The sequence below is a fragment of the Zarconia sp. genome (assembly GCF_057467645.1).
Map to the genome: position 1 here is coordinate 1 of NZ_JBRJXU010000181.1, position 47448 is coordinate 47448.

27 protein-coding genes and 1 pseudogene are annotated in these 47448 nt (G+C 50.2%); 10 read left to right on the forward strand and 18 right to left on the reverse strand.

All coding sequences use genetic code 11. The features are described 5' to 3' along the window. The first annotated feature begins 61 nt into the window (after positions 1–61). Positions 62–880, forward strand: coding sequence for an RNA-guided endonuclease InsQ/TnpB family protein (locus tag AC2215_RS27165; RefSeq protein WP_486813168.1), 819 nt, complete (start codon positions 62–64; stop codon positions 878–880). 18 nt (positions 881–898) lie between these two features. On the opposite strand, the gene AC2215_RS27170 is transcribed toward AC2215_RS27165, so the two are convergent. The 7 genes from AC2215_RS27170 to hmpF form a co-directional block, all read right to left on the reverse strand. After that, positions 899–1876: an alpha/beta hydrolase gene (locus AC2215_RS27170; RefSeq protein ID WP_486813169.1), complete on the reverse strand. Its 978-nt coding sequence runs from the start codon at positions 1874–1876 to the stop codon at positions 899–901. Between the two features lie 93 nt (positions 1877–1969). Continuing rightward, complete coding sequence (locus tag AC2215_RS27175; protein ID WP_486813170.1) at positions 1970–2422, reverse strand: peptidoglycan-binding domain-containing protein; 453 nt, start codon at positions 2420–2422, stop codon at positions 1970–1972. 234 nt (positions 2423–2656) lie between these two features. Continuing rightward, positions 2657–3247, reverse strand: a complete 591-nt coding sequence (locus AC2215_RS27180) for a hypothetical protein (protein WP_486813171.1) — start codon at positions 3245–3247, stop codon at positions 2657–2659. Positions 3248–3595: 348 nt separating this feature from the next. Continuing rightward, positions 3596–4150 (reverse strand): cytochrome b, encoded by a 555-nt coding sequence (locus AC2215_RS27185; RefSeq protein ID WP_486813172.1) that lies wholly within the window; start codon positions 4148–4150, stop codon positions 3596–3598. A gap of 1014 nt (positions 4151–5164) precedes the next feature. Beyond that, the gene (locus tag AC2215_RS27190) at positions 5165–5770 is read right to left on the reverse strand and encodes a DUF192 domain-containing protein (protein WP_486813173.1); all 606 of its coding nucleotides are present in this window, start codon (positions 5768–5770) and stop codon (positions 5165–5167) included. A 224-nt stretch (positions 5771–5994) separates the two neighbouring features. Then, positions 5995–6480 carry a flavin reductase family protein gene (locus tag AC2215_RS27195; RefSeq protein WP_486813174.1) on the reverse strand — a complete coding sequence of 162 codons (486 nt, stop codon included), beginning with the start codon at positions 6478–6480 and terminating at the stop codon, positions 5995–5997. An 83-nt stretch (positions 6481–6563) separates the two neighbouring features. Further along, a complete protein-coding gene (gene hmpF / locus AC2215_RS27200; protein WP_486813175.1) occupies positions 6564–8258 on the reverse strand; it encodes a pilus motility taxis protein HmpF in 1695 nt (564 codons plus the stop codon). Between the two features lie 602 nt (positions 8259–8860). Between hmpF and AC2215_RS27205 the strand changes: the two genes are divergently transcribed. Then, a complete protein-coding gene (locus AC2215_RS27205; protein WP_486813176.1) occupies positions 8861–10132 on the forward strand; it encodes a response regulator in 1272 nt (423 codons plus the stop codon). An 84-nt stretch (positions 10133–10216) separates the two neighbouring features. Here the strand turns inward: AC2215_RS27205 and AC2215_RS27210 are convergent, their stop codons facing one another. Then, entirely contained in the window at positions 10217–10543 is a 327-nt protein-coding gene (locus tag AC2215_RS27210; RefSeq protein ID WP_486813177.1) for a hypothetical protein, read from the reverse strand. Between the two features lie 184 nt (positions 10544–10727). Here AC2215_RS27210 and AC2215_RS27215 point away from each other — a divergent pair, with 184 nt between their 5' ends. The 7 genes from AC2215_RS27215 (at position 10728) to AC2215_RS27245 (ending at position 25783) form a co-directional block, all read left to right on the forward strand. Further along, a complete protein-coding gene (locus AC2215_RS27215; RefSeq protein ID WP_486813178.1) occupies positions 10728–11093 on the forward strand; it encodes a response regulator transcription factor in 366 nt (121 codons plus the stop codon). 13 nt (positions 11094–11106) lie between these two features. Continuing rightward, complete coding sequence (locus AC2215_RS27220; RefSeq protein ID WP_486813179.1) at positions 11107–11646, forward strand: chemotaxis protein CheW; 540 nt, start codon at positions 11107–11109, stop codon at positions 11644–11646. Positions 11647–11885: 239 nt separating this feature from the next. Further along, positions 11886–15014 carry a methyl-accepting chemotaxis protein gene (locus tag AC2215_RS27225; protein ID WP_486813180.1) on the forward strand — a complete coding sequence of 1043 codons (3129 nt, stop codon included), beginning with the start codon at positions 11886–11888 and terminating at the stop codon, positions 15012–15014. Between the two features lie 228 nt (positions 15015–15242). Then, positions 15243–19820, forward strand: a complete 4578-nt coding sequence (locus tag AC2215_RS27230; protein WP_486813181.1) for a hybrid sensor histidine kinase/response regulator — start codon at positions 15243–15245, stop codon at positions 19818–19820. Positions 19821–21030: 1210 nt separating this feature from the next. Continuing rightward, entirely contained in the window at positions 21031–22377 is a 1347-nt protein-coding gene (locus tag AC2215_RS27235) for a flippase (RefSeq protein WP_486813182.1), read from the forward strand. A gap of 69 nt (positions 22378–22446) precedes the next feature. After that, positions 22447–24774: an arylsulfatase gene (locus AC2215_RS27240; RefSeq protein WP_486813183.1), complete on the forward strand. Its 2328-nt coding sequence runs from the start codon at positions 22447–22449 to the stop codon at positions 24772–24774. 25 nt (positions 24775–24799) lie between these two features. Then, positions 24800–25783 carry a sulfotransferase gene (locus tag AC2215_RS27245; protein WP_486813184.1) on the forward strand — a complete coding sequence of 328 codons (984 nt, stop codon included), beginning with the start codon at positions 24800–24802 and terminating at the stop codon, positions 25781–25783. 10 nt (positions 25784–25793) lie between these two features. On the opposite strand, the gene AC2215_RS27250 is transcribed toward AC2215_RS27245, so the two are convergent. The 10 genes from AC2215_RS27250 to AC2215_RS27295 form a co-directional block, all read right to left on the reverse strand. After that, positions 25794–26609 carry a DUF6625 family protein gene (locus AC2215_RS27250; protein ID WP_486813185.1) on the reverse strand — a complete coding sequence of 272 codons (816 nt, stop codon included), beginning with the start codon at positions 26607–26609 and terminating at the stop codon, positions 25794–25796. Between the two features lie 187 nt (positions 26610–26796). After that, positions 26797–28314 (reverse strand): glycosyltransferase, encoded by a 1518-nt coding sequence (locus AC2215_RS27255; protein WP_486813186.1) that lies wholly within the window; start codon positions 28312–28314, stop codon positions 26797–26799. Positions 28315–28637: 323 nt separating this feature from the next. Beyond that, complete coding sequence (locus AC2215_RS27260) at positions 28638–29030, reverse strand: ectoine synthase (RefSeq protein WP_486813187.1); 393 nt, start codon at positions 29028–29030, stop codon at positions 28638–28640. An 81-nt stretch (positions 29031–29111) separates the two neighbouring features. Continuing rightward, positions 29112–30215, reverse strand: coding sequence for an aromatic ring-hydroxylating oxygenase subunit alpha (locus tag AC2215_RS27265; RefSeq protein WP_486813188.1), 1104 nt, complete (start codon positions 30213–30215; stop codon positions 29112–29114). A 48-nt stretch (positions 30216–30263) separates the two neighbouring features. Continuing rightward, positions 30264–31283: a DMT family transporter gene (locus AC2215_RS27270; RefSeq protein WP_486813189.1), complete on the reverse strand. Its 1020-nt coding sequence runs from the start codon at positions 31281–31283 to the stop codon at positions 30264–30266. Between the two features lie 5 nt (positions 31284–31288). Then, positions 31289–32377, reverse strand: a complete 1089-nt coding sequence (locus AC2215_RS27275) for a radical SAM protein (RefSeq protein ID WP_486813190.1) — start codon at positions 32375–32377, stop codon at positions 31289–31291. A gap of 52 nt (positions 32378–32429) precedes the next feature. Then, positions 32430–33377: a phytanoyl-CoA dioxygenase family protein gene (locus tag AC2215_RS27280; RefSeq protein ID WP_486813191.1), complete on the reverse strand. Its 948-nt coding sequence runs from the start codon at positions 33375–33377 to the stop codon at positions 32430–32432. A gap of 278 nt (positions 33378–33655) precedes the next feature. After that, positions 33656–41005 (reverse strand): SDR family NAD(P)-dependent oxidoreductase, encoded by a 7350-nt coding sequence (locus tag AC2215_RS27285; RefSeq protein WP_486813192.1) that lies wholly within the window; start codon positions 41003–41005, stop codon positions 33656–33658. A 73-nt stretch (positions 41006–41078) separates the two neighbouring features. Further along, positions 41079–41864 (reverse strand): sterol desaturase family protein, encoded by a 786-nt coding sequence (locus AC2215_RS27290; RefSeq protein WP_486813193.1) that lies wholly within the window; start codon positions 41862–41864, stop codon positions 41079–41081. A 192-nt stretch (positions 41865–42056) separates the two neighbouring features. Next, a complete protein-coding gene (locus AC2215_RS27295) occupies positions 42057–44039 on the reverse strand; it encodes a non-ribosomal peptide synthetase (RefSeq protein WP_486813194.1) in 1983 nt (660 codons plus the stop codon). Between the two features lie 589 nt (positions 44040–44628). On the opposite strand from AC2215_RS27295, the pseudogene AC2215_RS27300 reads away from it, so the two are divergent. After that, positions 44629–47271 (forward strand): annotated as a pseudogene (locus AC2215_RS27300) (hydantoinase/oxoprolinase family protein); the annotation flags it as partial. Positions 47272–47448 lie beyond the last annotated feature (177 nt).

Below are 47448 nucleotides of genomic sequence, written 5' to 3' on the forward strand. Positions count from 1 at the left end.
TATCTCTCATACATCGAAGCTGCCACGCAGACATTCACTCTGGAAAAGGAGTCTGAGCCGGATGATGGGAAACTGTCAAGTCCGGTTCTATGGGGGGAAGGATACGGCGACGTATGCCTTCCTACCCGACAACTACCTGTTGGCGGATCGGTTCAACTGGTACGAGCAAAACCGCAGCTCGATTAACTCTTGCCCGCTGGTCTGTCATCTACCGGAACTGCGGGAACGACCGGACTACTACTCTCAAAAACGGTCGTTGGTACAACTCAAGAAAGACCGTCCCTGGTACGGGGACATTCAATCGCAAGTCTTGCAAGACTGCGTTAAGCGAGTAGACCTTGCCTTCAAGCGCTATCTGAAAGGTGACTGTAATGGTAAACGGAGCGGCAAGCCTCGATTTAAGGGGCGGGGACGCTATCGGTCTTTTACCTTTCCCTCATTGGGTAAGTCCCCCCTGAAGGGTAATCGCCTGACACTGCCTAAGTTTGGTGATGTCAAGCTGGTAATGCACCGTCCTATCCCTGATGGTTTCAAGATCAAAACAGCCATCGTCTCTCGTAAAGCCGATGGCTGGTACGTCACTCTTGCGATCGCCGATGATACCGTCCCCAACGTCATCCCCAAAGATGATGCGGTCAACGCTGTGGGAATCGACATGGGACTTCAATCGTTCCTGGTAAAGTCTGATGGTTCCGAGGTGGCAATCCCCCAATACTACCGAAAAGCCCAAAAGCACCTAAAAAAAGCTCAGAAGGCTGTCAGTCGCAAGAAGAAGGAGAGTTTGTGGGATTTACGTATTACACTCGACGATTCAGCTCGGAGATCGCAGAAAATTTCCAGGGATTCCCCCTCCTGCTCCACACCCCACCTGAAACCGTAACGTTGACTTACCGAGACCTTACTGTTGCCAAAATCGGTCAGTCAGTGGGGTCGTGCCATCAGGTGATGGGTTCGTTGGCACGCTTCCAGAGCGAAGGCATTCCCAGAGATGCTCGAACAGCAAGCCGGGATTTCCTTCGGCATCGCGGGTAAAATACCCATGTCCGGTGGGGCGATCGTAGTCTGTATTGAAGCTGCCGCAGTCAAAAGCGTGGATATTTTCAGAGATGTTTTGCAGATTTTTAGGTCCCGTGCGACCGAGGCGGTGAAAGTGGATGGGTGGTTGGAGATTCACGACTTTGCTCGCGTTTAACGCCAAGTCATCATTGGCAAAATATACGCTAATGCGCTCTGCTGCAGTGGCGATCGCGCTGCCTTCTCGATCCGGTTCTAAGGTATCGTGCTCGATATCCGGCGCCACCAGATAAATATGACGGAAAATTTGCGGCAAACCTTGGGGATGGGAACGTTCGACCGAGCGTTGCAACCCTCCTCGCAAGACCCGGTTGCCCATCGAATGTGCTAAAACGTTCATCTGTTTCGGGTGAGGACTATCGGTTTGCCATTGCAGCAACATTTCAAACAAGCGCATAAACGCGATCCGACTCCCATCGGCTGCATCGCGATCGTCAAAGTAATCCTTGAGAATGCCCCGATCGTCGTCGCAAGGCCATAGGATTGGAACGACAAAGACATCATCGCGGGCTTTTTCGTCGAACAAGGTTTGCAGTTCTGCAGCTGTAGGAAAAATGTTCGGTTCTGGCTGATTGTTAAAACCGTGGATGTAGAACAAAATGCGATCGGCTTTGACCGCTTGCAATCGCTCGAAGAAAGCTTGACGACCGATTTCCGTATAGTTATTTTGGGTATCGCGCCGACAGAAATAAACCGACTGGTCAACTCGGTTATCCCGCGCAAAGCTCACGGAACGAGGTAAACTCTGGGGGTTTTGTGGGGTCAGTCCTTCATTCAAAAAACGATTGGTAATAAATAGCATCGTGAATCTCTCATAAATTAATGATGGGGAGAGGAAGTCCGCAACCCCGACTCCCCATTTCACCGTCCGCGGAAGAACGTGCGTGACGGTTGCTTACTCACCAACGATCGCCGGAGCGCTCAACAGTGCTTTCCAAGTCAGGGGACCGACGATACCATCGACTTTCAAGCCATGCTCTTTTTGAAACTTCTCAACGCCCCACTGGGTGCGCGCGCCGAAGATACTATCGGTCGACAGAGCATACCCGATCGTCCGCAGAATCGTTTGCAGGTATTCCACATCCGGACCGGCACTGTCCCGTTGTAGAGTCGGGGGAATCAGCGCTTTCCAGGTCATCGAACCGACCGTACCATCGATCTTCAATCCGCGCCGTTGTTGAAATTTCTTCACCGCACCTTCCGTGTAGACCCCGAAAACACCATCGAGCGTCAGGGCAAATCCGAGTTGATTCAAGCGTTGTTGCACGGCTTTGACATCCCGTCCGGCATCGCCTCGGCCGAGGGTGGGAAAATAGGTTTCGATCTCGGTTGAAGTCGTAGCAGTCATGGCGGTAACTCCTCGATGTGGTTTGATGTTTCTAACCTACAAACCTCAACGAAGGCACAGTACTGCGAAGATGCCACTTCCTCAAATTTGACACGATTTGGTGGAGTGGAGCGATGGACGCGATCCCCCAGAGTCACCCATAGCGGGGTTGGTACCGATGGCGGGTACGGTGACGCTTGGGAAATCGGTCAATTGCTCCGAGAAGGTGAGTGCATCTCTCAAAGACTGGGTTCCTCAAAAACTGGGAACGGGAGACGGCTGTTGGCTTTGGGGAGTGGGAACTGTTTCTGATGGGGAATCGGAATTGAGCGCGAGATAGGCCAGTGCGATCGCCACCAGCAATGCCGAGACGATCGCCGCAAGTGCCATCGGACCGCATTTTCGATCGGGTGTAGATTTCTGTGCGCTTGGGGGTGAATCCGGTTCAGGGGAATTCGTCGAGCCGAAATCGCTCGTTTGAGTCTCGTCTTGAGCGAGAGTGGGGGGAATCGAGTAGCTTTGGGAGGAGACTAGATGAGAATATCCACCCACGGCCAGGGCAAATTCTTGATTCCAAGCCGGTTTTTCCTGACCCTGCTGGCGACCGTAGACAATAGCGCGGGCAATGGTTTCCGATTCTAGGTTGACGAGCTTGACTCGAACAAAATCCACCATCTGATAGCGATCGGGCACTTGTTCTTCCGATTCGAGCAAAACGTGCAGGCAGCTATCTTTGAGGGCCACTTTCGATCGAATGCCCTGATATTTAAGATGTTGGTTTAGCAGAGCCGAAATCGCTCTCGGCTCTCCTTGTTTTGCAAGTTCTAAGAGATGAGGCTGAGTCATGACGTTTTCGGTCAGCCTAGAGAATATCTCTTCGAGGATAACCGATTTGGGCAATATATTAAATCGGAGAAGGTAGGGGGAGCAGGGGAGGCTGGGGGAGAGCGATCTCAAGTTCGGAGAATTCGTGACCATTAAGCGCAACCCGGTCGATCTCTTCTCCAATTTTCTCCCGATGCTCACCTCGATCCCGATGCCCCCAATGCTCACCTCGATCGCAATTGTCAGCATTTAACCGAACTCGATCTGAAGCATTAAAGTCTCGTTCAACCAACCATAGGGGTTTGAGGGAGTGTTTCTGACTTGGGAGTCTTCCTAAAACCTAAAACCTGACGGCTGATGGCTGAATGCTTATCGGCTCAATTGAGTTTTTTGTTTGAAAGTTCGCCGCCAGAACGATCGCACGACTTTACGCTGGTCGATGGTATGCAAGAGAATAAACGCTAAGAACGTATACGCCAACCAGAAATGAATATTTCGACCCAGGTCCACGAGATCGCGATTTTGCGGAAATAAATCTGGCATGGTTATCCATAAAAAGTGGACGTTTTCGCTTTTAAAGGAGTTAGAAAAGAAGAAGCCGCTAATGGGAACAGCCCACATAAATAGATACAGCATCGTGTGGAGGGCAAACTTTTTCATCCACTCCGGACTGTACTTGGGCGATCGCTTAGTATACTTTTTCCACCAAACCCGTAACAAAGTTAAAATGCGCCAGGTTAATAAAGCCATGGTGAGAACGCCCACTGTTTTGTGGAAGTCGTAAAGAGAGCCGCGCCCGAAAGAGCCTCGGGGTAAGCGTGCCATAAAAGACCCGCCGAGAAACAGGATGATATAGCAGTAAAACATCCACCAGTGTACGGACATCAGATGTTTGAAAGCCGAATTTAATCTAGGTTTAGTCATGCTTGGCGTTGTCAAGGTTTAGTTTTAGTATAAGTTTAAGATTTTATAAAAGTTGTCACCCGAGGTGCGGACACCGCCGAATAATTGTGTAATAGACCTCCTGCATGAATCGTCAAACTGTGCGCCGGGTCGCCACGATCGGTGACTTCATTCGGTCAAAATATATTAGATGGCTCAGTTGTTGAACCCTAAACGGGCACCAATAAAATGATTCGCGCAGGAGCTCTAATTAACCTCACCCCTTTCCCCCCACAACAGTTTACAAGCGGTACACAAGCCAAAACAGTCACCAATGGGGATAGGATGTTCGCTGAAGTAGAATATCGCGATATTCAGAGTTATTAGGCTATATATGTCGATCGGCTCCCGGAAGCAACGCTAGCTCTAGGGGGGCAATGGGCGGAATATTCTGGTGATGCTTAGACTGTCCGCGCCCTAATGGAATGTAGAGATCGCGGCTGTAATATCAAGTTCGGTTGAATACTTATAATTCACCGTGAAGCGAGCAGGCAATCGCGCTGGAAGCAGGCAATCGCTGGGGGAGAGAATTTGAGAAGAGATTAAGCATTTGCGCCCAATTCTAACGAATTATCCGAACTTGATATAATTCTCTCCAAACGGAATCGCACTCACTAGGGTGAGTGCGACAAAGACCTCTACAAGGCGCGGCACCCGATCGAAAACTTTTTTGTCAAACTAAAGCCGTTTCGGGCATTCCCGTAGCAGCTCCAAAGGGGTATCGCAACACGATAGGATAAGCGAAGATAGGATAAGCGAACCAAGAACTTTAACTTTCTCGGTGCCATTTATCTGGCTGCTGGTGCGATCTGGCTTCATTGATGACACGCCCTAGTGCTGCTACGCAGAATTAAAAATGCGTCTTGAAAAGTTGAACGGGACAGAAACTGACACCGCTCGCGGTTTCGCAAAATGAAAAATGTTTACTGTGTATAGCTTTCAACGGTTGAGAGCTGGGTCGTTATTTCTGCCGCATTGCACTAGAGCCATAGCACTTCATGGCAACGCATTATCCGAATTCGATCGAACCCCTTGCTTTGGGGCGAATGATTGAGGCGATTCTTCGAGATCGAGAAATTCAATGTCAATGCGATCGCCCACTGCCACCTCTAACTCAGCCGCGCGTCCTCCCCGCAACTCGATCGCTCGATCGATTTTCACCATCGCACCGGGACTGTAGGTGGGACAGGGATCGCTGGTGCAAGGAGGTACGTTCTGGGCGATCGCCATCACCACACCTTCTCGCAAGAAAATCATATCCAAATCTACCGGCACGTTCTTCATCCAGAAGCTGACGGGACGGGGCGGATCGAAGGAGAATAACATTCCTCGATCGTCGGGTAAAGCCGGTCTGAACATCAATCCCATCGCCTGCTGAGCGGGGGTGCGCGTCACTTCTAACTGAATCGCCTCTCCCGAAATCGTTGCAATCGCACCCACTGGTAACATTTGTCCCCTGGCTCCTTCCTCCGTTCCCGGTTCTTTTTGAGCAATCACTGGGCGATCGGTGTCAACGACCAGTTGCCTGGCTACGGTCGCTCCAGAGCAACCCATCAACCCGCAACTCAGACACAGCACCCCCAGACTTAATCCAACAGTCATCGGGGAGCAAGATGCGATCGTGTCGAGCCCACGAGGACGAGCGAACATAGAGCGAGCAAACATAGAGCAATTAGACCTTTGGAGGAAATGGGTTAAGGGGGAAAGGGAGAATAAATTCATGACTTTGGCATAGAAATTGTCTGAATTTTTGATTTCTAGCAGATGTCTATTGGCACAACGCAACACAATATCGACATCGAAGCGACCCCAACTGTCAACACCCTTCAGCCTCCGTAATTCCAACCCGTACTCGCCAAATCGAGAATCTCGCCGTCGCGGTGAACTCCGGCAGCAATTACCTCGCCGACAAACACCGTATGGTCGCCCCGTTCTACCGTTGCCACCACCTGACACTCCACGTAACCGAGGGCATCTTGAATAATCGGACAGCCGGTTTCTCCCAGGTAAAACTCGACATCTTCAAACTTATTCCCCACTCGACGTTGGGGTTTGAAAAATTGTTGCGCGAGTTCTTTTTGTCCGGCGGCCAGAAAGCTGAGGGCAAACACCCCACTTTCTTGAATCATGGCGTGGGAACCGCTATCGGACTTCACGCAATTGGTCACCAGTGGCGGCTCGAAGGATGCCTGCATCACCCAACTAGCCGTAAAGCCATTCACGGCATCACCCTCTTTCGCTTTCACGCCGCAGATATAAAGTGCGTGCGGGATTTTGCGCAGAATTGTCTTTTTCGCGTCTTTATCTAGCAAGATCAAACATCCCCAATCTACGGTACATAGTTTACCAAGCAATGGAGTTTACCCAGCAATCGACCCAAGAGCGATCGAGGGCACTAAGCCACAGCCGTACTGTCAACCAATCCCGCAACCGATTCTTGGAGTTGAGCGATCGCCTGTTGTTGGGAAGCCCCCATTTCTTGAATTTGAGCCACCCCACCCGACATCGCTTCAATACTCTGGCGCAGCTCGTCAATTTGGTCTTGAATCGGCTGTAACAGTTCCTCGTAGAGCGCTACTTTACCCTGTACTCGGGCTAAGTTCGAGCGTGCCTCGACGAGTTCGTTTTCTTGGGCTTTGAGTTCGTTCCGTCGATTTTCCAGTTCGCTCGCCCGCTGCTCCAGGGACGCTCTCGCCTCATCGAGACCCTGGCGCAGTCCTTCCATCTCCGCTTCAAGTTGCTGGCGCTTTTGAGTGAGTTCCCCCATCAACGGACCGACATCCACCGATGAAGACGAAGAGCTATCGCTGTTGGTTTCGGTCTGACCCAACTTCTGCCAAAGCAACGTCTGGCTTTGGTTCATGCTGCGCTGGCGCTCTAAGATATTTTGCAGTTGACCCGATACCGTACCGAAGAGAAACTTGTAGCTTTCTTCGAGATCTTTAATTTCGTTTTCGAGCTGCTCGCGTTCTGCCCCAAAGGCATCTTTCATTTTCCCTTGAGCTTCTGCGATTTCCTGACGGCTCAAAGCCAGCTCTTCTTCCTGATCGCTGAAAAAAGAAAAGGGTTCGGCGAAGTCCGCTCGTAACTTGCGTACCTGGCGCTGCAACTCGTGAGCGGATAAATTCTCGAGGTTCCCCAAGTCCGAACTCGGGGCATTCCCACCGCCCTCAGCAGCACCCGAGAGGGTTCCGAGTTGCTGCATTTGGGTATCGAGCAACTGAGCCATCGTCTGTTTGAGTTCGAGGGTATTTTCTCGCACCTTCAAATCGATGCGTTCGAGTTCCAGAGTGCCTTGAGAGTCATGAAACTGCTGCCACTGACCGGCGATTTCCCCCGCTTGGGCATCCAGTTGCGTCTGTTGTTCGTCTGTCGCCCCTCGGTGCTGTTCGAGTTGCTGCCAATGTTCTTCTAGGAGTGACTGAGCGCTCGTCACTCGTTCCGTTGCCCCATTGAGAGGATCTTGAACCGAATTGGGATCGATCGCCACCTGAGCCAGGTAATTCAACCATTCCTGTAAGCTGTTGGCTTGTTCGGCATCAATCGTTCCGCCGGCGGGCTGTTCGGCTTGTTGGCTGTTGAGTTGCGCCCACGCCGCATCGAGTTCTTGCTGTTTGCGCTCCATTTCCTCCCGCAGCCCGGCCACTTCTCGATCGCTCGCTTCAATTTGACTGCGTTTGGCTTCGAGATCCTCAGCTTCTTGATTAATTTGTTCGAGCTGCTCGATTTGTGCCTCCATCTCCATCTGACGGCGGTTCAACTCTTGGCTTTGATAGGTCAGGGATTCTTGCCACTGCTTGATTTCTTCTTCTTGAGTCTTCGTCTTCTCTTGCAGCCGAGAGTAACTTTGGAGAATACTGACGATTTGCCGACTGGCATCTTTGAGATTTCCTTGAACTTGCTTGTTCGAACCGACCTCGGCAAAGACCAGCGCGCCCCCATTGAAGTTTCCTCCATCATCGACGGGAACGACCTCGTCTCCGGCGACAGCGGTCCAACTATCACCCCGCTGGCAAGCCAAGAGTTTGAGTTCGGCTTTGCCGCCACCGAACACTCCGCTTTTTTTTTGGACTTCCGCTAGATACTGCACGCTTATCTTCCTTTTGAGAATGTCTATGCCCGAGCCTCGAACTCGGTCGCTCCATAATCAGTCAGTCCACCGCTGGCTCTGGTGAGTTGAGCGTCGGCATTTTCGACGCGGTCTCCTTCTTCGAGTCGGTGCCATCGAGAGCGCGACACTGGCTCCCACTCGAAACCTAGAGCGTTTAAAGTCAAAAACCGAGAAGTCAAATCGCGCGATGGTGCCTGCCGAAAACCATTCGCTCGACGATCGCGCGCCATGAGAGTCGAGCGTCGAGAGCTGAGAAGTTCGCGCCATCGGCGAGGCAATCGCCAGTTTGAATCCCGGATGATGAGTTGCTTGAGGTGCCCATTGACGCAACTTTCCCATCGTCTGGTGCAGCAAGTTGAAACTCGGCAAAATGGAAACCTTCTGGTGGAAGACTCTTTCGATCTTTACCATAATAGCCTCTGTTTGGATTAGTCTGGGACAATGAGAAAGAGTTGAGAAATACGGCCAGAGAAAGGTGGCGAAATCTTGACATTCCGTTTTGGGAAGCTTAAGTATGAGTCGAGGAAACCTTCCTCTTTTTAAGTAGGGACGACATTAGACAGGGAGAGCGTTTGAGCTGTATGCAGGGAAATTTAAGCGAAATTGATATCCGGAGCATCCTGCAACTGGTCGAACTCGGTCAGCGCACTGGCGAGCTGTTTGTCGAGGCCTACCACGAGGCCGCATCGAACTCTTCAGGTCTTTACGGAGTCCCCTACCGCCACCGCCATCTCGACTTATCTGAGGACTCGTGGTTTGTCTTTTTTGCCAACGGTCGAATCGTCTATGCCGCTCGCAGCCGCGACAGTAACTTATCCCGACTGCGCGACTACCTCCATCGCTACGGAGTCGATACCGTTCTCAATCAATTGGATATTTCCGCTTTGGGGGCAACCAACGCTCCAGAGTACGGTTATCTATGGCGATTATTGGAGAATCACGAGCTGACCCCCGACCAAGGACGGAGTATCATCCGCAGCATGGTACGCGAAACTCTCTTCGATCTACTGAGCTTGAATCGAGGAGCTTTTGCCTTCGATATGGGACCCGCGCTCGCCCCCCAACTGATGACTTTGAGTATCGGTTCTCTGCTGCGAGAAATCATCGAGCAAGTTCGGGATTGGAAACAACTTCATCCTCTAATTCTTTCACCGAGTCAATGCCCGATCGTCTCCGAACCGGAGTCGTTGCGATCGACGCTCCCGCCAAAGACTTTCCAAACCTTGATTCGCTGGGCCGATGGCAAAACTTCCATCCGTCAGCTTTCTCGGTATCTCAATCGCGACATCATTCAAGTGGCCAAAGCCATTTATCCCTACATCCAAGAGGGTCTGGTGCAACTGTCTTCTCCCGCGATCCAGATTTCGTCAGAGTCTTTGGTCAGTGCGGGTCTGCGTCCTGCAACCGCTCAAACCCCCAGAGTGGTTTGTATCGACGACGATCGCGTCGTTCGCAAAACCGTCGAGCAGATTCTCAAACCCGCAGGGTACGAAATTACAACCATCGGCAGTCCCCTCAAAGCACTCTCTCTAGTCTTCGGACTCAAGCCCGATTTAATTTTGTGCGATATTGCCATGCCCGAACCCGATGGCTACGAAATTTGCGCCATGCTGCGCAAATCCACCGCCTTCCGGCAAAAACCGATCGTCATGTTAACGGGCAAAGATGGCTTTATCGATCGGGTCAAAGCCCGAATGGTCGGGGCAACGGATTATCTGACCAAACCCTTCGGAGATCGAGAATTGGTGACGATCGTCGAACAATACGTTGGCTCGGTGTCTCCAGAACAAGCCTCTCAAGATAATGGATTTGCCGATGCCCTGCGAGAGGCTTTGGGAGAGGATGGCTTCTAGACCGACAAGGGAAAGAATGCATCGGCGAACCCCTCAAAATTTTCCGTTCCCCATTCCCGACACCCCATTCTCCCGAAGCCTTCCTCACGGTCGATCTTCCCCAGCTCCCGAAGGGGATTTCCTGGTACAATCGAGGAATAAGTTAATATTCATCTGTTTTTTGGCACCTTGAAAACAAAAGGAAAAGGATTTTGCACCCAAATCGCGGGTCGAGTCCAACCCTTGCACCTGCAAGTCGATCGAAGCAAAGCGTTCGGCATTCCCGACCCTCGACCGGTCGGTCTGTTCTAATTTGACTCGAGCCGATGTTTTCCTAGAAGTTAAAATTGGCGCGGGAAAAACAAGCGTCGCAGCGTAGAGTTGGTTCCCAACTTGCCCGAGGCTCACCCAAAGGTCGAGGTTAAAATTCATTCAATAGTCCCAACACCGGCAATGGCCAATTGTTCGCTCGGCATTGTGGAACTTAAAGTCAAACTTGCCGGTTTGTTCTGTAAGTTGTACGAGATCGGGGTCCAATCCATCAGCCGCTATTGTCCCTGGCAGTACGAGATTGCTTGCGAGTTTGAGTCGCCGCCCGCTCTTTAGGTAAAAAGTTATGAGTAAAGTCTTGGTCATCGAAGACAGCGTCACCCAACGAGAAATGATTGCCAACCTCCTGCGCGGAAGTGGATTAACCGTCATTGAAGCCAGCGATGGCGTCGAAGCTCTAGAACAAATCCAGAAAGGTCTGCCAGATTTAGTCGTCCTCGATATCGTCATGCCTCGGATGAACGGCTACGAAGTTTGCCGTCGCATTAAAGCCGACCCCAAAACCCAAAACGTTCCGGTGGTGATGTGTTCTTCCAAAGGCGAAGAGTTCGATCGCTATTGGGGAATGAAACAAGGGGCCGATGCCTACGTGGCTAAACCCTTTCAACCCACAGAGTTGGTGGGGACCGTCAAGCAGATGCTGCGAGGGTAGGAGTTAGGTTTCGATGGTTGGCAGTCCAGACTTTTTGACCGGAACGGAATCCGAACGCACCCCGGAGTTTCAAGAACTCGAAACCCCCGAAGGCGAGTTACACTTGCGATTTCACATCCCCTCGGGTAGCGAGTTTGCCCTGCTCGCGACGGGCATCAAAGAAGTGATCGCCCCAACCCCCGATCGGATTACCCCCCTCCCGAACGTTTCGCCGCTACTCTTGGGAACGATCAACTTGCGAGGACGGGTTGTGTGGGTGGGAGATTTAGGGCAGTTTTTAGGAGACAGTACCCCTCTCAATACCGACCGAGCAGAAATTCACGTGATTGCAGTCGAAGACCAAGACATTATACTAGGGTTAGCCGTAGACCGACTCAACGAAGCAAAAGGAATGGACTGGCTAGATGTAGAGCAAGCTCGGATGCCGGCCAACGTCCCCGATGCCATGGCCCCTTTTCTCCAAGGAGAATGGCCTCTGGACGAAGAAGGGGAGCGCGTTCTCCGGCTACTCGATCATGTCTCGATTATTCGTTCGGCTCGTTGGGCGGCATGAGCGAGGAGAACGATCTCTCGACGAAGAAGGGGAGCGCGTTGTCGAGAGCTCGTTCGCGTCTCGATGATTCCTTCGGCTCGTCGGGCGGCACGAGCTTAGCAACCTCGAGTATTTTAGCTCTCCAAGGCGCGGCGTTCGATTGGGTATTAGTATGAGAAAGTCACGATGCGGATTCTAAAAAATGACTCGCTCGTCTCAAATCCATGCTCTAAAATCGACAATTGAATTGGGGGAGGCAAATGGCATCCGGTATAGACTTCGCACAAGAATATCAGCAGGCTGAAACAGCCTACATGCAGGGAAATTACCAAGACGCAGCGACTATTGTCGATCGATTGGTCGAGGCGTTTCCCGACGATCCGAGCGCCCGCCTGCTTCGAGGTCATATCTACTGCTATGGGTTGCAAGAGTACCAAGTGGCCAAAGAGCAGTACGAAGTCGTTCTGCAATTGACCGCCGATCCCGATTTTATCGAGTATGCCAGTAAGGGCGTCGTCGATGCCGATCGCTCCATGAGCGGGACGGAGGGAACCACTCTCGATGAGGCGACGGATCTGGCAACGGAAGAAATCGACTTTATGGAAGGGGACGACTTCTCGAGTCAAAGTTGGGAATCTTCTGACAACGGAGCCTCTGGAGAATTCGATCCCGATGGCGACGTCTTCGGGATTGACAGTTCCTTCGATTTTCCCGAAGTCGCTGAGGATGCTCCCTCGGAACTAGATAGTCCCTTTGAGACCCCCGTCCAAGTTCCCCTCGACGACAATTTCGACGAAGCCCCTCCATCGGATCCCTTTAGCGCTAACCCCGCCAAGGAATTGGAGGAACCCGCTTCGGAGTGGGACGACTTACCGAGTTTTTTACCCGCCGATGAAATGCCCGATCTCATCGGCGAAGACGCAAGCGGCTTCGAGAGCCACTCCACCTTCGATAGCAGCGACGACGAACTCGATAGTATCGAACTGCCACCGCCCTTTGAAGAGTTAGAGGATAAAAACCTCGGTTCGACGGGATTCGATCGAGACTCAACCTCCCAGATTCCCTTCGACGAGACCGTCGACACGAGCGATCCCTCCGGAGAAAACTGGAACGAGAACTGGGCCGATGCCGCTGCCCGCTCTGATTTTGGCGACTTCGATGGGGGGGATGGGAGCGATGGCACTCAAAGCTGGGCAGATACACCAGAAGAATCCGGGTTCGGCGACGAAGAATCCGGGTTCGGCGACTTCGATCCCGCAGCCCAAGACTGGGAAGATACGCCAGAAGAATCTGGCTTCGGCGATTTCGATCCCTCCGACGCAGACTCAGAAACCTTTTTGATGGAGAATCCCCCCGCCAATTTCGCCGAGTTCGATGGGGGCGACTTTTCACCCCCCACCTCTCGCCCCCCCAGAATTCCCACATCCAGCGCTCCGATGTTGGATGATGAAGAGCAGACTCTGATTGCTCCCGATCGCAATGGACTCGGAGAATCCGATAGCTTCGATCTCGACGCCTTCGACGATTCCTTCGGTTTGGGAGACTCCTTCAACGATGATGAGGGTGGCATCGGAGGCGATGACGGGACTCCATCCTTCGAAACGGCGAATGGGGAAGTCAGCCATCCGAGCAGCGCGGGATTTTTAGACGAGTTCGATGACTTTGACGATCTCGGTAGCATCCCCAACTTCGACATGGCCGATTCCGATAGCGACTCCTCAGGACTCTCGGACGATTCGAGTTTCTTCGATCCGTCGGCCGACAGCAGTTTGGGCACCGATGAAGTCAGCTTGGAATTTACCGAAGCCAGCGACGGCTCGGTGATTCGAGATGAAGAACTCTTCAGCATTGCCGGTTCCTCCGAGCAAGTGCCCACGTTTACCCAAGTCGATAGCAGCACGGAAGCCGCGTCCCCAACTGTCGAGCAGGGAATGCTGGCCTTTTATGAAAACTCTTCCCTCAACGCCAAGCAATGGATTATGGCGTTAGTGACCGGAGTGGTCTCGGCTTCTGCCGTGGCGGGTATCAGCCACATCGGCGTCCGCCAGCTCGCGGGGGAAACTCGTCTGGGAGCTGAAGTTCGGCGGGGTTTAGTGCCCCAAGTTCAGTTAGCCGGTTTGGCCATGTCCCTGACGGCGGGAATCGCTGGAGGAGCGTCCACCTGGCTGTTAGGTCGCATCGGCGCCCGACAAATTCGGCGGTCGACCCTCGATTTGCAAAGTTCCTTCGAGGCGGTCACCCAAGGAGATTTAGGGGCGCGGGCGACGGTGTTTGCCGAAGATGAATTTGGCAACCTCTCCTCGAAATTCAACCAGATGGCGCGAGCGATTTTCACCACCACCAACGAAGCCCAGCGCCGCGCGGAGGAAATGGAGCAAGCCAAAGAAGACTTGCAGCGCCAGGTGATTCGACTGCTCGATGACGTGGAAGGGGCTGCACGGGGGGACTTAACGGTGACCGCCGAGGTGACCGCCGACGTGTTGGGTGCGGTGGCCGACTCCTTTAACCTCACCATTCAGAACCTGCGGGAAATCGTGCAGCAGGTGAAACAAGCGGCCCGTCAGGTGAGCAAGGGGGCGACCGATAGCGAATCGTTTGCCCGATCTCTGGCATCGGATGCCCTGCGGCAAGCGGAGGAGCTGGCTGCCACCCTCAATTCGGTGCAGGTGATGACCACTTCGATTTTACAGGTGGCTAAAAGCGCTCGGGAAGCGGAGGAAGTGGCGCGATCGGCTTCGGCAACGGCCCTCAAAGGGGGTGAGGCGGTGGAACGCACCGTGGCCAGTATTCTAGAAATTCGAGAGACTGTTGCAGAAACAACGCGAAAAGTCAAGCGTCTAGCCGAATCCTCCCAAGAAATTTCCAAGATCGTGGTGGCGATTAGCGCGATCGCCTCGCGAACCAACCTACTGGCCCTCAATGCCAGTATCGAAGCCGCCCGAGCTGGGGAAGCCGGACGCGGTTTTGCCATCGTCGCCGACGAAGTCCGCCAGCTGGCCGATCGCTCCGCCAAAGCCCTCAAAGAAATCGAGCAAATCGTGATGCAAATTCAGAGCGAAACCGGCGGGGTGATGATGGCCATGGAAGAAGGAACCCAGCAGGTGATCGAAGGCACGCGCCTGGCCGAACAAGCCAAGCGATCGCTCGAAGATATCATTCAAGTGTCCAACCGCATCGACGTCCTGGTGCGATCGATTACCGCCGATACCGTCGAGCAAACCGAAACCTCTCGCGCTGTGGCTCAGGTGATGCAGGCGGTGGAACTGACCGCCCAAGAAACCTCCCAGGAAGCGCACCGGGTGTCGGGGGCGCTGCAAAACCTCGTCGGCGTTGCCCGCGACCTGCTCACCTCCGTGGAACGATTCCGCGTCGAGGCTGCAGAACGTTAAGAGATTTCAGGGTTGGCGAAGGGCAAATTTTGAAGGTCTCGACGATCTCAGGCGGTTTTGACCCAGTCTTCGATCGCCCGATCTCGATTCTCGCTTCTCCAAAACCGATCGCAAATCCAGATCGATCTGCCCACAACTGGGATCTATACTTGAAGCCATAAGACACCGATCGACCCGATCGAGCCAGCGTCACCGAGCGCCTTTTCCCATCTATCAAGCGGAACTCCTATGCTGCCAGAACAACAACGAATCCTGGGTTATTTCATCGAAGAAGCGGGAGATCATCTCAATACTATCGAGCAGGGGCTGCTGAACCTACAAGCCACCATTGAAGATTCCGAAATGCTCAACGAAGTGTTTCGCGCCGCCCATTCCGTCAAGGGGGGAGCCGCCATGCTCGGTCTCGGCAGCATCCAACAAATCGCTCATCGCCTCGAAGATGGGTTCAAACTCCTCAAAGAAAACCCAGTACGGGTCGATCGGGAACTCGAATCTCTATTTCTACGCATCTTCGATGCTCTGCAAGAACTCCTCGACCAATTGCAAAGCCCCACCGGCTTAACCGATGCAGCCGCCCAACAAACCATGTCTGGCGTGGAACCGGTGTTCGGGCAGCTGAGCCATCATTTAGAAATGCTCCTCGACGGACAGGTGGACGAAACTACAGACCAGTCCGGATTTGAAGGCATGACGGCAATGCCCATCACCACGACCCCCACCTTTGCCACCCAGGATGAAGACGACGAAGAAAGTGCGGCGATGCAGCTCATCTTTCAAAGTGACGTCCTCGCCCGACTGCGAGAAATGCTGCAACTGTTCAAGCAGCCCGACAGTCCCCAAACCCGAGACCAACTGGTTCAAATTTGTCGCTTACTCGCCCGAGCGGGAGAACAGTTCGATCTCGCTTGCTGGGTTCAACTGTTACAGGCCGTCGAGCAGGCGATTGCCAATCCGAACAATACCTTCTCCACCCTCGCCTCCATTTCGATTAAAGAAATCAAACAGGCCCAAGAACTGGTACTGGCGAACCGCGGTGCGGAAATTGTCGTTGGCCCAACCCTCGAAGAACTCTTACCCACTCCAAGCGAACCCGATCTCGAACCGGATTTCGATCTAGAGGACCTGCTGGAAATGCCTTCAGAAAATGCCGATAACTTCGCCGAACCACTCGATTTAGATATCGAACCCGCTCTCGATTTTGACGATTTGCTCGATATTCCCCCCAACCCCGTCGAACCCCCTCAAGAATCGGAACTGTGGGAAGAACTCGACAACTCGACCCCAGACCTAGATCGCGAGATCGACATCGAGCCATCCATCTCCACAACGAATTCGAGATCTCCCCACCCTAGAGGACCGGCTGTGGGTCAGGAGGAACTCAATACTTTAGCCGATCTCTTTGAAGATGAGGCCCCAGAACTCGAAGTGTGGGAAGAAATCCCCGATGGACTCGGCGGATTCGATGCGAGTCCGATCTCCGGTGCTCTCGATGGAGATATGTCAGAAAGTGACTTGGCTGAATTTCTCGACGACTTACCCCAACACTCCTCACCCCCACAACCTTCTAGCGAAGATGACTTCGATCTGTTCGGTTTCGATTTCGATGGGGAAGATGCGGGTAGTGCCCTCGAAGAATTAGATTTATCCGAGACCTCGCCCGAGAGATCGTCGACCCCGACAGAATCAGAACCGCTCATGGATTTCTTAGAAGGGTTGGACGATGGGGAGGACGGAGATTTATTGCCCGATCCCCTGCCATCGCTCAACCTGGAAAGTATCGAAGAAGAAGAAGCCCCCCCCGAGGGGGAACAGGAATGGAACGGACTGTGGGATGAGAACGAAATTGCCGCCACCGCCCTAGAAATTGAGGACACGGGGGAATCCGATAGTGAGATCGATTTCGATGAGTTTTTCGAGCTCGATGCCTCAGACCCCACAGAAAGCGTTACCCATACCGATGAGGATTTATCCTTTGACGATCTATTTTCGAGTGATGCACCTCCAGAAGCATCCCAGACCCCAACCCACGAGTTAGAAGACTTCCCCACAGATTTGTTCGATCGCAGCTCGCAGCTCGAGTCGCCAAGTGCCGAAACCGAAGAAGCGGACGATTCTTTAGACTTTTTCGAGGGCTTCGATTTGGATGTATCCGAAGCCGATGCGGTGCAAGATCTCTCCGCCGAAGGTCAAGCCTTAGAAGAGTTATTTAGCGATACCGAATCTGAGATGGTACCGGAATCCTTCGCCATGTCAGCCGAAGAGCAATCGGATACTGCTCTCTCAGAACTCTTCGGACTGGAACGCTCCGCTCCAGCGCAGCCGGAGAACACTGACGAAATCTTGGATTTTGATTGGGAGCCGGAACCCGAGTCCGATGGGAGTGACATTTCCATCGACAACCTCCTAGGAGAAGTCTCAGAAGATCTCGATGTCTCCGAACTCTTTGACTCAGATTTATCGGGGGAGCTCGCCCAAGAAGAATCCTTAGATTTCGATGGGTTACTCGAAGATGACCAGAGCGATGCGTCTGTGTTGAGCGAGCCAGAGGAAGTGGAAACGCCAGCGGAGTTCGTGCCGCTCGAATTACTCCTATCTTTAGGACCCGAACTCTCGGGAGCTGCCGTTTTTTCGGAGCTAGAAGTCTATCTCGATCGACCCTCCGTTTCGGAAGCCGCACCGAGCCAACCTTCGTCCTCCACCCCCCCCAAACCCGAGAGTAACAGCGATTTCGACGACCTGGAAAAATTACTCGAGGAAACGGAGAAAACCGCTGGCGGTATGACCCCTCCCGCCAAAAGCCGAGGGGGAGGTGAAGCTCGCGGTCGCAACCGCCGTCGGGGGGGCACTTTCGAGCAAACCATGCGGGTTCCCATCAAGCAGCTCGATAATCTCAGTAACCTGGTCGGGGAACTCGTCGTCAGCCGGAACAGCTTGGAACAGGACCAAGAACGGCTGCGGCAATTTCTCGATAACTTGCTCCATCAAGTGCAGCAGCTTAGCGACGTGGGTCAGCGGATGCAGGATCTCTACGAGCGCACCCTGCTGGAAATGGCATTGCTCGCCAGTCGGCAAAGTCGGGTCAAAGCCGCCCAAAACGTTCCCCAAACGAACAACTCCCACGGCGATATGGGAGAATTCGAGGCCTTGGAGATGGATCGATTTACCGATTTCCACACCCAGGCCCAAGAAATTATCGAGCTGATCGTCCGCGTGCGGGAATCGGCTTCCGACATTGAATTTTTGGTGGCGGAGAACGACCAAATCACCCGTCAGTTGCGCCAAACCACCACCCAGTTGCAAGAAGGACTGACCCGATCGCGCATGGTTCCCTTCTCTCAAACGGCCGATCGCTTGCCACGGGGGGTTCGAGACAACGCGATTAAATTCGGCAAACAGGTGGAACTGCAAATCGAAGGTCGCGATACCCTCATCGATAAGATGATTTTAGAGCACCTTCACGATCCCCTCACCCACTTGGTCAACAACGCCATCGCCCACGGCATCGAGTCTCCCGACGCTCGGACCACCCACAGCAAAGCAGCCACCGGTCGGATTACCGTCAGCGCCTTTCACCAAGGGAACCAAACCATCATTTCCGTGGCTGACGATGGGGCGGGCATCGATGCGGGTAAGGTCAAACAAAAGGCGTTGCAAAAGGGACTGATTACCCCGGAACAAGCGGAAAAAATGACCGACCTCGACGTTTACGACCTGCTGTTTTTACCGGGATTCAGTACCCGCGACAAAGCCGACGACCTCGCCGGTCGGGGGGTGGGGATGGATGTCGTGAATACCAAACTCACGGAAATTCGCGGGACGGTGAATACCGATTCGACCCTGGGTCGGGGGACGACGTTTACCATTCGCCTACCCTTAACCCTGAGTATTTCCAAGGCCCTGTGCTGCATCAGCGAGCGGGCGAGTATTGCTTTCCCGATGGATGGGGTGGCCGAGGTGCTCGATACCTTTCCTCAAAGCCGTCTGGTTCAAGACGAAAAAGGTCAGCGATGCGTGCCCTGGCGCGATCAAATGGTTCCCTTCCAGCCCTTGCAGGAGCTGTTTAACTACAATCGTCACCTGGGTCGATCGCGCTATAGCGGGACGACATCCACGGATGACGATACTATCGCCGTGGTGATCGTACGATCGGGAACCACCTATCTGGCGGTACAAGTCGATCAGGTGATGGGCGAACAAGAAATCGTGATCAAGCAGCTCGAAGGACCGGTGCCCAAACCCATGGGAATTGCTGGGGCCACGGTGATGGGGGACGGTCGGATCGTGCCGATTGCCGACGTTCTCGAACTCATCGACCTGTCTATGGGTCGCGTCCGCCGGGAAGCCAACGTGTCTCTGTGGGACGATGGGAATGCCCCGGCAAAACCGGTACGCGAGAAGACGGAACCGACAGTCCTGATTATCGACGATTCGATTACCGTGCGCGAACTGCTCTCGATGACCTTCAAGAAGGCAGGATATCGGGTGGAACAAGCGCGGGACGGCCAGGAAGCTTGGGACAAACTGCGATCGGGCATTCCCTGCGAATTGGTGTTCTGCGATATGGAAATGCCTCGCATGAACGGCATGGAACTGCTCTCGCGCATGCATAAAGATAGTCACTTGAGCCAGTTACCGATCGCGATGCTCACCTCTCGTACCGCAGAGAAACACAAGCAAATGGCGATCGAGTTGGGGGCGCGGGGCTACTTTACCAAACCTTATTTGGAAGAAGTGCTGCTCGATGCGGCTCAACGGATGCTCAAAGGTGAAATCTTGGTGAGTGCGAAACCTCAAACAGCAGGTTGATAGCGGAAATCGGGGCAGGAAAAGCTCCGATCGGGGTCTGTTTTTTGGATTCCGATGGATGTTAGGTAAGGCAGTTGGGGGAGTACCAGGGAGAGAAAACCCATGAAATCTCGTTCCATTCCAATGCTCGATTCTCCTGCATGAGACGCGCGCGCGAACGCATCGATAATAAAAAGCATTCCCTTGAAAGCAGGAGAAGCCCAGGGAGAAACAAACAGACCCTTATCTTTTTGGAGAATTGATATTCTCTAGGAGTGACACTTCAAAGTGCAGAATGTGGGTCGTAACAAGAGAACACATATTTTTCGATCGGTAAGCCTCAAATTTAGTACTGACTTACGTTAAAATTGGGAAAAAGAAAAAAACTAGGATTTTACTCCAGTTTTTAACCACGTGCAAATAACCTTCATCACTTTCCGGTTCTCAACAGTTCCCTCTGACGGCAAAATGCTGTAAATAGTTACAAGACACATTTACTTCATTTTAAGCGTACTAAAACCGGTTTAATCGACTAGTATACGAAGGTGTAACTTTCCAAACCAGATAAGATTGGGTGCGAGCGATCTCAGGGTAAGGCATTGAAGTAATCATCAATAGTGTCGCAGTTCTCAAGTCAGTGAGGTCCGATCGTCAATATTAAGTTCCTCTCGAACGGGGGAATGTGTAGAAAAGCGTCCATACCTCATTCAACAACGCTATCGTTGTCTTCCCACCCTCTTGTACTAGTCTCTCCGAGCTCCCTATTGCATAGACAAAAACCGGGGAACCTCGAAAAATTCAAAGTTTGAACCCAATCAGAACGACTCTTCAAAATTTCAGTCGTCCAGAATGGCTAAGAGTTCAATGAATTGAGATGACCATCGGTTAGCGATCGATGTCAAAAAAATGGGATTGATTACATCTAAGTAGTCATCCATAAAAACTTCACCTGCACGGCAATTAAATTATTTCTTTGAAAAGCAATAGTAGGTCAACAAAAAAAGGGACCCGATCGCTTAATAAAATACGCTAATTTTTATGAGATTTCATTTTGATTGGCTAATTTAGTAATTTTTTTTCTTTTTGTTATTTTGTATTTTACCGGTTAGTCGCGACTCGATTGATGTTCTCATTCAATCAAAAAAATTTAATTTTTTACCACGATTAGCCCTAGGAATTAGAGTGTGAACGGTTACCAGTTGTCAAATAAATTTAGTTCTCATTATCCTTCATGACTCCAACCTCAATATCTCCCACTGAAAGCAGTCCTAACTTGGCTGCTCTCACCAGAGATGCGGGCATTGCCTTAGTTTTACAAATCGCTGGTTTGGCTCTGACCTACTTGCTGCAAATATCCCTAGCCCGCTGGATGGGTTCAACCGAGTATGGCATCTATAAATATGTCATCTCTTGGTCGTGGTTGCTAGCGATTCCTGCTGGACTTGGTTTCCCTCACACTGTTCTACGTCTGGTTTCGGAATACCGAGTTCAACAAAATTGGGGTCTTTTGCGGGGTTTAGTTCGAGGGAGTTGGCTCCTCACGGTCCTAGCTGGTTCCTTATTGTGCTTAGGCGGTACGATAGTAATTCTCGCGATCGATCGATACTATCAGTTTGCCTATGTCACTCCACTACTCATCGGCATCTGGATGGTTTTGCTACGAGCTTTAGTAGAATTGCAGTTAGAAACTTCTAGAGCATTAGAAGACATTACCTTAGCCTATGCTCCCTATCAAGTTATTTGGCCTGTTTTGGTACTGTGTGGCGGATTTGTCCTCTTTGAGTACAACCATTCCCTAACCAGCGAACCAGCGATCGCGATGGCTATCCTGATGTTGTTGGGAGTGGTCATGTTTCAGTTGTGGCTACTCTGGGAAAGGCTAAACCAACAGGTGGAAAAGGTTACTCCAGTCTATGCCTACCGTGAATGGTTCAGTATTTCCCTACCTTTATTACTCCAAGGAGCATTCGCAGTTCTCCTGTTTCAAACTGATGTCGTCATAATTGGTTTGTTACTAGGACCTGAAGAAGCAGGGATTTATACCGCAGCCACGAGTACAGCGATTTGGGTGACTTTCTTTTTACAGGTTATCAATACTGTGGCAGCTCCTGCCTTCGCTTCCCTCAACGTTCAAAACGATCGAAAGGGCTTGCAAACAGTGATATCGACTACAGCCACATGGATTTTCTGGCCCTCTGTAGCGATTGCTCTCATTTTAATTATCTTCTCCCAGCCGATTTTAGGAGTATTTGGCTCCGAGTTTATTGCGGCGAATTTGGAGCTAAAAGTGATTGTAATCGGAGAGATCGTGAGTGCCTTGTGTGGTTCTGTTGGTTATATCTTGGTTATGACCGGTCATCAAAATAAGTCAGCCAAGGTTTTTGCTTACACGGCCTTAATCAATTTAGTTTTGAACCCGATTGCCATCATAAAATTCGGGATTTTAGGAGCGGCTATCACCACAGCTCTAACCACGATCTTGTGGAATATTTGGCTCAGTATTTTGGTCTTCAAATACGTGGAGGTTAATCCATTCGTTTTTCATCGTCTTGTTAGCTCCAAAGAAAATAGTGTGTAAAGATTAAATTAAACGATGGGAAAAAGATTAAGCGACTTCAGGCATTTTTTTACGGGACTGCTGATAATAATGCTGATAGTAAGCTTTGTCCAGCCTGGCTTCGCACTGGATGGCAGTCGTTTACCGTTTCCGCCAACATCCTCTGGTAGTGTTGCCAAACGTACTATTGGAGCCTCCGTCCACAAACCAACCCAGCCAGAATCTCATTTACCTGTAGATCCTCCCAACATCCTGATGGTCATGTTGGACGATCCGGGTCCATCATTATCCGAGACCTTTGGCGGTGACATCCATACCCCAACGGTTTCCCAACTTGCCAAAACTGGGATTGTCTACAATCGATTTCACAACACGGCCATGTGTTCTCCCACCAGAGCCGCATTGCTCACAGGACGCAATCACCATCGCGTTGGGTTCGGACAAATTGCTGAGCTGGCAAACAACTGGGACGGCTACTCTGGTTCTTGGCCTGCAACTGCGGCCTCAGTGGCAAAAGTTTTACAATACTATGGTTACAATACTTCTGCTTTTGGTAAGTGGCATAACACCCCTGCAATTGAAACCACAACCATGGGACCATTCGATCGCTGGCCGACGAATCTGGGTTTTGAGTATTTCTATGGGTTTTTGGCTGCAGAATCTTCTCAATACGAACCAGCTATTGTCGAAAATACCAGTCGCATCCCAACGCCCAAGCGACAAGGATACCATTTCACAGAAGATATGACCGATCGAGCTGTGAACTGGATGCGTCAGCACCAGGCACTCGCTCCTGAAAAACCCTTCCTGATGTACTGGGCACCCGGTGCAGTCCATGGTCCACATCATATTTTTAAAGAATGGGCCGATCGGTATCAGGGCAAGTTCGATGAAGGGTGGGATGTCATGCGAGAGCGCATCTTTGCCCATCAAAAGGAGCTGGGTTGGATTCCTGCCAACACCGAACTAACCCCTCGAGCTGAGACATTGGCTGCCTGGGATGATATTCCTGAAGATGAAAAGGCATTCCAACTGCGCCTGATGGAAGTTTATGCAGGTTACCTGGAACACGCGGACACTCAGGCTGGACGCCTGGTGGATGAGTTGGAAAATCTGGGCATTCGCGACAATACCCTCATCTTCTACATTTGGGGTGACAACGGAGCGAGTGCGGAAGGGGTGGGAGGCACGATTAGCGAACTGTTGACTCAAAATGGCATTGCCACCGAGATTAAAGATCATATCCGTGCTCTGGATATCATTGGTGGATTGGATGCTTTGGGAAGCTCAAAGACGGCCAACATGTATCACGCCGGTTGGGCTTGGGCAGGGGGATCTCCTTTCCAGGCAACTAAACTGGTTGCCTCCCATTTGGGTGGTACCCGTACACCGCTAATTGTGTCCTGGCCAAAGCAAATTAAGCCTGACTCGAAGGTGCGATCGCAATTCCACCACGTCATCGATATTGTTCCCACCATCTACGATCTCCTTGGCATTACACCGCCGGAAATGGTAGACGGCGTTACCCAAGATCCGATTGATGGGGTGAGCATGGCCTACACCTTCAATAACGCCACCGCACCAGAGCAAAAACCAGGTCAGTACTTTGAAATTATGGGTAGCCGAGGCTACTACGAAGATGGTTGGATGGCATCAGCCTCTGGCCCTTTTACTCCTTGGCTAGCAAGCATCGACCCCAGTATTGCCACCTGGACGCCAGATAAAGATACCTGGGAACTGTACGATCTCAATAATGATTTCTCCCAAGCCCATAACTTGGCTCAGATTTACCCGGAAAAACTACAAAGGATGAAGGCTAAGTTCGATCTAGCGGCACAAGAAAATAAAGTCTATCCCATTGGCGGTGGTTTGTGGTCGGTCGTATTTCATCCAGAGGATGCCCCTTCTAACCGAGCAACAGAATTTCACTACACTCAGAATGTGACCGGAGTGCCAGAATTTACCGCCCCAAAACTTGGCTCCCGCAGCAGCCGAGTGACAATTGAAACAGAGCTGAATGACAATGCCCAGGGCGTACTCTATGCCCTTGGGGGTTATTCAGGAGGTCTCGCTCTTTGGTTGGATAGCGGTCAACTCAACTACGAGTACAACCTGTTCGAGGTAGAACGCACCCATATGACCTCGAATCGTCCCCTGCCCACAGGCAAAGTAAAGTTCGTTATCGATTCGGAAACGACTGGTCGGGGGTCAAACTCCATGACGATTACCGTTCGTGCCAACGGTTGTAAGATTATCTCAGGTACAGTTCCTCGTATTGCACCCCTTGGCTTTACAGCTAATGATGCGTTTGACGTAGGCATGGATAACTACTCACCCGTATCAGAAGCCTATTTTGAACGGGGACCTTTCAAGTACAACGGTGTCATTAGCAAATTCGATGTTAAGTATACAGGCTAGCACGACTGGCTATTTAATTGATTGAATGATGAATAGACCCGCGAATTTTCCCGAACTCTCAGCTTATTTAGTAGAAAATATCCCTCTCAAGGATTTATCTCCTCAAGAAACCCTTAAAAGTAGCATCTTTATCACCGCTAGATACCGAACGGGTTCTACTTATTTATACTCATTGTTTTCTAGCTTAGCAAATACTGCAACTTTTTATGAGCCTTTAAATTATCACTTAATTGATAATTTAGATAAAGATGACCGGCAAACTCAACAAGACAAATTACAATTTGCTCATACCCTGAAGGGGGGTTACCTTGCTGATTATCAATTCCTGGATAGAAAAAAATTAATCAAATATTTTCGTCGAGAGTTTAATCTTACCCATATTGTCATGTCGGCAACAGAGCAAAGTGATGAATTAAAAGACTACATCCACTTTCTCCTTTCTACTTATCCTCCAAAATTAAAAGTTTTACAATTCAATCGCATTGATTTTCGCTTACCTTGGTTGAAATTCAATTTTCCCCAAGCTTTGATTGTTAATCTCAGACGAAATCCTCGTGATATCTATGCTTCTTTTGTCGGAATGTTTTTGAGAAAAAATCCTGGCAAACCTCAAGTTAATCTAGAAAATGGTGTAGAAACAACGATCGACGATGTGGGGTTAAATGAAGAATTAGATGCCCTGAGTCGAGTTTTTGCTCTTCAGTCTCTCACTGAGAACCTCAATAGTTATCAAAAAATTTATCTACTTAACCAGTTAAGTAATCGATGGGCAGATTTGTTTGCCGACTTAGTCGTTGAGTATGAGTCGTTAATTAAAGCTCCGATTGCAGTCATAACGGAAATTATTTCTTATCTACCGACTTGGGAACCTAACTTCGATCGTGAATTTATAGAAGCCAAGAAAAATCGAATTAACGTTTGGCAAGAGTACCATCCTAATTCTTGGTTTAAAAATAACGAGATTGTGTGTGATGAATTAATCGAGCAACTCTTTTCAAAGCTTGCTTAACGTTTGTCATCTAAGAACCGCTTATCTGGGAATAGGAAATATAAAAATATTCAGGATTGGCAGAGTAATCAAAAGAGCATTCTTTTAGTGTTTTTTTCCAAGTCATAAAATGGAGATACATAATCTCATCTTGACGATTATTTTGCTCGCCTCGATCGTACAATTTGCCTTGCTCCCAGTACCATCTATTTGTGAATTCGCCTAGAATGGATGGAGTATCGTTGACTGGACGATCGAAATTGAGGAGAAATTTTGGCCAATACACTCTTAATGAGTTCTGATTCGCCAAAGCTCTAACAAGATCGGTCATTTCGTGTTCGTCAGAGATAAATACTTTCTCGGATTGCAATATCGTTTGATAATTGGGATGTTGAGTAAAAAGAGTTTCGATCGAGGGATTATTTCTATACAGTGTAAAATGACCGCATAAATTCTGTTTCCTGGCTGAAATGATATCGTGATTTAAGAGGATATCATCAGTGATAAATTCTCGGATTTGCCCCCAAATAATATCAACATCGCAGTGACCCCAAAAATCATATTTTTTAATGTATTCTGAAAAAATAAGACCGTAGCAAGGTTTAAAATCACAGAGTTTATAAGGTTGAATTAGTTTTATCTGATAGCCTATTTTTTTCGTTGCTAATAAATTAAATTTTTCAGCTGTAAAAGAAATAAAATTAACATTATCGATCGTTATTTCTGGCACTGGACAATCAGTAAAAAACAACCAATCTATCTTGTGATTATACTTGCACGATTGTAAGAAAGCCGGAAACCAGACAGGCCACTGTCCAAAGTAGACTACTATGAGTACAATTTTCATTTTTTTTCAACCAGCAACGACAGGTAAAATGAGTACTTCATTTCATGAAGTTTGTGAGGTTGGATAAATCTTTGAAAGCTTGACTCTAGTATCGTCTATACGAAATCGCCAATCCACACTCACGCTTGTTTCCATTACGATCGCTTTCCCAAACCGAAACCTCCGGTTTGAGAGTGTTCATATCGTTTCAAGTGCTTTGAAGGTCGCGGGGTTGATACAATCCTAAACGGAGGACATCGAGGATTCTGATCGACCAGTAAATTGCACCGAAAAATAAGAGGCTATGTTCTGGAACTGTACCAGCGATCGAAACTCGAAGAATGCCGATGACTAATAGAATTAATAGGAAAATATGCGATCGACAATAGCGAAGATACGATTGATATTGAGCGGTTTTTCGGGTGACAACATATTGAGGCTTTTTATCTTTCCCATTCACAATCGCGACCCAAATCATTTTTAGATTAGCAAATAGCAAGGCAAATTCAAGAGTTTTGTGTTTCCATCCAAAAACTATGTTTCCTTTAAGATTCAATAACTCAAAAGCAGCAATAGCGGCGATGGCGATAAAGGTAATGGGTGGCACCGTGAGAAACATCGGTTGACCGACAATTAAAGAAATCGCGATCGCGATATTTAATAGAAAAATAGAGGTTGGGTATAGTAGTTCTTTAAGACCTTTAGTACAGAAAGCTAACCGTTGTTGGAAATTGAGTCCTGACAAATCCCCAAAAAACACTAATCGCAAGGCATCTAAAGACCAAACCGAACGTTGTTTCAAAAAATTTTCTAAATCGGTGACGGGTGCTTGAGTCGCAACCCCAATAACATCTAGTGCTTGGGAAGTCCAACCTTTTTGAAGAATACGAACGGTTGTTGTGACATCTTCAACCATATTCCAAGCATCAAATCCACCTGCCTCTACCAGTGCTTTCTGACGATAAATAGCACCCGAACCTAACGAAAAGACACCACCTAGAGTAATTTTTCCCGGTAAAACATAAGATTGTAAAAAAACTTCTCGAGTATCAAATGGATCGGATTCATCTATGAGTTCTGTTTCTTTATAAGTTTGCACTAAACCGACAGTAGGACGATCCATTAAATAGGTCGTACACTTTCTCAAAAACTGAGGATCGCCGACACAATCGTCACAATCTCGCGTTTCTATATATTCTATATGGGGAAAACGATGGCAGATTTCCATCCAAGCTGCATTGAGAGCTCCTGCTTTCGCTTCACCTTGACGATCGGGAGAACTTTTAGAGGGTGGTAAAATGTGATAACAGGAAAGTTGGGGATAAGCAGACTGGATGACAGTTGTTAATGTGGCGATATCTTCTCGGTGAGCATCATTGGCCACGAACAGCTTAATTTTATCAATAGGATAATCCTGCTGAATGATGCTATCTAGAGTCTCTTTCAAAAAATGAATATCTTCATTATAAATCGGAATAATGACGGCAACTTCTGGCGTTTCAGAACTTAAGCGATCGACTCCGATGGGATTGGTGGTATGGAGATTGACAATGATAAAATAAGTAAAAAATATAGCTCCAACGATTATACCAAATCCGCAGAAATAGGCGAATAGGGAATAGTAAATGTTAAGATAATGCAAACTTTTAAAAGTTGCTAAGACTAGAAATGCGATCGCCGCTATACCTACAATTTTGAGCAGCGAATTATAAACTAGTTGCTTCATTTTATCGTTATTATTTTTATATAATTAACAGACTTATCGTTCAAATATTATTAGTTGTAATATCCATAAAAATCTGAAAGACTTTCAAAGAGTGTTATGGATTTGACGATCGATATCGATCCTGAAGTCACTAGATTTCGGGTTCACGTTCTATTCGTTCGTGGGTTCAAATAGAATTCGATCGAGTGTAACAAAGACGATCGATATCGAAAACTTGGATGAAATCGGGTCTCTGTGAAGGGAGTCTCAAAAACGATCGTCCTGATTCAAGCAGAAACCCGTTTCTTGATGTTGTCAGATTGACGAGATCGATCGCCTATCGTTTAGTAAATTGACATGGCATAACTGGAACTGTTTCCAGTTGACAACTTGTGAGATTCATAACCTTGAAGGGGCGGATTAAAGACACAAATCAAACGCATCTGAGTTTTTGCCCGCAAATAATGGGCTTCCCGTCGATTCAAAGCATACATCGTACCCGGTTGAATCGCATAGATCGTGCCATCGACTTCGACTTCCCCTTCGCCTTCAATGCAATAGCAAGCTTCTAGATGATTGGTGTATTGTAAAAACGATTCCGTTCCCGCCTCAATGATGGTATCGGTTAGGGAATAGCCCATGCCATCTTTGGCGATGAGAAATCTGCGACTTTGCCCGTTGCCCCAGGCGACATCGCGTTCTGAGTCGATCAGTTGGCTGAGTTTTCGGATAATCACGATCGTTTACTCCTAAAAGATATTAGAAAAATTGAATGAGTCTTGACGATTTACAGGACTCTTTAAACTTCATGAAAAAGTTTAATTGCAGGCAATCGTTGCTAATTTTCCCGAAACATAGAGATACTCTGAAAGAACATTATGAAAGTGAGAAATTCCCAATTCATGTTCTTCTGCAAGTTGGGAAACTTGATATGCCCGGGAATGAATTCCGGTTTGAATTTTCCGGCAAATTGAAAAATCTTCTTCCATTAAAGTATCAAATCCCTGACGAAACTGTGGCGATTGACACGGAACACCAGAAAATTGCTCCGGAGATTGATAAATAATAATCTCCACTCTTGTATGTCCTGCATCTAAGGGAATTAGATGAAAGACAGAGAGGAAGTTTTTGTGCGGGTTGAGCATCATATTGGGAAAGATATATCCCTGATAAGATACTTTTCCAGCTTCTGAAAAACTGGTGAAAAATTCTCCTCCCCGATCGGTAGTATAAGGAACTTCAATTCGGAGATGACGACCTGTGGGAATACTGCGGATATTGTCACCGTCATAAACCGTACCAAATCCTTGACTGTGGACGGTTTCAAAATGATAATCTTCGACGTAATTTTCCACAATCAACTTCCAGTTAATGGGTTGGTCGTAGAACCATCGATCGACTTCTCGTAAAGACATCCAATCTCGATCGTACTGTTCCAAGAAAGCCGGCATCCCTGCTAAATAATCTTTTAGGGACTCTCCTTGGGCATCGGAATTGACAAAAATAAATCCACCCCAGGTTTCAACTCTAGCTGGAAGTAGCTGAATTTGAGATTTATCGAGGTTGGGAAACAGCTTCGGTTTGCTGATTCCTAGAAGCTTTCCATCTAAACCATAGGTCCAGGCATGATACGGACAAGTGATTTTGTGACGATCGCAATGACCTTGCCCTTCTAATAACTGAGCACCTCGATGCGGACAAATATTGTGCATTGCTTTGAGAGAGCCATCAACATCTCGCACGACGAAAATCGGCTCTTCTCCGAGGGTATATGTGAGGTAATCACCGGGTTCGGCAAGAGTTTCCTGCCGACCCACCAATTGCCAGGTTCGATGCCAAATCGTTTTGAGTTCTCGGGCAAAGATTTGAGGATCTGTATAATAGTTTCCCGGAAGTCCCAAGTTCTGGGTTTGTAGGATCATATTGGCTCTCCTTTGAACTCTATTGTTTAACAATCAAGTCAACGGAACTTAAAGAGGGTTGTCTATTGATTGGGTCGTCGACGAGCTGGAAATACTCACAGACAATCCTAAAATTACGATACAAAATGCCAGTAAATTCGAAAGACTTAACGCTTCCGAAAACATTATCCAGGCGATGAAAGCCGTCGTAAACGGTGTTACCAAAAAAACCAGAGAAACTAATCCCGAAGAAAACCGCTTGAGGCTGTACAACAGAAGTCCTTGAGCCAGCAAACCGGAAACGGACATACTCACAATGGCAATCCAACTTTGCCAGGAATTTGGAAACAGGCTTTGTCGATCGAACGCCACAACAATCAACGTTAAGGGCGTTCCGCAAGCAAAACATCCCAAGAGTACTGTTTGGGCCTTCAAGTGAGTGCGAAGTTGTTCGACACCCAGGAGATAGGATGCGAGTAGAAGTGCTGAGAGTAGGGCGAGACCATCGCCTTGTAAGGTCTCCATTCCGATGTGAAAGTCATTGAAGCCAAGGACGAACAATCCCGAAATCGCGATCGCGCATCCGAGCAGAAAACGCCGATTAAAGTCTTGTTTAAACAAAAGCCAGCCCCCGAAGACCGCGAAAAGCGGGGTGAGATTATTAATGAGTTCGCAATTGGCAACCGTTGTTCTCATTAAAGACCCGGCTAAAGTGAGCAGCATACCGGCCAAAAAAGTGCCTGAGATCGCCAAGAGCATCCAGATGGATCGGGAGCCAGTGGGTGGCCCGGATAAGGGTTGAGAGGACGTTGGTTTCTGCGTCAGTTGACGATAAACACGCATCCCCCCAATTCCCAACCCGAGTATCAGGGTGCTGAGAAAAAAGCGATCGAAAATCGTCGTTTCCGGGCTAATTTCCATGGCTCCCCATTTCGTGAGTGCTGGAACCCAAGAAAAGGCGAGCGGAGCACCTAACAAGGAAACAAACGCCCAAAAATCTTCCGATCCGATCGGCAATTTAGGGGGTGGAGCCTCGGAGATCGCCGAGATCTTGGGAGGAAGATTCACGATTTCGCGTTTCGATTCCATGAGGATTACAGCGATCGAATTTGAGCTTTCGCTTCAGGTAAAAAGACATCCTCAAAATCGATGAAACGATTTTTATAGCACCAGCTACATTCTTTAAAATAGGGTGCCCCCTCGCAACGACTGGTGAGATGTTCCTGGCGTAACGTTTGCCATTTCTCCCCATTCCAGACTTCGTCAAACGAGGATTCGTCAATATGACCGAGATGGTAAATTTCCGAACCCGTGCCAATCAAATGATCGCAGAAGCCAATATACCCGTCGTATTTAAACGAGACATAACTCCAGGGATGCAAGCAAGCGGCGGTATCGTCGGGCTTTTGGGGGATGCTCCCCACCGTTGTCGAGGCGTTCACTCTGACTCCATGCAGCCGACTGCGCTCCTGCATTCCCTTGAGAGCAAGATCGACCTCGGCATCGCGCTCGTGCAAACTCAAGGGTGAATCGGGAGATGCGTGAACGCTGGCTAAGCGAATTTCGCCAATGCCGATATCTGCGGCAAAATCCACCAGATCCGGTAAAGATTCTAAGGCGGGACGCTGCACGGTGGTGGTGAGATTGAGTCGCTCCGTGGACCCCCAGCGTTGGTGATAACCCGCAGCTAACTTTCTCAGGTTTCGCTCTACTTTGCCCAAGTTGCCGCCACGACGCAAACTTGCAAAGATTTCCGGATCGGGACTATCCACGGAAATGGAAAGATAACAGCCTTTTTCAATTAGCAAATCGAGGATCTCATCCCGTTGGAAAGACATATTGCTCACAAGGCGAATTGCCACGCCATAGTCCGATGCCACTTCAATGTATTTGGCAATCTGTGGCAAGATTAGGCTTTCGCCATCTCCACGCAAATCGACCATTTCTGCGGTGGGAAAAAGTTCTCGAGCAATTCGGTGATAAACATCTTCCGACATCATCCGAGAGGTAATGGGGATGACTTCAGGACGGCACATCGAACAGTGCAAGTTGCAGCCCTGAGTTAATTCCACCATGACATACAGCGGACGGCTTTGGAGATGGGTTTTGCCCTGGCGATATTCTTCGAGATTCAAAACCCGATTTTCTTCGCGAGTTAATATGTGGTTTTCCCGACACAACATAGTCGTAATGCTCCCTCTTCGATCGATTTAGTTCAATGAATTTAGACACAAATTAACGCGAAACGTCTAAGTCGGCAAAGGGACTTTCTTTGCCACTGTAGTCGCTTTCCATACTCACGTACCAATCCTGTTTCTTGAAGATGCCTAGCCCGCCATCACCGGTCTCTCCTTCTTCATTGGGATGGAATTTTTGCTGCTCGAAGACTGAGTTATAGCAACCTTCTTTAATGGCGGAATCCGGTAGTTTTTCAATGGGTTTGTATTGGTGATGTTCTTGTCCTTCCACCCAAAACGGTGCATTGGAAACAGCATTGTAATGGCAATGAACCACGGTGCGCGTTTCGCTCGTAAGATTGGGACCCGAACAGTGCAAGGTATTGCCGTGGAAGAACATCACATCCCCCGGTTCCATCTCGCAATCGACGACCTCTAGGCGCTTGAGAATTTCTTTGACCCGCTTGGGATCGGCAAATACCGCTTGATCTCCCCGACCCATATCAAATCGGCTGGCTAGATGAGATCCTTTGACCATTTGAATACAACCATTTTCTTTGGTATTCGCTGTAATCGCGATCGTGCAGGTTGCAAAGTGAGGAAACAGACAGCCATTGTGATACCAGAACGCACAATCTTGATGCCAATCGACAGTTCCTTCACTGTAGGGATCTTTCTTGAGAATTTTGGAATGCCAGTGATAACATTCTTCGCCCAATACTGCCTCAGATCCGTCTACCACGCGAGCGATTCTGGGTAAAACACCGAGATAGGTTTCTTCTAAATCCGTCCAAGTGGTCACTTTATAAATTTTGCCGAAACTATCAAGAATTTTGGTTTGATAGCCCATGACACTAGGATCTTGCTCGCAGGCTTGACGCAGGGGTTCAATTTCATCAATATCGAAAAAATTTCGAATGATGAGAAAGCCATCTTTGTGATACCGAGCAATTTGTTCTGGGGACAAAGGACGAGTTGTTTTGACTTTCGTGTCAATTTGATTCATAAAATATCCGAGAGTTGAGTTGGTTTATTCTAAGAACAGAGATGAACGAATCGATCTATTGAAATCGCAAGATCCAAAGCTCGCTCGATCTTGATTTAAGCAATTCGTTTTTTTGATATTTTTAGAGTGGAAATTCTTATCTAAAAGAATATCAAATTTTTAGTCACTTTTTCGTTTCATTTTATTATTTTTTTAGTTCATATCTCCCCTGTTTTTTTTACACTTGCACGCCAAATTGACACAAACATTTTAAATGTTCGCGTTAATTTTTTGCAGTTTTAATCTTTTAGATCGACTCCCAGACCAATGTTGAGTTGCCGAGCGAGAATTTGTACGTGAGGTTCCTTGACCATCGTGAAATGATTGCCGGGAACTTGATGAAGTTCGATCGGTTGAGTTGACCGCTCAGACCAACCCCAAGTCCGATCGCACTCGGTGGCCGCAGCATCGGGGAGAAAGTCGAACTGACCGATGTCTGTCGCTCTCAACAAAGTAATGGGAATGTTAATTTTCTGCGGGATATAGGCGGTATCCGCGATCGTGTTGCTGCGATACACGGAGAAAATTTGTTGCAGTTCGCTCCAAGTCAGCTTCTGACCATTTTGTTGTAATTGCTCGAATAACAAGTGAAGTCGATCGTCTGTATCTAATTCCTGCAAATTTTCCAGATCGAGCTTAAATTCTTCACCACGACTTCCTGCATAAATTTCTGCCAATTGAATGATGTATTGCGGATCGTCCCAGTCCTCGAGTGCCCGATCTCGACCGGCCAAGACTGCCGAAATATCCAGAATCGCGAGGAACGACACGGTTTCTCCCCGTTCTTGGAGTTGTCGAGCCATCTCAAACGCCACTTTTCCGCCAAAAGAATGCCCGGCCAAGTGATAGGGACCTTGCGGTTGAATCGCTTGGATGGCTTGAATTTGCTGCGAGGCAATTTCCGCCATCGAGGTTAATGGTGTCTCTCCCGGCATTAACCCGTACGATCGCAGTCCGTAGAGGGGTCGCTCCGGGTTCAGATAGCGTGCCAAACCATAAAAATCGAACACGCTGCCCAAAATGCCCGCAACGCAGAATAACGGCAATTTGGTCCCCTCCGGTTGAATGGCGATCGCCGTAGAACGCTCTCCAGTCTTCAATTCATCGCTCTTGCCGTTATTCTGGGCAACCCCATCGGCATCTGGGATCTCAACCCATTCCTCCAAAACATAATCCACCAGTGCGTCGATCGTCGGACGTTCGAAGAGCAATGCCGAACTCAACGAAAGTCCCAAACTCGATTGCACCAAACTCAAAAATTCGATCGCCATCAGAGAATCGAGTCCTAAATCCACCAAGCGTTTCTCTGTGGGCACTCGGGCGGCAGTATCCGTCCCCAGAATTTTGGCCGCTTGGGTTTGTAGGTGAGTTTTGAGGCTCGCTGTGCGCTCCTCAACCGGCAACTTCTGTAAGGATTGGCGAAACTCTCGCGGATCTAGATGTCCCCGATCTTGTGTGCCCCGGTCTTGTGCGGGGTCGTACACCTCACCGAACAAGGGTGGAATCGTCCCGCTCCTCTCGAAGAAACGCGACCAATCGATCGGCATGACCCCCACCTGTACCGCTGAGCGTTGGAGAAGTTGCTCGAGGATCTGCAAACCCGCTTCCGGTGGAATACTGTCTTCACCTTTTTCCCGGAGACGATCGTTGAGTTGCAATGCCGCAGTCATCCCCACTTCCTCCCAAGGGCCCCAATTAATACTTAAACCCGGTCGCCCTTGGCTGCGTCGATAAGCCGCCAGAGCGTCGAGAAAGGCATTGGCCGCCCCATAGTTAGCCTGTCCGGGGGCACCCAACACAGAAGCACTCGAAGAAAACAACACGAAGAAATCTAACGGCTGGTTCTGGGTGAATGCATGAAGATTCCATGCCCCTTGCACCTTGGGTGCCATCACCCGTGCAAACCGCTCCCAGGTTTGTTGTTGCAGCACGCCATCCTCCAACACCCCGGCGGCGTGGATAATACCGAATAAAGGAGGAGCGGCGATCGCTAAATCAGCAAACACGGCCCTCATCTGCGACTCATCGGATACATCCGCACGCAGGCACGTGACGCTTGCGCCGGTGCCCTCGAGTTCTTCAATTTGAGGGGCGATCGCGGCGGTTGCCCCCTGGCGTCCCATTAAAATCAGATGACGCGCCCCCTTCTCCACCAACCAGCGGGCAACCCGCAATCCCAAGCCTCCCATTCCTCCGGTAATTAAATAGCTGCCATCGGCCCGCACGATCGTCGATGGGGCGGTGGGGAACGCCAACACGATCTTGCCGATATGTTTGGCTTGTTGCATGGTGCGAAACGCACGAATGGCTGACTGGAGGGGAAAGACGGTTTTCGGCAGGGGTTTGAGTTGGTGGTTTTCCACTTGCCGCACCAGGTGGCGCAGCATCTGCTGAACTTTCGGGGCTTGTTCCCGACAGGCTTGGGTGGTGTCGATCTTGAAGTAGGAGACATCCGATCGCACCCGTGCCATTTCCTCCAGACTCCAGATGTCGCGTTTGGCCAGTTCGAGAAAGCGCCCGTTTTTGGCGAGTACGCTGACGCTTTTGGCAATGAAGCCCTCTCCCGTCAGGGAGTTGAGGATGATGTCGACTCCCTGCCCGTCTGTTCGTGCCATAATTTCCTCGGCAAAGTCGAGGGTGCGGGAGTTCATCACCGCTCTCACCCCCAGAGCTTCCAAGGCGTGCCACTTGCTCGGACTGGCGGTGGCATAGACTTCGGCCCCGGCTTGAACGGCCAATTGTACGGCCGCTTGACCGACGCCACCGGAGCCGGCGTGAATCAGCACGCGATCGCCCGGTGCGATCGCCGCTAGGTGATGTAAGCTCCAGTAAGCGGTTAAGAAGGATTCCGGGAGGGTGGCCGCCTCTTCAAAGGTACAGTTAGCGGGCTTGGGCACGACGAGGTTGGCATCCACCGTCACGTATTGACTGAAACTCCCCGAGGCGATCGCCATTACCGCATCGCCAATTTCCAATCCCGTAACCCCCGCTCCTTTGGCTGCGATTTCCCCGGCACATTCAATCCCCAAAGGAGGTTGGCCCGGATACAGTCCCAAGACATTGAGGACATCGATAAAGTTCAGTCCGGCTGCGCCTACGCGAATTTCCACTTCCCCAGGGGCGGGAGGTTGGCGATCGCAAGCTTGGATCTCCAGGCGATCGGGGGTTCCTCGCTCGGCGACGTTCAAGGCAAAGGGGCGATCGTCGCCGACTGGCAATTCGATTTCTCCATCGGACGCCGCAGCGGTTTGACGGCGCACCAATCTCGCCACGTAGCGGGTGCCCCGACCCAAGGCTATTTGGTCTTCGATGGATTCGGCAGACTGAAGCGGGAAGACTTCTGCGAATAAGGCCTGCGCTAAGTCGAACGCGGGCACCGTCGGATCTAAATTGACCCGAATCACCCGCAGATCGGGATGTTCTAAGGGAATGGTTTGAGCCATGCCCCACATCAAGGATGAGGTTAACCCCGGCACCGATGGTTCTAGAATGCCGGGACACCCTTTGGCAATCGCCCAGATCGGGGGTAGGGGGAGGCGACGATCGAGCGCAGTCTGCACTAAATGCAGCAGACTCCCACAACTGAGTAACGCTTCGTTCTCCAGTGTTTGGGCGGTTAAGGTGTCCGGTTGCTCCCACCCCCAAGCATGGACGATGCCGTCAATGGGGGGTAGAGATGCCCAAAGCTGCCCAAACTGTTCGACGACGCCGGGATTCAGGCGGTATTCGTTCGGACCGATCGCTTCATAGGTTTGACCGGGAAAGACCAGAGTGCAAGTTTCCCCCCGATCGCGCAACAAAGATGCTAAGTGTTCGATCGAGTCAGAGCGATCGGCAAAGAGCAACCAATGGCGAGATTGGGGGGGGTGGAGGTCTTGAGTGAGGGGCGATCGGTTTTGCTCGCGCCATACCACCTCATAAAGCCAATCCGTCTCGGGGTTCTCCGTCTTGCCGAGCATGGTTTGACGGCGCACCCGTCTCAATTGCAACCCGGTCATTTGGGCGATCGGCTCTCCTTGGAGATCGAACAAGGTCAGGTCCGCTTCGAGGGTTTCCGGGCGATCGGACTGGGGTGGGTGCAGTCGGGCATCGCACCACATCTGAGAACTGGGTTGACCGAACCTCTGCACGGTTTTAACGAAGACCGGAACGTAGGTTTCTTCTCGTTCTTCTAAGAGCGTGGCATCTAACACTTGCAAACAGGTGTCGAGCAACACCGGATGAAGCTGATAACCCTCGAGATCCGCAGCTACCGCTTCTGGGAGGACGATGTAACCCAAGGCACGGTCTCGATCGCGCCACACTCGCTCGACCGCGTGAAAACTGGGACCGTAGTCAATTTGCTGTTGTTGAAACTTTTTGTAGAGGCGATCGACGGGAATTTCTTCTGCCATCTGCTGCTGTAGTGCTGGCAAATTGACGGTTTCGGGTTTGACGGTTTCTTCTAAAAATATCTTCCCCGTGGCATGGAGGTTCCAAGTCTGCATATCCCCCGACCCTTGAGAAGATAGGTCGAGGCTAAAAATCTCAAACCGGTAAGCCTTATCCGCTTCCGATTGCAACACCATCTGGAGGGGCAAGGCTTCCCCGGACTCCGGAATTTCGAGCGCCTTCTGGACGGTAACGCCTTCTAGCCGACAAGGTCGATCCGATCGGCTCGCTCCGGCAGCTAGGGCCATTTCCAAATAGGCCGTTCCCGGCAAAATGGTGGTGGCAAACACGCGATGATCTCCCAGCCATGCAGGAAACTGTTGGCTGACTTGTCCTTGGAAGCGGATCTCGCGAGTGCCCGCTAAAGACAGAGGTATCCCCAAGAGTGGATGCTCTTGACCCTGTGGTTTACCCGGTGCGGGGGCTGGGGTTGCCAGAAAGCGCCCGGTGGGTTGCTTCGAGGGTTCGACCCAATACCGACGGCGTTGGAAGGCATAGGTGGGGAGATGCACCCGTTGCCGCCAGAAGTCTCGATCGAAGCCTTGCCAATCGACGCTGTAGCCTTGTTGGTATAGCTCGGCTAAACTCGTCAGTAGGGTTTGCCAATCTCCTCGTTCGGGATCTAAGCTCGAAAGCCACAATCTAGAAGAATTTCCCGGATCGCACCGGCGGCCCATATTTAACAAGGTGGGTTTGGGTCCGATTTCGACAAAGGTCTCTACGTCCTGTTGTCTGAGGCGTTCCATGCTGCGAGCAAATCGGACGGGTTCGCAGATATGGTCGCACCAATATTCTGGAGTGGCAACTGCCTCTGTGATGAGTTCTCCGGTGACATTGCTCACCAGAGGAATTTGTGGGGGCGAAAAGCGGATCTCGCGAGCCACCCGCTCGAATTGAGCCAGCATGGGCTGCATTAAGGGTGAGTGAAAGGCATGGGAGACTTTGAGTTTCTTGGTTTTAATCTCGCGATCGTCTAATATCTGACAGATTGCACCGATGGCATCTCGCGCCCCGGAAATGACTAAACTCTGCGGTCCGTTAATCGCGGCGATCGACACCTGTTGGCTGTAGGAACTCACAATCGATCGCACCGTGGACTCAGACGCTAACACCGCCACCATCTCCCCGTCTTGGGGCAAGGCTTGCATCAAACTGCTGCGGTAGGCAATCAGCTTCAACCCATCTTCTAAGCTAAAGACCCCGGCCAGAGACGCCGCCACATATTCCCCCACACTATGGCCCATCACCACATCCGGTTCGATGCCCCAAGCTTTCCAGAGCTGCGCTAAAGCATATTCAATGGCAAACAGAGCGGGTTGGGTGTAAGCGGTGTTATCTAATTCCGACTGTCGATCGCCATAGAGAATGTCGAGTAAGGAAATGTCTCGATAGTCCTTCAAAATGTCGGCACAGCGATCCAACATTTTCCGAAACTCGGGCTGTGTCTGGTAGAGTTGGCGACCCATATTCCCGTACTGGGCACCTTGTCCGGTAAACAGAAAGCCGATTTTCCCCGGATTTCCCCCATGGAGTTCCGGTTCGGATAAGAACCCTTGCAATTGCGAGGTCAATTGCTCGTGAGAGTCTGCCACCAGTGCCAATCGATACCCGAACTGGTGGCGTCCCGTATTGGCACTGAAGCAAATATCTCCCAAAGGGATCTCGCGATGGGTGTCGAGATAGTCTGCATATCGTCGAGCCAAGTCTTGAAGGGCGGTCTCTGTTTTGGCACTGAGGGTCAACAGGTGGAGGGATCGATCGGCAACACTGGGTTTGCGCGCGATCTCAGGGGCGGCTTCTAAAACCAGATGGCAGTTCGTCCCACCCATCCCAAAGGAACTCACCCCGGCACGAGGGGGGATGCCCTCCGTGTTCCAGGGAGCCAGTTCGGTATTGACGTAAAAGGGGGTCTTGGTAAAGTCGATATTCGGATTCGGTCGGCTAAAATTCAAGCTGGGGGGAATCAGGCGATGTTTGAGGGCGAGTACCGTCTTAATCAGTCCGGCAATACCGGCCGCATCATCTAGATGTCCGATATTGGTTTTGACAGAACCAATGGCACAAAACCCCGTTTTGTCCGTGGGTTCGGACGTACTTTGACCAAATGCCTCGCTCAGAGCGGTGACTTCAATGGGATCGCCCAAAGCCGTGCCCGTACCGTGTGCTTCCACGTAGCCGATCGTACTCGCGTCGATTCTGGATACGGCTAAGGCTTCCGAAATGGCAGCCACCTGTCCGCGAACGCTCGGTGCGGTGTAGCTCATCTTGTCGGCCCCGTCGTTATTCACGGCCGACCCTTTGATGACGGCGTAAATGGAATCGCCATCGGCCACTGCTTTCTTGAGTAATTTGAGAACGACCACACCGGCACCGTTGCCGAAAACCGTGCCTCGAGCCTCGGCATCGAAGGCACGACAATGCCCGTCGGGTGACAAAATCATGCCTTCTCGATAGAGATAGCCGATGCGATGGGGAACGAAGATCGAAACCCCCCCGGCTAAGGCAACATCGCATTCACCGAAATACAAACTTTGACTGGCTAAATGCACTGCCACCAATGAGGTGGAGCAGGTGGTTTGGACGTTAACACTCGGTCCGCTTAAACCGAGTTTGAAGGACACCCGCATGGGTAAATGATCGGAGTTGTTCCCCTGCTCGATATGCAAGTCGCTCGCCGCTCTAAACAGACGATGGTTGAGGAAGGGCCGCTGGGGGGAAAACCCCCGACTGGGACAGACGTTATTAATCAGATAGGTACTCGAACTCGATCCGGCATATACCCCCACTAACTCTTGATGAAGTTGGGGGTTGTAGCCCGCGTTCTCCAAGGCTTCCCAGGCACATTCGAGGAAAATTCGCTGTTGGGGATCGATAATCTCGGCTTCTTTGGCACTGTAGCCGAAGAAGTCGGCATCAAACTCGTCGATATTGGAGAGTACTGCCCCGGCTTTGACGTAATTGGGACGATCGACCAGACTCGGATCGACTAAGTCGAGATCGGAGTCGGAAAAAAAGGAGATCGATTCGACTCCGTTGCACAAGTTTTTCCAGAATTGGTCAATATTCTCAGCACCGGGAAAGCGACAAGACATACCGACAATGGCAATATCTGATTCGCTAAATTCTTGGGGGGAAAGGGGGTCTGCAAGACAACTCATCAATTCTGAATTCCTATCTAAATTCCTATAAAAGGGAGAAACTTAATTTCAAAATCGAAAGTGATATTAAAAGTTACATCGATCGAGTTTGGGAAAGCTCGTCAACTCTGCGAAACGGAGCTGCAAGTTGCCCGACGATCGATGGGGGAAGTTGCTCGGAATCGTTTAACCCAAACTGCCAATCCCGCGAACTGCCACGAGGTTTTTCAAAGGTTCCAAATAGCACGTCCCAGAAGGGAAAAACATCGGCGAGGTTTGCGTTGGGGCGGCAATGTAGGGTGTGATGCCAAGCATGAAAATTAGGAGTTGCGATCAGATAAGCCCACCACGGAAAAGTCTGGGTTGTATTGGGAAAGTCCACATTAAAGTGGGGAAGAATTCCGCCAAATACCATCCGAATACTTAGACCGAGAGCTAATGCTGTCGGTGTCACGCCCAGAAGATAGGCTAGGCCGATATCAGAGGTCCAATGACCTAGGTTAAATACGGGATGATCTCGACTACCGGTAATGCAGTTGAGTTTCGTGACGCCGTGATGAATTTTATGAAATCGCCAAAAAAACTTCGACGAGTGGTCCAGTCTATGAAAAGAATACCGTTTTAAGTCTTCGAGAACTAAATAAGTTACAGTTTGTAATAATAGCGGCGTTCCCCAAGCTGTCAACCCCCAGTTTTGAGTTCCCGAGGGAAATTTGTCGAGCAGAACGCTAAAGAGAAATGCTTGCAAGGCGATGGCGATCGTTCCGGAAAAGGCACTAATCCCCAAGGTGAGCAAAATTTCCTCCGATGCCCAATTTATCGCCTGTCGAAACCACAGTAATTCAAGGAAAAGACCGAGGGTTAAAATACCGACGCGCACCCAATCTTGGAGAAAAATTGCGATTGTTATTAGTACGAAAAATCCAGTGAAGCTCAGCCAGACAACCCCAGGTTTCGATTTTTCAGATATCCATTCGCCCAGGAGACAGATCGCGAAGAGGCAAGCTAGTAGTAGAAAATTAATCAGGATTTCACCTGTGAAAGAAATCGCCATCAATCCTATGTTTTCGATCTATGTTTTAGAGTGTTCCAGTTGACGCTCGCGATGGGATTGCCGGAGTTGCCGTTGAGCTCGAGCGGCACGAAAAGAACGATGTCCGCAAGAACCCCCGAGAGGAATGATTTGAGAACGTTCGAGTTCCCCATCGAAGTGTTGGGCTAAGGTTTCGATCGTCGGATATTGAAATAAAGTGGCGATGGCATTGAGGCGATCGCCAAAAATTTCCGTCAGTTGTTCGTAGGCGTGCAGTAGTAATAAAGAGGTTCCACCGGCCTCAAAAAAATGGAGATCGACGCCGATCTCGTCTAACTGCAATACCTCCCGCCAAACTCGAGCGATCAGTCGTTCGGTTTCCGTTCGCGGCAGTACTCCTTTGGCATTCGCGAGTCCGAGCGATCTCTTGGGGATGGGTAAATTTTGCCGATCCAATTTGCCAGTGGGAGTTAGCGGCATTTGCTCGAGAAATGCAAAGACCGTCGGCACCATGTACTCGGGCAAACCATCCCGTAGATAATCCGACAGGGCTAATTCCAACTCCGTCGTTTTCGTCTGGCTCGAAGGGATGATGTAGGCAACTAACCGCTTGAGATCGGGTACATCTTCTCGCAGAATGACCGCACTCTCTTGAACCATCGGATGTTGGGCTAATAATCCCTCTATTTCGCCGAGTTCGATGCGGAACCCGCGCAGTTTCACTTGACGATCGGCACGTCCGAGGTGTTGAAGGTTGCCATCGGGAAGATAGCGAGCTAAATCTCCTGTTTTATAGAGACGACCCTCACCGAAGGGATTGGCAATAAACCGCTCCTGAGTTAAATCCGGACGGTTGAGATAGCCTCGGGCAATTCCCACGCCACCCACATACAATTCACCGGTATTCCCCAGGGGAACGGGCTGCTGCCGATCGTCTAAAAGATAAATTTGAATGTTGTCGATTGCCCGACCGATGGGTGGAAGGGTCTCCCACTCCTCGATTGCTTCGGGCAGGGTAAAAGCCGTCACATCTTGGCACTCGGTTGAACCGTAATGATTGTGCAGCGTTGCTCCGATTTGCTCGAAGAATTGCGCGATATTCGGGAGAATTTGTAATTGTTCTCCGGCCGTCATCACCTCCCGAATCTGGGTTGGCAACGACATTCGGGTTGCCACACGAGCTAATTGTTGAAGAGCGGTAAACGGCAAATACAGCTTTTCAATTCCCTGCGTTGAAATCACCTGAAAAAGCTCGTCCGGATTGCGTCGCTGCTCTTCAGAAATTAAGACTAAAGTCCCCCCGGAACACCAGGTCGAAAACATTTCATGAAAGGAGATATCAAAGCTCAGGGGCGCAAATTGCAGGGTTTTAGCACCGGCAATCCGACATTGCAAATGCCAGTCGATCAGGTTCGCTAACCCCCCATGTTCCATCATCACCCCTTTGGGTTTACCAGTGGAACCGGAGGTGTAGAGAACGTAGGCTAAGTTTTGACGCTCGATCCCGCTGTCAGGATTCTCTCGGGAGAAGGATTCGAGGCTTTCGGATACCCCATCGAGTTCGACAATTGGGTATCCTTCCCAAACTGGGGACAAGACTGAATTGTCCGTTCGCAACTGTGCCGTTGTGAGTAGTAAACTCACTCGGGAGTCAGCAAGCATATAGGCCAGGCGATCGCTTGGATAAGATGGATCGAACGGTACGTAGGCACCTCCGGCTTTGAGAACCGCTAAGAGCGCCACCACCATCATCACCGATCGCTCGACACAAATCCCGACTAAGGTTTCAGGTTCAACGCCCAATGTTTTGAGGTAATGGGCGAGTTGATTGGCTTGTCGATTGAGCTGCTGGTAAGTCAATTGTTGGCGATCGAAGACCACGGCAACTCGATCGGGGGTTTGTCGAACTTGTTCCTCAAACCACTCGTGAATGCTGCGAGGCCAACAATCCGTAACGGTATTGTTCGAGTCAACTAAAAGCCGATGACGATCGGTTTCGCTAAGCACGGATAATTGAGCCATGGATGAATCATGAGTTCAAATAAACGACGTATATTTATTAACAGTTTGACTATTAATACTATTAATTATTTGCTTTCAACATACTGGCAAATACGTCAAGGAAAGCATTGTAATCGTAAAAACTTCCCTAAAAAATCAAATTTGTTAACAAAACTCCATATAGTTCGGATGTTTTGCAGTGGTTGGGAAGTACGGTGCTTGCTAATTCGATGGTTTGGATTTCGGATTAGTCCGAACCCCAGACAATCTTACCCAATTCCCCGTTTTTGTCAACCCCTTGAGTGGTAACGGTTTCAGGTAGTAATCAGCCAGATCGCAGAAGCTACGAGATAAATTGCACCCAGAAAGTTCTTTTCTTCGCTCGCTTATCATAGCGAGTGACGATCGCCCCTTTTTTTTATCTAAATTCCGGATTGTATTTCGTGCTGCTTGTCATAATTTCGATCGAACTTTACCTTACAAGTACATCTGAAACTTGAGGACTCATGCAGGTTTATCTCAACAATAGAAAACGTGCTGAACAATATGAATTGTCCCTTCGCCAAAACAATGTCACCCTAAATAAGTGCAACTTCAGCCGAACATCGCCATGACTGCTTCTACTATTCCCCATCGCTGGCACTTCTGGATCGATCGGGGAGGAACCTTTACCGATATTGTTGCCCGATCGCCCCAAGGCAACATTCGCATTCACAAACTCCTTTCCGAAAATCCCGATCGCTACGAAGATGCTGCCGTTCAGGGGATTCGCGACATCCTTGGAATTGATGCCGATGCCCCCATCCCCGCCGATGCCATTGCCGAAGTGCGCATGGGAACCACCGTCGCCACCAACGCCCTATTAGAACGTAAAGGCGATCGCACTGTCCTGGTTATCACTAAAGGATTCCGGGATGCCTTGCGGATTGGCTATCAAAACCGCCCCAATATTTTCGCCCGCCACATCGTTTTACCGGAGATGCTGTACGATCGAGCGATCGAAGCGGACGAACGCTACCGCGCTGACGGGGAAGAATTGCGCCCCCTCACCGATAGCTATATCGAGGAGTTGCAACAAGCCTACGACGACGGTATCCGCAGTTGCGCGATCGTCTTCATGCACGGTTACCGCTACCCCCACCACGAACGGGAAGTGGCCCGAGTTGCCCGCGACATTGGCTTTACCCAAGTTTGTGCCTCCCACGAAGTCAGCCCCCTGATGAAACTCGTCAGTCGCGGCGACACTACCGTCGTCGATGCTTATTTATCGCCGATTTTGCGAAGATATGTCGATCGGGTGAGTGGCAAGTTAAAGGGAATGGGGAATGGGGAATGGGGAATGGGGAATGGGGAGTTAGATCCCCCCCAACCCCCCTTATCGAAGGGGGGAGAAGGATGCGAGGGTGAAGCCTTATCGAAGGGGGGAGAAGGATGCGAGGGTGAAGCCTTATCGAAGGGGGGAGAAGGATGCGAGGGTGAAGCCTTAACCAAGGGGAGAGAAAGATCTGAGGGAGAAGGATGCGGGAAGGTGAAACTCTCGTTCATGCAATCCAATGGCGGACTTGCCCCAGCCGAGAGTTTCCAGGGCAAAGATAGCATCCTTTCCGGACCGGCTGGCGGCATTGTCGGGGCGGTACAAACCAGTCGTCGGGCGGGATTTTACAAGATTATCGGCTTCGATATGGGAGGAACCTCGACCGATGTCGCCCACTATGCCGGGGAAGAAACCGGGGCAGTTGAATACGAACGGGAACTGGAAACGGAGATCGCCGGGGTGAGACTGCGAACGCCGATGATGGCGATTCATACCGTGGCGGCTGGGGGCGGTTCGATTTTGGTCTTCGATGGGGCGCGATACCGAGTGGGGCCCGAGTCTGCGGGGGCGAATCCCGGGCCGGCCTGTTACCGCAATAGTGGGCCGCTGACGGTGACGGATTGTAACGTGATGTTGGGGCGGATTCAACCGCAGTTCTTCCCTTCGGTGTTTGGCAAAAACGGGGATTTGCCCTTGGATGGGGAGGTGGTTCGGCAGAAGTTCGAGGCATTAGCATTCCAGATTCGGCAGGCGACGGGGGATGCGCGGACACCGGAACAGGTGGCGGCCGGATTTCGATCGATTGCCGTGGATAATATGGCGAATGCGATTAAAAAGGTATCCCTACAACGGGGGTACGATGTTTCCGAATATACTCTCTGTTGCTTTGGTGGGGCGGGGGGACAACACGCCTGTTCGATCGCCGATGCGTTGGGGATGAAGCAGGTGTTTATTCATCCTTATGCGGGGGTTCTCTCGGCTTACGGCATGGGTTTGGCAGATGTGCGATCGCTCTCGGAACGCTCGATCGAAGCGGAACTGACACCAGAGTTGGTAGCAGAATTAGCCGATCGATTGACTCAAATGTCCGATCGTTCTCGCACTGAGTTTTCCGCCGATACCCAACTGGAATTCATCCAAAAAGTTTATCTCAAATATCAAGGAACAGATTCGACGCTGACGGTTGATTTTGCGGAAGTTGAGGCGATGAAACAGGAATTCGATCGCATTCACCAACAACGCTACGGATTTTTGATGGCGGACAAACCGTTGGTGGTGGAAACCATTTCTCTCGAAACCGTCGCCCGTAACTTTACCCCCTCTGAACCCCAGCGAGATCGCACCTCTGATACCCCGCCAAAATCGATCGCCACCGTCACCACCTATACTGAGGAAACTTGGCAAGAAACTCCCGTATTTCGCCGCGACGATTTGCAACCGGGCGATCGCATTTCCGGTCCGGCATTGATTATCGAAACGACGGGAACGAATTCGATCGAACCCAGTTGGGAAGCGACCCTCACCCAACAGAATCATCTGATTTTATCGAAAGTGGCTGCATCGTCTTCCCAAAAACAACAAATCCCAAATTCCAACGAAATCGTCGATCCGGTGATGTTGGAAATATTCAATAACCTGTTTCGATCGATTGCCGAACAAATGGGAATTGCCCTGCAAAATACCAGCACTTCCGTCAATATTAAAGAACGCCTCGATTTTTCCTGTGCGATCTTCGATCGAGATGGAGAACTCGTTGCCAATGCCCCCCATATTCCCGTGCATTTAGGGTCGATGAGTGAAAGCGTTCGCAGCTTAATTGATTCGATCGATTCTGCCGAAAATTCCAACACCCTAAATCCCGGCGATGTCTTCGTTTTAAATAACCCCTACAACGGCGGTACGCACCTCCCAGATATCACCGTCATCACCCCGGTTTTTGCCGAGAAGTCTCCAGTTTCCCCTTCTCCGCGTCCCTGCGTCCCCGCGTCCTCCCATCTGCCGTTTGCGTGTTCGTCTGAGGTCGATTAGATTCGTAGAGAACTCAGCTTCGCAGTGTTAAAGAGAGTCTATTCCCATGTCAACTGCTGTCGTTACGCCTAAAAAAACTGACAATCA

Bases quoted from the DNA above. Each gene is read 5' to 3' on its own strand.
- AC2215_RS27245 (WP_486813184.1), top strand. From the start codon at position 24,800: ATGATGAATAGACCCGCGAATTTTCCCGAACTCTCAGCTTATTTAGTA.
- AC2215_RS27185 (WP_486813172.1), bottom strand. From the start codon at position 4,150: ATGACTAAACCTAGATTAAATTCGGCTTTCAAACATCTGATGTCCGTA.
- AC2215_RS27165 (WP_486813168.1), top strand. From the start codon at position 62: ATGATGGGAAACTGTCAAGTCCGGTTCTATGGGGGGAAGGATACGGCG.
- AC2215_RS27295 (WP_486813194.1), bottom strand. From the start codon at position 44,039: ATGGCTCAATTATCCGTGCTTAGCGAAACCGATCGTCATCGGCTTTTA.
- AC2215_RS27220 (WP_486813179.1), top strand. From the start codon at position 11,107: ATGGTTGGCAGTCCAGACTTTTTGACCGGAACGGAATCCGAACGCACC.
- AC2215_RS27175 (WP_486813170.1), bottom strand. From the start codon at position 2,422: ATGACTGCTACGACTTCAACCGAGATCGAAACCTATTTTCCCACCCTC.
- AC2215_RS27210 (WP_486813177.1), bottom strand. From the start codon at position 10,543: ATGAATTTTAACCTCGACCTTTGGGTGAGCCTCGGGCAAGTTGGGAAC.
- AC2215_RS27190 (WP_486813173.1), bottom strand. From the start codon at position 5,770: ATGACTGTTGGATTAAGTCTGGGGGTGCTGTGTCTGAGTTGCGGGTTG.
- AC2215_RS27285 (WP_486813192.1), bottom strand. From the start codon at position 41,005: ATGAGTTGTCTTGCAGACCCCCTTTCCCCCCAAGAATTTAGCGAATCA.
- AC2215_RS27240 (WP_486813183.1), top strand. From the start codon at position 22,447: ATGCTGATAGTAAGCTTTGTCCAGCCTGGCTTCGCACTGGATGGCAGT.
- AC2215_RS27215 (WP_486813178.1), top strand. From the start codon at position 10,728: ATGAGTAAAGTCTTGGTCATCGAAGACAGCGTCACCCAACGAGAAATG.
- AC2215_RS27255 (WP_486813186.1), bottom strand. From the start codon at position 28,314: ATGAAGCAACTAGTTTATAATTCGCTGCTCAAAATTGTAGGTATAGCG.
- AC2215_RS27235 (WP_486813182.1), top strand. From the start codon at position 21,031: ATGACTCCAACCTCAATATCTCCCACTGAAAGCAGTCCTAACTTGGCT.
- AC2215_RS27205 (WP_486813176.1), top strand. From the start codon at position 8,861: ATGCAGGGAAATTTAAGCGAAATTGATATCCGGAGCATCCTGCAACTG.
- AC2215_RS27230 (WP_486813181.1), top strand. From the start codon at position 15,243: ATGCTGCCAGAACAACAACGAATCCTGGGTTATTTCATCGAAGAAGCG.
- AC2215_RS27250 (WP_486813185.1), bottom strand. From the start codon at position 26,609: ATGAAAATTGTACTCATAGTAGTCTACTTTGGACAGTGGCCTGTCTGG.
- AC2215_RS27225 (WP_486813180.1), top strand. From the start codon at position 11,886: ATGGCATCCGGTATAGACTTCGCACAAGAATATCAGCAGGCTGAAACA.
- AC2215_RS27280 (WP_486813191.1), bottom strand. From the start codon at position 33,377: ATGAATCAAATTGACACGAAAGTCAAAACAACTCGTCCTTTGTCCCCA.
- AC2215_RS27180 (WP_486813171.1), bottom strand. From the start codon at position 3,247: ATGACTCAGCCTCATCTCTTAGAACTTGCAAAACAAGGAGAGCCGAGA.
- AC2215_RS27270 (WP_486813189.1), bottom strand. From the start codon at position 31,283: ATGGAATCGAAACGCGAAATCGTGAATCTTCCTCCCAAGATCTCGGCG.
- AC2215_RS27265 (WP_486813188.1), bottom strand. From the start codon at position 30,215: ATGATCCTACAAACCCAGAACTTGGGACTTCCGGGAAACTATTATACA.
- AC2215_RS27275 (WP_486813190.1), bottom strand. From the start codon at position 32,377: ATGTTGTGTCGGGAAAACCACATATTAACTCGCGAAGAAAATCGGGTT.
- AC2215_RS27170 (WP_486813169.1), bottom strand. From the start codon at position 1,876: ATGCTATTTATTACCAATCGTTTTTTGAATGAAGGACTGACCCCACAA.